Below are 54,352 nucleotides of genomic sequence, written 5' to 3'. Positions count from 1 at the left end.
CCGCGGTGACGAGGTTGCTGGCGAAGCCGACGAAGAACGCCGAGAGCAGGCCGCCGAGGCGACCGCTCGCGCCCGCGGCGGTCGCGACGCCCCGTCCGAGTTCGAACGCCGCGGTGACGAGGAGGCCGAAGAAGCCGGCGAGCGCGAGGTTGTAGGCGAACGACGGGTCGGTGGCGGTGAGTCGCGCGAGGAGAATCGACACGAGGTGGCCGCCGTAGTAGTAGCGGACCGGTTCGCCGGCGAACCACATGTCCTCCGGCGGGAGGACCGACGCGCGGGCGAGCGACTGGAGGAGGCCGAAGTCGAGGAACTTCTCGCCGCCGCCGGCGTGGACCGCCGGGTCGAGCGCCCGGAGCGCCACGGCGAACAGGAAGGCGACGAGGAACACCGCGGCCGCGTCTGCGACGGCGCGTCGGTCGATTTCGAGGTCGGGCGCGAGTCGGAAGTCGCCGCGGCGGAGCGCGCCGAGGTCGAGTCCCGCGACCGCCGAGGCGACGAGGAGCGTCCCGACGCCGGCGATGAGGGCGGCGGGCCCGAACGAGAGGTGGCCGACGTAGTACGCCGGGAGGGTCAAGACGACGAGCGAGACGGGGAGGGCGAGTCCGGCACCGCGACCGGGCAGGCGGCGGAACAGCCGGGTCGAGAGGGGAAGACCGACCGCCCAGAGGGCCGCGAACAGCAGCAACCACCGGACGACGAGGGCGTACTCCATCTGTCCGATGACTGCGCCGCGGATGCAATACGTTTTGTGATGGTCGGCGCGCCCCAGAGCGGTTCGCTTTTTACCCCATTGAGTGAATGGTCGTGCATGTCGCAGTCTGTCGGGGTGGTGGTCCCCGCGTATCGACCCGACCCCGAGCGTCTGGTCCCCTACGTCCACGCCCTCGTCGAGGTGCTGGACCCCGATGCGGTCCGCGTCGAACTCGACTCGCCGCGGCCCGAGACGCTCGACGCCCTCGACGCCCTCCCCGCCGTCGCCCGCGTGAACGCCGTCGACGCCCGCCGCGGCAAGGGCGCGGCCATCACCGCCGGGTTCGAGTCGCTCCGCACGGACGTCCTCGCGTTCGCCGACGCCGACGGGAGCACGCCGGCCGCGTCGATGGCCGACGTCGTCGCCGCCGCCCGCGACGGTGCCGACCTCGCCGTGGGGTCGCGCCGTCACCCGAACGCGACCGTCGCCTCCCACCAGACGGTCGCCCGGCGCTACCTCGGCGACGGGTTCGCGTGGCTGGCCCGCCACCTGACCGAGGTCCCGCTGTACGACTACCAGTGCGGCGCGAAGGCCATCACCGCCGCGGCGTGGAGCGACGTTCGGACCCACCTGTACGAGCCGGGATTCGCGTGGGACATCGAACTCATCGCCGTCGCGGGCGCGTTCGGTCACCGCGTGGCCGAGGTGCCGGTCGTCTGGGAGGACCAGCCGGACTCGACGGTCTCGCCGGTCGACACGACGCTCAAGATGGCCCGCGGCCTGCTCCGGTCGCGCCACCGCGCCCGGACGATTCGCGAGGACCGCCTCCACGAACTCATCGACGCTCGGAACGACGAGCGGACCCTCGTCGAGCAGTTCTCGGCGGAGGTCACGGATGACTGACCGGCTGTCGGAACTCGCTTCCGGCGTCCGGTTCGGCAAGTTCGCCTCCGTGGGTGCGGTCGGCGCGGTGTTCGACCTCTCTCTGAGCAGCCTCCTCATCGTCTTCTTCGGCGTCGCCAACGAACTCGCGAAGCTCGCCGGTGCGGAACTCGCAATCGTCGTCATGTTCGTCATCAACGACCGCTGGACGTTCGCGGGGGCCGGCTCGGACCTGCTCACCGCGAAGGTCCGGCGCTTCGTGAAGTCGAACCTCGTCAGAAGCGGCGGCCTCCTCGTGCAGGTGCTCGTCGTCCGGGCGCTCGGCGAGGTGCCGCTGTCGATTCCGGTCGCCGGTATCGACCTCTGGGAACTCATCCCGCTGCCCCTCGCTATCGGCGCGTCGATGCTCCTGAACTACGTCGCCGAAAGCCTGTTCACGTGGCGCATCGCGGCCCGTTCGAGTCAGCGCGACTCACGGTGAAAATTGACACACGGCTCCCGAAACAGAAGTCTTAACAATAGCAGACTCGTTTGTTGATTCAGCGGGATGGGATAGCCAGGAGATTCCGCCGGGCTCATAACCCGGAGATCGGTAGTTCAAATCTACCTCCCGCTATTCTCCTGAAAACTACACCCCAAGCAGCGCGTTTTATCGCGCTGTGGCTGCCCGTTTTTCGTGGTAATCGCAACAGGTAGTTTGAACCAGAGAATCGAGCGAAGCGAGATTCGCGTCGTTCAAATCTACCTCCCGCTATGGTTTTGCTGACCTCAACTCCTGAGCGCCGAGTCTCGGCTCGGCGCGACCCACGAGGTCGGCCACATAGCGCAGTAGAGTTGAACCGGGGAGCGCCGCGAACCGGTGCGAATGAGGTCTACGTCTACGTTCTCGAACTCGCGACAGCGTGAGACCCGAACCTTCAGAAATTTCAAATCTGAAACACATATTGATAATCACTCCGCGAGTAGGGCCCGAGTATGCCCTCTACAGATTCGGGAACAGAGCTTTGGTCTGCGGTCCAGCGAGCGATACTCGGTGGACTCCTCGCCATCGTCGCGATACTCGGATTCGGCTGGACACGGCAACTGGCAACCGGTAATCTCCTCGTAGGTAGCTTCGGACTCCTCCTGTTCGTGGGTGCTGGCTACTGGATTCTCTCCCTCTTTCGGATGGGTCTCGACGAGTGAGGGCGAGACTTCGCGCCGTCGTCCCAATCGACCGCTTCCGAAGGAGATTTTCGACCCCGAGCCAACGAGAGCACAATGAGCGACCTCGAACGAATCTGCGCGGTCGGCGACGTGCCCGACGACACGACCTTTCTCTTTCGGGTCCGCGCGGCCGACGAAGACGACGCCGAGGAGCGCGAAGCCATCCTCGTCCGCACCGACGACGGCATCCGAGGGTGGCTGAACTACTGTATGCACCTGACGCACATCAAACTCGACAAGGGGTCGGGTGCGCCGATGCGCAACGGCGAGGTCATCTGTCAGAACCACGGCGCGTACTTCGAGGCAGACACGGGCTACTGCAACTACGGGCCGTGCGAGGGCGCGGTGCTCGACGACCTCGAACTCACGGTCGACGGCGACCACGTCTTCCTCTCTGACGACGAGTTCGACTACGTCGGGCAGGGCGAAATCGAGACCGACCCGGCCGACCGGAGTTCGAGTTCGAACGTCGAGTTCTGACGGCGAGCGCGGCGGCGCGGCTCAGTTCTCGTCGGCGTCGACACTGTCGCCGTCGCCGTCGCCGCTGCCACCGTCACCGCCGTAGTGGCGTCGCTCCACGTAGTCGTCGTAGAGCCGCGAGAGGAGGTTCGTCACCGGGCCGTCGCCGACCTCGATGCCGTCGACCGTCTCGACGGGTCGGAGTTCCCACGTCGAGTTCGTGAGGAACGCCTCGTTCGCGTCGCGCACGTCGTCGGGCGTGAAGCGCCGCTCCCGAATGGGGATGCCCTCCTGTCGAGCGAAGTCGAGGACGACCCGGCGGGTGATACCCGGGAGGACCGGGCCGTCGAGGCTCGGCGTACAGAGCGCGTCGTCGTCGACGAAAAAGAGGTTGCTCGTCGCGCCCTCGGTGACGTAGCCGTCGGCGTCGAGCATGAGCGCCTCGTCCGCGCCGGTGACCCGGAGTTCGACGCGCGCGAGGATGCCGTTGAGGTAGTTGTGCGTCTTCGCCCGCGCGGGGAGCGACCGGTCCGGGACGCGCCGGGTCTTGACCGTCTGGACCGACGCGGGGCCGTCCCACACGGGGTCGGAGCCGCGGCCGCCGCGGGCGAGCGGTTCCACGATGACGACGACGCGGGGGTCGACCGCCTCGGCCGGCGTGAGGCGGCCGCCCTGACTGCCGCGGGTGACCGAGAGCCTGACGTACGCCTCGTCGAGGTCGTTCGCCGCCAGCGTCTCGTCGATTCGCGCGCGCAGGTCGGCGTCGGACAGGCCGTGGTCCATCCCGAGCGCGTCGCACGTCTCGGCGAGTCGGTCGGCGTGGGCGTCCCAGTGGAACACCTCGCCGCCGTAGGCGCGGAGCGTCTCGAAGGCGGCGTCGCCGTAGAGGAAGCCGCGGTCCGTGACCGGAATCGACGCCGACTCGGCGGGGACGAGGTCGCCGTCGACGTGGTAGCGAAGCGACCGCCCACCGGCGTCGCCGTCGGCGTCTCTGTCTCCGACCCCATCGTCGCTCATTGCTCGGCCCCCCATGCCTCTGCTGCCGGGCCGTCGCCGGCGGCGAGCGCGACGAAGTTCCGAACGATGTCCTTCCCCGAGTCGGTGAGGATGCTCTCGGGGTGGAACTGGACGCCGACGTGGGGCTTCTCGCGGTGGCGGACGCCCATCACGACCGCCGGTTCGTCGCCCTCCCCAGTGTCGGAACCGCCGGCGTCTGCGTCCTCTGCGACCGTGTAGGCTGTCACCGCCAACTCGGGGGGCACGTCGCCGCGTTCGACCGCGAGCGAGTGATAGCGGCCGACTTCGATTCGGTCGGGAAGCCCCGAAAAGACGCCCGCACCGTCGTGTTCGACGAGCGAGGGCTTCCCGTGGACGACGTGGGGCGCGTGGCCGACGGGGCTTCCGAGCGCGGCACAGAGCGACTGGTGGCCGAGGCAGACGCCGAGCGTCGGGTAGTCGAGGTCGCGGAAGACCGGGACCGAGACGCCGGCCTCAGCGGGGGTGCCGGGTCCGGGCGAGACGACGATACCGTCGGGGTCGATGTCGCGGATATCGTCGGCCGAGACCGCGTCGTTGCGGTAGACGAGCACGTCGTCCGAAGCGTCTGAACCGCTTCCATTCGCGTTTTCGTCACGCGCCTCGGCGACCGCTTCGCCGACGTACTGCACGAGGTTGTAAGCGAAGGAGTCGTAGTTGTCGACGACGAGGATTCGCGTCATCGCTCGGCCCCCACGGCCATGCTGGCGCGCTCGCCGAGCGCCTCGTCGATGGCGGTGACGAGCGCCCGCGCCTTCGCCAGCGTCTCGTCGTACTCGTCTTCGGGGTCCGAATCGTGGACGATGCCCGCGCCCACGCGGAGATGGTACTCGTCTCCGAAGCGGACGAGCGTCCGGATGACGATGTTCAGCACGGCGCGGTCGTCGAAGCCGACGGCGAACATGCTCCCGGTGTAGGGGCCGCGCCGGGTGGCTTCGAGTTCGTCGATAATCTCCATCGTTCGGGGCTTCGGCGCGCCCGTGATGGTCCCGCCGGGGAACACCGCGGCGACGGCGTCGGCGAGGCTGGTCCCCTCGCGTCGGGTCCCCTCGACCAGCGAGACGAGGTGCATCACCTCCGAGTAGCGGTCCACCCGGCGGTACTCCGTCACCTCGACCGAGCCGTACTCCGAGACTTTTCCGAGGTCGTTGCGTTCGAGGTCGACGAGCATCGCGTGTTCGGCGCGCTCCTTCTCGTCGGTCGTCAGGTCGGCCTCCAGCGCGTCGTCTTCCTCGGGCGTCGCCCCCCGCGGGCGGGTGCCGGCGATGGGTTCGGTGACGAGGCGGTCGCCCTCGACGCGCAAGAGGAGTTCGGGGCTGGCGCTCACGAGGTCGACGCCGGGGAGTTCGAGCAGGCCCGAGTACGGCGCGGGATTGACCTCTCGGAGCGCCGCGTAGGCGTCTACCGGATGCACCGCGGCGGGCGCGACGAGTCGCTGCGAGAGGTTCGCCTGAAACGTGTCGCCGTCGCGGATGTACCGCTTCGCGGCGCGGACGCGGTCTGCGAACGCCTCGCGGCCGGGGGCGCTTGCGAACGTCGCCTCGTCGGCCTCGACGGGCGCGGCGACCGGGTCGGGGTCGCCCTCGACGGCCTCGACGGCGAGGTCGGTCGCCCGTCCCCGCGCCTCGTCGTAGACGGCGTCGAGGTCTGCACCGTCTTCGACGACGGGACAGCAGGTGACGCGGAGCGTCGTCTCGCCGTCGTCGGGCCGGGGCTCCTCCCACGACGCCACGAGGTCGTACAGGCCGAGTTGGAGATGCGGCAGTTCCCGGTCGTCGGTCGTCTGTTCGGGGAGCGATTCGAGTTCGCGGGCCGCGTCGTACGAGAGCCAGCCGAACAGGCCGCAGGGGTACGGCACGTCGCAGTCGCCGCGGACGAGCGTCTCCGCGTCGGCGAGCGATTCGAGCGCGGCGAGGCTCGGCGCGGTGTCGTCGCCGGAGTCGTCCCAGTCGCCGGCGGTCGGGCCGTCGGTGGGGTCGTCGACGGTCAGGCGCTCTGCGGGGTCGACGCCGAAGGCACCCCATCCGGGTTGCCCGCCGGTCGTCTCGTAGAAGAAGCCGCCGGCGTCCCGGCGAGCGCGTCGATAGGCGTCGAAGGGGTCCGAGACGGCGACGCGGGCCTCGACGGGGACGCGCGAGCCGGCGGACGCGACCGCGGCGGTCGCGCGAAAGTCGTCGCGGTCGGTGACGACGGTCGGTGCGGTCATTACCCACACCAGTCCGTCCGCCGGGTAAACGGTTTCGCGACGCGTCTGCGAGGTGTCGGAAGCGACCGCCGTTGTGAGAACAGCCGTCTCGGTCGCTCCCGGACGCGCGTCGGTTACTCCTCGCCGGCGCGGTCGATCCAGCGCTGGACGCGCTTCGGCGACACGTCGATTTTGTCGCCGACCTCGTCGGCGTCGGCCGCGGCGAGGTCCGCGGTGGTTTCGATACCGATCTCCGAGAGGCGCTCGGCGTACGCCGGGCCGATACCGCGAATCATGTCGACGGTCGGCGCGTCGGCGTCGGCGGTCGGCTCGTCGCCTTCGTCTTCGGCATCCGCTTCCGATTCACCTTCGGTGTCGGCGTCCACGCCTTCGTCTTCGGCGTCCGACTCGACCTCGGTCCCGTCTTCGGACTCCGCTTCGTCGGATTCCTCCGTTTCGGCCTCGTCGGATTCTTCCGTTTCGGCCTCACCGAGCTCGCCGGATTCGTCCTCGGCCTCGCCCTCGTCTTCGGCCACAGCGTCCGCGGCTTCCGTCTCGGGTTCCGGCTCGGGTTCTGGCTCCGCTTCGGTCTCCGCTTGGTCGTCCGGTTCGGCTTCCTCGATGGCGTCGGCCGCCGCTTCGGCGTCGTCACGGGCGTCCTCGTCGTCCGCTTGGGACTCGGCGTCGGCCTCGGGTTCGACCGCATCGTCGGCTTCCTCGTCGGTCTGCTCCGTCTCGTCGACCGGTTCCTTCACCGCGGCCTCGGTCTCGACGTTCGGTTCCTCGCGTTCGGTTCTGGTGTCGCGTTCGACCGTAACCGTCGCCGTGTCGTCACGTCCCTCCTTCGAGGAGGACGACGAGTTGCCACCAACGAGGGATTTCAAGAACGACGAAATAGTGTCAAGCAAGCCCATGTTACCTTCTCCTATGCAATCCCGTTATTTAAAAACCAGCGGCCTCAGTCGCTTTCGAGGTGGTTCCGGAGCTCGGCGTTCATCGCCTCGACGGGCGCGTCGCGGCCGGTCCACAGCTCGAACGCTTCGACGCCCTGCAGGAGGAGCATCCACGCGCCGTCGATGGTGGTCGCGCCGGCCGCGGCAGCCTCGCGGAGGAGTCGGGTCTCAAGTGGGGTGTAGACCGCGTCGAGCACGGCGAGGTCGCCGTGGAGGTACTCCGCGGGGACGGGCGTCTCCTCGGGTGACTCCATCCCGACGCTCGTCGCGTTGACGAGCACGTCCGCCCCCCGAATCCGGTCGAGCGTGTCGAGTCCGCCGCCGGTCGCGCCGGGGACGGCCGCGGCGAGTTCGACCGCGCTCTCGGCGGTGCGGTTGGCGACGTGGACCGACGCGCCCGCGTCGGCGAGGGCGAACGCGGCGGCGCGACCCGCCCCGCCGGCACCGACGACCACGGCGGCCGCTCCGTCGAGGTCGACGCCGTGGCGGTCGAACGACCGCGTGACGCCCGCCGCGTCGGTGTTGTACCCCGTCGGCGTCGCCGCGCCGAAGTCGATGGTGTTGACCGCGCCGATGCGCTCGGCCAACGGGTCGGGGTCGACCAGTTCGAGCACGTCCTGTTTGAACGGGATGGTGACGTTCAGCCCCGAGACGCCGAGGGCGTCCGCGCCGCCGACGGCCGCCGCGATGTCGTCGCGGGCGGGTTCGAACGTGACGTACCGCGCGTCGAGGCCGGTCCCCTCGTAGGCCGCCTCGTGCATCGGCGGCGACAGCGAGTGGCCGACGGGGTTGCCGACGAGACCGTACACTTGCATGGGCGGGTGGTGACCTGCCGGCGATATAACTCGCCCGCCCGCGTCGGATTCCGCCGGGACCCGACGGCCGCCGTCGCGGCGGGTTCGCCCCGTCTCGCGCTCTCGCGTCGGTCGTCGCGGGCTTGCGGTGTACCGGCGCGCTTTTGGTGTCCCGTCGGTCTACTCCCGCGTATGTCGGCACTCGCAACCCTGCTTTCCTTCGATACCGCGCTCCTCGTGGCGGGTATCGTCGCGCTCTACCTCGGGGCCGAAGCCCTCGTCGAGGGGGCCTCTCGACTCGCTATCGGCCTCGGTCTCCGGGCAGCTATCGTCGGTGTGACCATCGTCGCCTTCGCGACGACGACTCCCGAACTCTTCGTCGCGGTGCTGAGCGGGTTGGGCTACAGCTCCGACCTCGGACTCGGCGCTATCGTCGGCTCGAACATCGCCAACATCGGTCTCGTCCTCGGCATCTCGGCGCTCATCCAGCCGATGGGCGTCTCGACGACGACGCTCCGCCGACACGTTCCGTTTATGATAGCCGCGGCGGTCGCGCTCGTCGCGCTCGGGATGGACGGGAACCTCAGCGCCGTCGACGGCGGCGTCCTCCTGCTCATCCTCGTCGCGTTCACGGGCTACCTGCTGTACCGCGCGCGGTCGGCGAAGGCCGACGCCCTCGGCACGGACGAAATCGACATCGAGGACGAAGACGAGGTGTCGGCGCAACTCAGAGACGTCGTCTACCTCGGTCTCGGCCTCCTCCTCCTGTTCGTCGGCTCGAACTGGCTCATTCAGGGCGGGCAGGGGCTGCTCGAATCCTTCGGGTTCGGGCCGCGGTTCATCGGGCTGACGGTCCTCGCGTTCGGCACGTCGCTGCCCGAACTCGCGGCGTCGGTCATCAGCGCGGTCCGCGGCGAGTCGGAGTTCAGCATCGGCAACGTCGTCGGCTCGAACATCTACAACGTCGTCGCCGTCCTCGGCATCCTCGCCATCATGGTCCCCGTGAACGTCCCCGCGAGCACCATCTCGCTGGACTTCCCGGCGCTCCTCGTGTTCACCTTCGGGGTCATCGGGCTGATGCTCCGCAACCGAAACGTGTCCCGCCTCGACGGCGGTCTCCTCGTCGGCGGCTACCTCGTCTTCTTCTGGCTCATCCTTCCCTGACCGGTCGCTGACGGGAGCGTTCGGCCGCGCGCCCGGTCCGCGGTCTCCCCGGGGTTCGAAACACAAGAGCTACCGGCTTCGGCTTCGCTCTTGTAGCCACGATGGTACGACGACGACTCAGTCACCCGCTGACCGCGGTGTTCGGAGCCGCGCTCCTGACGGTCCCGTGGCTGGGCCTGCACACGGTGCTCGGCGTTGACCTCGGGACGGGCGTCACCGTCGCCCTCAGCGGCGTCGCGGTCCTCGGTGCCTCGTTCCTCCTCGCGTGGGGTGCCGAGACCGCCGAGGCCGACGTGCCGCGGGCGTTCGCGCTCGCCATCCTCGCGGTGCTCGCGGTCGCCCCGGAGTACGCGGTGGACGCGCTCTACGCGTGGGAAGCCGGCATCAACCCCGGCTCGCCCGAGTCGGCGGAGGCCGCGAGCCTCGCGGTCGCCAACATGACCGGGGCGAACCGCATCCTCATCGGTATCGGCTGGTCCGCAATCGCGCTTTTCACCGTCTACCGCGCCCGCGACACCGGCGACGAGGCGGTCGAGTCCCGCCCCGGCTTCCTCGCGGACGTGGTCCGTCTCGACCACGGCATCGCGACCGAGATTCTGTTCCTCTTCGCCGCGACCGTGTTCGCCTTCTTCGTCCCGCTCGGGGCGGGCATCGGCGCGGTCGACATGTTCGTCCTCGTCGGCCTCTACGTGACGTACATCTTCGTGGCGATGAACTCGCCGCACGAGGACGAAGAACAGATCGGCGTCCCCGCGTACCTCCAGTCGTACCGGAAACCGAAGCGCATCGCCACGACGCTCGCGCTGTTCGTCTTCTCCGGCGTCGTCATCCTCGTCGCCGTCGAACCGTTCGCCCACGGCCTCGAAGCCCTCGGGAAGTCGGTCGGAATCCCCTCGTTCCTGATGATTCAGTGGGTCGCGCCGCTGGCGAGCGAGAGCCCCGAACTCATCGTCGTGGCCTACCTCGTCAACAAGGCGCGGTCGACCGCCGGCTTCAACGCGCTCATCTCCTCGAAGCTCAACCAGTGGACGCTCCTCATCGGGACGCTCGTCCTCGTCTACAGCCTCTCTGTCGGCTCTTACGCCCCGCTCCCGCTCGACACGCACCAGATGGGTGAACTCTGGCTGACGGCCGCCCAGAGCTACTTCGCCATCGCCATCCTCGTCACGTTCTCCATCAGCCTCCGCGAGGCGGTCGCCCTGCTCGGCCTGTTTTTGGCGCAGTTCGTCTACTCCGTCACCGGACTGGCGCTCACGCTCCCGATTCCGGGACTCGGCCCGGTCACCTTCGACGGCCCGACCTCGCTCATCGGTTTCTCCGTCGTCTATCTGGTCGTCGGAACGGCGCTTTTCGTCCGGCGACGCAAGCAACTCGCGGCGGTCGCCAAGCTCTCGATTCGACGCGTCCGCGGCGACTACGGCGCGACCGAGGTTCCGGCCGCGGTCGAGGACTGAACCGCCCCTCGCCGCTTCCGACGCCCTTTTCGCCGGGCTCGGCGACCCTCGAATCGTGATCGGAATCGTCGTCAGCCGCGCCGACAGCGCATCGGTACACATCGGCGAGCGCCTGCTCGAACTCGCCGACTGGGACGAACGGACCGACGGGGACCGACCCGACGCCGACGGCGGCGGCACCGTCTTCGCCCGCGACGGCTTCGAACTCCGCGAGTTCGACGCCCTGCACATCGACCTCGACGACCCCGCCGAGGCGTTCGACGCCGACCTCGACTTTCTCGTCGTCGTCTCCCGGCACGCCGGCGAGACCGGCGCGCTCCTGACCGCGCACTTCACCGGGAACTTCGGCCCCGCCGACTACGGCGGCGAGCCGGGTCGATTCGCCCGCGCGTGTCCCAATGCCCAGCGCGCCGTCGTCGAGGCGCTCCGCGAGCGCGCGCCGGACGGTTACGAGGTCGGCATCGAGGCGACCCACCACGGCCCGACCGAGCCGACGGTCCCCTCGATGTTCGTCGAGCTCGGGAGCGACGACGAGCAGTGGGACGACCCCGAGGGGGCCCGCGCGGTCGCGGCGGCCGTCCTCGACATCGAGGGCGTCGCGGCCGACGCGGACCGCCAGCTCGTCGGCTTCGGCGGCGGCCACTACGCCCCGCGGTTCGAGCGCGTCCTCCGCGAGACCGACTGGCGCGTCGGCCACATCGCCGCCGACTGGCAGCTCAAGGCGATGGGCGCGCCCGAGAACAACCGCGACGTGCTCCGCCGGGCGTTCGAGGCTTCGGCGGCCGACCTCGCGCTGGTCGATGGCGACCGCGACGACCTCGCGGCCGCCCTCGAAGCCGAGGGGTTCCGTGTCGTCTCCGAGACGTGGGTCCGCGAGACCGCGGGCGTCCCCCTCGACCGCGTCGCCGCCCTCGAAGCCGACATCACGACCGTCGAGGAGGGCCTCCGCTTCGGCGCGCGAATCGACGCCGACGACTACGAGGTCGTCTCGCTCCCCGACGGCCTGCTCGGCGAGGCGCAGGGCATCGACCTCGACGCGGCGCTCTCTGCCGTCCGCGGGACCACCGTCGCGTTCCACACGACCGAGGGTGGAACGCGCGCGGTGGGCCGCGCCGCCGTCGCGGGCGACGGCTACGACGAACTCGTGTCGCGGCTCTGCGACGTCCTGCGCGAGAAATACGACACCGTTGTCCGCGACAACGGGGCGGTCACGGCGACGACGCGCGCCTTCGACCCCGACGCCGCACGCGAGTTCGGCGTCCCCGAAGGCCCGGCGTTCGGCAAGCTCTCGGCCGGGCAGTCGGTCGAAGTCGACGGCGAGACCGTCGCGCCCGAGGACGTGTCGAAAGAGCGACTCATCGAGTTCGCCGTGTAGGTCGCCGCCGAGGCGGAGACGACCGATTTCGCCACGAGAGACGGTCTGTGTCTCGTGTTCGCATGACACGATTCGGCAGAAATTCGCGACTCGTCGGACGGACGTCTGACGCAAGGGGGAAAGATAATTAGTCGTCCTCCGTAAACCGTCTCCATAAATATGGACTCTATCGTGGGCGACGCAATCGACGAGGCCGAGGCCGAGGACATGGGGGATGAGTCGGCTCAGGTCGACGGCTCGGCCAACATCAACCGGTCCGGGACGATGACCGACGACGAACTGAAAGCGGTTCTCAAAGACCTCCAGACCAACATCACGGTCGTCGGGTGCGGCGGTGCCGGCGGCAACACCGTCAACCGGATGCACGAGGAGGGAATCAAGGGGGCGAAGCTCGTCGCCGCCAACACCGACGTACAACACCTCGTGGAAATCGGGGCCGACACGAAGATTCTCATGGGCGAGCAGAAGACCCAGGGCCGCGGCGCGGGCTCGCTCCCGCAGGTCGGCGAGGAGGCCGCCCTCGAATCCCAAGAGGAGATTTACGACGCCATCGAGGGCTCCGACATGGTGTTCGTCACCGCCGGTCTCGGCGGCGGCACCGGCACCGGCTCGGCCCCCGTGGTCGCCAAGGCCGCCCGCGAGTCGGGCGCGCTCACCATCGCCATCGTCACGACGCCCTTCACGGCCGAAGGCGAGGTGCGACGAACGAACGCCGAGGCCGGTCTCGAACGGCTCCGAGACGTTTCTGACACGGTCATCGTCGTCCCGAACGACCGCCTGCTCGACGCCGTGGGCAAGCTCCCGGTCCGACAGGCGTTCAAGGTCTCCGACGAGGTGCTGATGCGCTCGGTCAAGGGCATCACCGAACTCATCACCAAGCCCGGACTGGTCAACCTCGACTTCGCCGACGTGAAGACCGTCATGGAGCGCGGCGGCGTCGCCATGATCGGTCTCGGCGAGTCCGACTCCGAGTCCAAGGCCCAAGAGTCCGTCAAGTCCGCCCTCCGCTCGCCGCTTCTCGACGTGGACATCTCCGGCGCGAACTCCGCGCTCGTCAACGTCACCGGCGGCTCCGACATGAGCATCGAGGAAGCCGAGGGCGTCGTCGAGGAGATTTACGACCGCATCGACCCCGACGCGCGCATCATCTGGGGGACCTCCGTCGACGACGAACTCGAAGGCATGATGCGGACGATGATCGTCGTCACCGGCGTCGAGTCGCCCCAGATTTACGGCCGCAACGGCGAGATGCAGGCGCAGGCCGAAGAGCGCCTCGAAGACATCGACTACGTCGAGTAGTCGGCGTCGGAACCGCCGTCGGCCGCGCGAAACTCGCTTTCGAACCCGCGCCCGCACGGTTCGACGCCCGCCGCGCCCCGTTTCCCGTTCGCCGCCGTCAAGCGGTTGCGCTGGCCCGGATTCGACGGATTCGATGCGTTCGAGAGCGCCCGCCCGTCCCGTCGGTGCATCAATAGATAGAAAAAGCCCGACGCCTTAGGCCCCAGCAACATGGACGTTAAGTACGACCTGAACAGCTACGTTCGCGTGTTGAAACTCGCGAGCACCCCGTCGTGGCAGGAGTTCTCCCAGATCTCCAAAATCGCCGGCGCGGGTATCTTCCTCGTCGGACTGCTCGGTTTCATCATCTTCGCGATTATGAGCTTCCTCCCCGGAGGAGTCTGAGATGCCCATCTTCGCCGTCAAGACCACCGCTCGCCAGGAGCAGACGGTCGCGGACATGATTGCGACGAAGGAGTTCGCCGAGATTCACGCCGTCCTCGCGCCCGACTCGCTGACGAGCTACGTGATGGTCGAGGCCGACGACGACGGCATCGTCACGCGCGTCCTCGAAGAGATTCCCCACGCTCGCGGCCTCGTCGAGAGCGGCGGCGCGGTCGGCACCTCCAGCATGGCCGAAGTCGAGCACTTCCTGTCGCCGACGCCGGACGTGGAGGGCATCGCGGAGGGCGACATCGTCGAACTCATCGCCGGCCCGTTCAAAGGCGAGAAGGCGCGCGTCCAGCGCATTGACGAGACGAAAGACCAGGTCACCGTCGAACTGTACGAGGCGACGGTCCCGATTCCGGTCACCGTCCGCGGCGACCAGATTCGCGTCCTCGACTCCGAAGAGCGGTAAGCGTCCGCCCCGACGAGGGTTCTTTCTCTCTCAGTTTCGACTCGGCGCGCGCGACGAGCGGTGCGCCCCCCGGTGACTCCCATGTCCCCCGACAGTCCCCGACGAGCGCCGTCTCGGGCGACCGGCGACCGGCGTCGCGTCCCACCGCGACCGGTCCGCCCGTCTCTCGTGACCCTACAGCGCGCCCTGCTCGCGGAGCGTCTCGACGACGCTGTTGAGGTCAGCGTCAGCCTCGACGGCGTCTTTCACGTCTTCGCGGATGCGGACCGCCGAGGAATCGGCGTCGTACGCGCGGACGAACTCGGCGCGGGTGTGCTCGTCGAAGGCGTGACGAATCGCGAAGTAGCCCTCCGGGACGACGGTCCCGCACACCTTGCACTCGTGGCGCTCGTGGTCCACCGTCTGGTGGATGACCGCGCTTTCCACGTCTTCGAACCGACCGTCACACCCTTCGATTCCGCACTTCCACCGGGACATGTTCCCTCCGACGGCCGTGAGCCACAAAACCGTTTCTTCGACCGCCCGGCGTTCGACAAATAGCAACCACTAACTGGTCGCTGACCCGACCGTATCGTGTGAGCGCGACCACGACGACGCGGGTCGATATGCACGTGAAGATTCTCGACGAGCGGGTCGTCTCTCGCGCGAAAGCCCGCGGCATCGACGTGCTCGTCTACGCGCCGCACTTCGTCCGCCTGCCCGACGTTCGCGCCCGCGCGGCGCGCTTTTCCGACGACGACCTGCTCGTCGTCCCCGCCCGCGAGGTGTTCACGGGGTCGTGGCGCGACCGGAAACACGTCCTCGCGGTCGGCCTCTCCGACCCCGTCCCCGACTTCATCACCCTCGACGGGGCCTTCGCGGAGTTCGACCGGCAGGGCGCGGCGACGCTCGTCCCCCACCCCGAGTTCCTGACGGTGAGCCTCACCGCCGAGGACGTGGCCGCCCGCCGCGACGACATCGACGCCGTCGAGACGTACAACACGAAGGCCCTCCCGCGGGACAACCGCCGCGCCCGCGACATCGCCCGCGAGACGGGGCTGCCGGGGTTCGCGTCGTCCTACGCCCATCTCCACGGGAGCGTCGGCGAGGCGTGGACCGAGTTCGACCGCGACATCGACTTCGAGGCCGACCTCGTCGCCGCGCTCCGCGAGGGAGCAGACCGCCGGGTCGTCCGCCGCGCCGGGGTCTCCCACGCGCTCCGCGGCGCGGTCGAGTTCGCCCACCTCGGCTACGAGAACTCGTGGGGGAAAATCGACCGACTCCTGCTTTCGGGGATGGAGCCGACGCACCCGAGCCACATCGCCTACGACGGCCGGTTCGACGGCGTGAGCGTCTACTGATTTTTCGGTCCCGTCTGAAGCGCCCTCAGAGCACCGCGCTGAACGACGCCGCGGCGTCAGCCAGCGACACATCGAGCGAAAAGAGGTAGTAGTGGACGCCGGCGAGGACGCCGAGTTCGGCCACCGTGACGACGACGGTCACCGCGTCGGCGTGTTTCGAACTCGTCGCCACGCCGGTCGGCAGGTCGTACTCCTGCGGCGAAAGCGGGTAGAACAGCGCGATGCCGCGCTTCGAGCCGACCATGTCGAGGACGTAGTGGGTGGCGACGCCGATCCAGACGAACTGGAGGTTGCCGAAGACGAGCGGGAACACGAGGAATATCGCCAACACCGGGAGGTTGTGGAGCGTCTTTCGGTGCTTTCCGAAGGCGGTGTCGACGTCGGGAAACAGCGCGCCGAGCACGACCGGAAGCGACAGCTGACCGATCTTCTGGGCGAGGAGGAACGCCGAGTCGGCCGTCGGTTCGAACGACCGGGGGTCCACGGTGAGGATGACGCCGAGCCCGAGCGCCAACAGGATGGCGTTGAGCACGTGTCCCTTCTTGTTCATGGATGCAGACTGGTCCGCCGGGATACAAAGCTTTCCCACGGAACCGACCGACGGCGGCCCGCCGGACGACTCAGTCGGTCGTCACGGACTCGATTTCCCCGCGGAGGAGCGCCAGCGCCCCGCGCGCGATCTGTTCTTTCACCTGCGTCCGCGACCCGTCGTACTCGAAGCGCTCGACGCGAGCGTAGGAGTCGCCGGACCCCCACGGCGCGGCGAAGGCGACGCCGACGAAGACGGTGCCGACCGGCTTGCCGGGCAGGCCGCCCTCCGGTCCGGCGATGCCCGTCGTCGCCAGCCCCCACGTCGCGTCGGCCACGTCGCGGACGCCGGCGGCCATCTCGCGGGCGACCGGCTCGGAGACGGCTCCGTGTTCGTCCAGCGACTCCCGCGACACCGCCAGTTCGTGGCGCTTTGCGTCGTAGGAGTAGGTGACCAGCGAGCGATCGAAGTAGTCGCTGGAGCCGGGGACGTCGGTCAGCAGCGACCCGATGAGGCCGCCGGTACAGGACTCCGCGACGGCGACGGTGTGGCCCGCCTCGCGGAGGGTGTCGCCGACGCGGACCTCCTCGGGCGGGTCGGATGCGAACTCGCGCATACGACCGACCACGGGCGGTCGGGACAAAAGCGGTCTGGAGCGGGAAACAGCGATGGCGGTCGGGTCGGGTCGGGCTGGGTCGCGGTCGGCACCGACGCGACCGGGCAAAAGTCCACCGGCGGTTCCGAGACCGAGAAGTACACAAAGCCCCGCGGTGTCGGGTCCGACATGGACATCGACGTTGAGCCGACGGAGCGACCCGACGCCGACGAAGACGACGACGCCGGCGACGACGGGCCGGCCGAAATCGAGGTGGAAGTCACCGACCCCGACGAGGTAACCTCGACCGACACCGAGGGCCTCCCCGATGGCATCGACGCGCCCGACTACGTCCTCTACGGCGGCAAGGGCGGTGTCGGGAAGACCACGATGGCCGCGGCGACGGCGCTCGCCAGCGCGGCCGACGGCACCGCGACGCTCGTCGTCTCTACGGACCCCGCGCACTCTCTTTCCGACACGCTCGGCGTGCCGGTCCCCGACAAGCCGACTCGGATTCGCGAGGAGATTCCCCTCTACGCGGCCGAAATCGACCCCGACGCGGTCATGGACGGGCCGTTCGCCGGCGGCGACGGCTCGGGCGAGGAGTTCGACGACGAGACCGACTTCGAGACCGGCGAGTACGACGACGACAACCCCTTCGCCGGCGGCGACGCGGACTCGCCGTTCGGCGGTATGGGCGGGGGAATGGGCGGCTTCGAGGACCTCCTCGGCGGCGACGGGCCGATGGGAATGGGCGGCCCGATGCCCGGCGCGGACGAGGCCGCGGCGATGCAACAGCTCCTCGAATACATGGACGACCCGCGGTTCGACCGCGTCGTCGTCGACACCGCGCCCACGGGCCACACGCTCCGCCTGCTCGAACTCCCCGAGCTGATGGACTCCATGCTCGGTCGCATCGCCCGCATGCGCCAGCGCTTCTCCGGCATGATGGACAACCTCAAGGGGATGTTCGGCGGCGGCCCCGACGACCCGCAGGCCGGGATGGCGGACCTCGACGACCTCCGCGAGCGCATCGAGCGCCTGCGAGCGGTGCTCCGCGACCCGACGCGGACCGACTTCCGGGTCGTCATGATTCCCGAGGAGATGAGCGTCGTGGAGTCCAAGCGGCTCGTCTCGCGGCTCGACGAGTTCGAAATCCCCGTCCAGACGCTCGTCGTCAACCGCGTCATGGAGTCCGTCGAGGACGTGGCAAACGTGGACCCCGAGTGGATAGAGTCGCCCGACTTGGAGAACTGCGGCTTCTGTCAGCGGCGCTGGCAGGTCCAACAGGACGCGCTCCGCTCGGCGACGAATCTCTTCCGCGGCCGCGACGTAAAGCGGGTGCCACTGCTCGCAGAACAGGTACAGGGCGAAGATGCCCTTCGGGTCGTCGCGACCTGTCTCGACTAGCGTCGAGCGGGCCGGCGACGCGGATAGACGGCGCGTCTCAGGGGAGTTTGCGGGCGAAGCCGTAGAGCGCGTCGCGCCACGCGTCGGGCAGGAACCGGGCGAGGACGCCGACGCGGGCGACGGTGCCGGGCTGGTAGCGCGCCCGCGGCTTGGTCGAACTCGCGGCGTCGACGATGTCTTCTGCGACCCGTTCGGGCGGAATCGCGCCGGGACCGCTCCCGCCGAGCGCCTGCGAGTCGTCGAACAGCTTGTAGAGTTTCTCGTACGCGCCCGAGCGGTCGAGGCCGTCGGCGTCCTCGCCGTTTCCGTTGACCTCGGTCTCGACGCGGTTCGAGAACTGCGTCTCGACCGGCCCCGGTTCGATGAGGACGGCGTCGATACCGTACTCCTCGACCTCGGTGCGGAGCGCGTCGGTCATCGCTTCGAGGGCGAACTTCGAGCCGGCGTAGACGCCGGTGCCGGGGAAGGCGACGCGGCCGACGACGCTGGAGACGTTGACGATGGTGCCGTCGCCCTGCGAGCGCATGTGGGGTAACACGGCGCGGATGAGCCGGTGTGGGCCGTAGACGTTCACGTCGAACTGGTCGTGGACCTTCTCGGTCGGCACGTCCTCGACGGGGGCCATCTGGCCGTAGCCGGCGTTGTTGACGAGGCAGTCGATGCGGCCCTGCTCGTCGGCGATGCGGTCGACGACGCGGTCGACGTCCCCCTGGTCGGTCACGTCGAGCGTCGCGATGTTCGCGCCGCGTTCCCCCAGCGTCTCGATGTCGGCCGGGTTCCGGGCGGTGGCGTAGACCTCCCACTCCTCGTCGAGGAAGTCGAGCGCCGTCGCGCGCCCGATTCCCGAGGAGCAACCGGTGATGAGGACCGTCTTTTGATGCACGTCGGTAGGTCGGACCGTGCGCTGTTAAGTGTAGGCGGTTCGCCACGAGGCCGGACGGGGAACGCCGGTCGAATTCGCCCTCACTCGTACTGGGCCTTCGCCTCGTCGGCGTAGGCGTCGGCCAGCCGGGTCGGTTCGGGGAGCTTGTACGACCCCGACAGCCGGGAGACGAGGTCGACGGCCGTCGCCGCCGCGAGTCGGTGGCCGGGACTGACGTACAGCGGGTTGATAATCGGCCGCGAGTCGTACTGCCGCGACTGGAAGGCGTAGCCGATAGTCGTCTCCGGGCCAGCGGGGTGGCCGCCGACGGGGTCGACCGAGTCGTCGGCGCGAATCGGGGTTCGCCACCCCTCCGGTCGGCCGTCCACGTCCTCGTCCGGCGTCCCGCAGAGCAGCGACTTGGCGACGCCGATGCTCGGCGCGTCGCAGACGACGCCGAGGTGGGTGGCGAGGCCGGCCTGCCGGAAGTGGATGCGGCCCGAACCGTCGAAGACGAGCAGGTCGGGGTCGCAGTCGAGTTCGGCGAGCGCGTCGAGGATGGGGCCGCCCTCGCGGAACGAGAGCAGGCCGGGGATGTAGGGAAGGTCGAGCTCCGAGACGGCGTGGACGCGCTCGACCACCTCGCCGCCGCGGAGGACGACGACGGCGCTCAGCGCGCGGTCGTCCAGAAACGACTGGTCGATGCCGGCGACGAGCGGCGGTTGCGAGTCGGTGTCGGCGTCGCCGTCGACCCCCGTCGCCGCCGTGAGCGTCTGATTCCCCGTTTCCGGGCTGTCGAGCGAGACGCGCGCCGGGTCGAACGGGAGGTCGTCTTCGAAGACGGCGGCCTCGGCGACGCGGCGCTGGAGTGACTCCATCTCGTCGCGCGAGAGCCCGGGACGGGGCGCGAGGTCGGAGCGGACCGGGCGCATCTCAGAACCGGCCGGGGCCGCCGGGACCACCGGGGCCGCGCCCGCCGAGCGAGAGCTGCGAGGGGACCTTCCGTTGGCCCTTCACGCGCTGGCCGTAGGCGAGGCCGATGACGAGGCCGATGAGGTGCGCGAAGTGGGCGATGCCGCCACCGGCCCCCGGACTGAGGAAGAAGAACACCGAGATACCGGCGAACCCGAGCGTGAACAGCCAAAGCGGGACGGGAATGATGAAGTACAGATAGATGCGGAGCCCCGGGTTGAGGACCGTCAGGACGCCGAGGACGGCCATGATGGCCCCGCTCGCGCCGACGACTCCGGACGGGATACCCGGCGACAACACCAGCGACGAGCCGATCTGTGCGAGCCCGGCGAGCATCCCGCTGACGAGGAACAGCGCCGCGAACTTCCGCGACCCGACGTAGCGCTCCACCAGCGGGCCGAAGAAGAACAGCACGATGGAGTTGCCGACGATGTGGTAGAAGCCGCCGTGGGCGAATATCGAGGTGACCCACGTCCAGACGTACTCGGGGTGGGACGTGGTGAGGTAGAAGGCGCTAATCGAGAGCGAGCGGAAGCCGAGGAACTGCTCCAAGACGAGCTGCGAGAAGAACGTGAGCCACATCAGCGCGAGGAACAGGTAGGAGACGTTCCCGCGGAAGTAGCCTAACACGCCGCCGGCGCCCGTGAGCGAGCTGAGCAGTCCCCCGCCGCGGCCGCCCTGATTGTTCACCGAATCGTCGAAGGAGCTATCGAAGACGCCGGCGGGGTCGTCCCAGTCGGAGAGCCCCGCGCAGTCGTGGTTCTCGGGGAGGCGGTGTTCGGAACAGAACGTCCCGCCACACCGCGAACAGCGGTACGGCAGACTCTCGTCTTTGCCGCACACGTCGCAGATAGGCATTACCAACGCCTTACAGCGGCGAGATAAAAAGGGGTTCCCTCATGAACGTGGTGTGTTGGCGCACCTCTTGATTAGGGGTCGAATCCGCACCGTCGCCGGTTCAGCTCCCCGAATTGTCCGTTTCAGGAGACGGAAGTGGTGCGGCGGCGGCGCGGCCAACGCCGTCGCTCTCGACGGTCGTCGCGCGAGAAATACGGGATTACGCGTCTTCGGAGGACGATTCCTCGGCGTCTTCGTCCGCCTCGTCGGCGGGCGTGAAGTTCGTGGGGACGACGGTCGGGTGCTGAAGCCCGAGGCGGGGTTGCTTGGCTGCCATACGTGTCTCAAGCTACCGGACAGAGGGACTAAAGATTACCCATGCGCATAATTTATCGGCGGGCGCGTCAGCGATAACTGTCGGGTATCTGTGGCGACGACGGCGGTCGGTCTCCCGTTCGGACGATTCTTCGGGGGAGTGCCGCCGCGGACGGGCGCGGCGGCTCGCGGTCGAAGGCGGCGCGGAAAAAACGCGCGGTAACGTCGCTTACGCGAAGTTCTCTTCGTAGAGGTCCATCGCGTGTTCGATGGCGTCCTTGGCGGCCTGCTTGTCCTCCCAGCCCAGCGTCTCGACTTCCTTGCCGGCTTCGAGGTTCTTGTAGGTCGCGAAGAACTCGTCGATCTCGTCGAGCGTCTGCTGGGGGATGTCTTCGAGGTCCTCGATGTGGTCGTAGCGGGGGTCCTCGATGGGGACGGCGATGACCTTGTCGTCCTGCTCGCCGTCGTCATCCATCTTCATGAGCGCGACCGGGCGGGCCTCGATGACGCAGCCGGGGAACGTCTGGTCCTCGACGAGGACGAGCACGTCGAAGGGGTCCTCGTCGTCGTAGTACGTCTGCGGCATGAAGCCGTAGTCCGACGGGTAGTGGACGTTGGAGTGGAGCACGCGGTCGAGGACGACGCCGGGGATGTCCTTGTCGTACTCGTACTTGTTGCGCTCGCCTTTGAGGCACTCGACGACTGCGTAGATTTCGTCCGGCGCGTCGGGGCCGGTCTCCATGTCTTCCCAGAGGTTCACCATACCGAACCCATCCTCGATGCGGGCAAAAGTCCTTTCGGGATTGGTCTCGTATCGCTGCTATCCGGGTCTCGTCGGCCACTTTGAACCCCTCTATATGTAGAGGTATTCCCCACGGAATCCCACGACGTTACCGCTATGCGTGTGAGATATTCTCCAGATATGCCCGCGCGGCTACTGCCCGCTGTCTCCCGTTCGTCGCCGCGGCCCGCCTCTGTGCAATACTCGGCACACGTGTCCGCTCCGCCCCAATTTCATCGTATAGTGTCCTCGCATTCGACGGCGAAACCGACTGCTCGTTGACAAAGTTTAAATAGGACGGTGACATTTCCATATGCATGTCAGAGGCACAAACAATTGGCAACAAATCCGGTGCGGCTCGGGACCTCACCGCGTTCCAACAGAACATCCTCGTCATTCTCGCCGAGGAACCGATGTACGGCTTGGCCATCAAGCGCCACCTCGAATCGTACTACGACACCGAAGTTAACCACGGGCGTCTGTACCCCAACCTCGACGACCTCGTCGAGATGGGGCTGGTCGAAAAGAGCGAACTCGACAAGCGGACGAACCAGTACGAACTGACCGACGACGGCCTCCAGGCGGTCCTCGACCGCTTCGACTGGATGCTCTCGAAGTTCGTCACCGACGACGAGCGCGCCGAGATGGTCTCGGAGCTCGTCGAAGGCAAGCTGTAATCGGCAGTACACACCGCACGAACCGCGGGGTTCGCTCAGTTGTATTCGGGCACTTCGGCGTCTGCGGCGTCGAAGAGCAATTCGAGCGACTCCGGTAACAACGACCGCTGTTCCGCGGTCGGCCACGCGTTGCGTGGATAATATTCTTCGACGAACTCGCGCACCTCCGGAGCGCCGGCCGTCTCGATTCGCCGGACGTAGTGGTTCCCGAGGAAGTCCGCGAACGCGCGGGCGTTCGCCGCGTGGTCCGCGCCGTGTTCCTCGGCGACGGCCGCGACGCACGCCGCGTTGTGTTCCTCGACCGCGCTCCACTCGTGGTCCTCGCCGGTCCCCGACAGCGGGCGTTCGATTCCGCGGTCGACGTCGTCTATCTCCGTCGGGTCGACCACCCCGTCGTCGTCGACCCACTCGTCGGGGTGGAGCACCAACACGTCGTCGTCCTCGCGGTGTCGCGCGCGGAACTCGTACTCGCCCACGATGTCGTCGCGGGCGGACCGATACGCCTCGGCCTCGTCGGGGTCGACGGCGTCGCGGGCCAGCCGCGTCAGCCGCTCGGCTTCCGAAAGCACGTCTTCGGGGAGTTCTGACTCAGGCATCGTCGAGGGCCTCGTTGGCTAGGGAGTCGGCGCGGTCGTTTATCTCTCGCGGTACGTGCTCCAGCGACCACCGGTCGAACGCCGACAGCAGCTCTCGGGCCTTCACGCGGCGCTCCTTGAGTCCGGGGTCGTTGGTGTTCCACTCGCCGCGGACCTGCTTGACGATTAACTGCGAGTCGCCGCGGACGTCCACCTCGTCGTAGCCGTACTCCGCTGCGACCGACAGCGCCTCCACGAGCGCCTCGTACTCCGCGCGGTTGTTGGTCGTCTCGCCGATTCGCTTCGAGCCCTCGGCGACGATGCCGTCGCTCGTCACGATGGCCCATCCGATGGCGGCTGGACCGGGGTTCCCGCGACTCGCGCCGTCGAAGTAGACGTGCGCGCGGCCGCCTTTCGGCCGGATGAGCGCGAGCAGGTCCGTCGGTCTCGACCCCTGCACGACGACTTTCCCGTCGTAGGCGACCGCGCTGGCGTCGCCGCGTTCGGCGCGCCACCGCTCGTGGTCGGTGTTTCCGGGCGAGACGGACACGCCCGCGGCTTCGAGTCGTCGTCGGGCTTCGTCGGGGTCGCACTCGACGGTCGGCATACCGTCACCTCGCCGGGGACTCGGTAAAGGCGCTCCGTTCGTCACCGAGGGCCGGCGATACTGCGACGAACGCCGGCAAAGGTTGAAGTGCAAGCAAATAGACAATATATAAATGCGATGAAACGGCCTACCCGCCAGCGGGAGCGTGACCACGACCGGACTCGATGGGGAGACGAGTCACAGGACGACGAGACATCCGAAGAGGAGTTGGACCTCGACGACCTCGACCCCGAGGAAGTCGTTCGGACCGGCGACGGCGAGTTGATTCACGAGGAGACCGGCATCATCATCGAAGAAGAGCGCATCGACCCCGGCCCGGAGTGGCGGGCGTTCAACCACTCAGAGCGGCAGTCGAAGTCGCGCGTGGGCGCGCCGACCACGCAGACGATGCACGACAAGGGGCTGACGACGACCATCGACTGGAAGGACAAAGACGCCTACGGCCGCTCTATCTCCTCGAAGAAGCGGTCGCAGATGCACCGCCTCCGCAAGTGGCAAGAGCGCATCCGAACCAAGGACGCCGGCGAGCGCAACCTCCAGTTCGCCCTCAGCGAAATCGACCGGATGGCGTCGGCGCTCGGCGTCCCCCGGTCGGTTCGGGAAGTCGCGTCGGTCATCTACCGCCGCGCGCTCAGCGAGGACCTGATTCGCGGCCGCTCCATCGAGGGCGTCGCCACCTCGGCGCTGTACGCCGCCTGTCGGAAGGAGGGCATCCCGCGCTCGCTCGAAGAGATTTCCGAGGTATCGCGCGTCGAGCGCAAGGAAATCGGGCGGACGTACCGCTACATCTCGCAGGAACTCGGCCTGGAGATGCGGCCGGTAGACCCCAAGAAGTACGTGCCGCGATTCTCGTCCGAACTCGACCTCTCGAAGGAGGTCCAGTCGAAGGCGAACGAGATCATCGAGACGACCGCGGAACAGGGGCTTCTCTCCGGGAAGTCGCCGACCGGCTTCGCCGCCGCCGCCATCTACGCCGCGTCGCTTCTCTGCAACGAGAAGAAGACCCAGCGCGAGGTCGCCGAGGTCGCGCAGGTGACGGAAGTCACCATCCGGAACCGCTACCAAGAACAGATCGAAGCGATGGGCATCCACACCTGAGCCCCGCCCGCGCGAGCCGGACCCCTTTCTGACCCGGACGCGTCGCCGAAGGTTCATACCCGCGGGCGACCCACATCCGGTGAATGCGGCTCGACGAGTACATGGACATCGAGCGGGACGAGCGCGCCGAGCGGCGGCGACTCGCCGAGGAGAAGTCCTACGGCATCCTCGACCACCTCGAAACGTTCCAAGACCGGTTCGAGGAGACGGTGCAGGGAGACTCGCTGTACGGCGGCGTCTCCCCGTCTATCTTCGTCGGCCGGTCGAACTACCCGAACGTCTCGACGGGCATCCTCTCGCCGGTCGGCCACGACGAGGACGCCGCCGCCTTCGAGACGAGCGCGGCGTGGTACGACGAGGGCGTGAGCATCGACGACGTGTTCCAGCGGCGCACCTCGCTTCTGAACTCGAATCGCGGGACGAAGGTGACGAACGTCGCCGACTCGTGGGACGGCTTCCTCGGGACGCAACGCGAGGTCGCCATCGCCGACCGCCCCGTGACGGTCGAAATCGGCCTCGACGGGAAGCCATCTCTCGACCTCGACGCCAGCGCCGACGACGTGGCGACGCCCGTCGGCCCGCGGGCCCGCGCCCGCTCGGCCGACCTCGCGGAGAACCCGCACGTCCCCAAACTGGTGCAAAAGACGCTCGAAGACGACGACTGGAACGCCGAGGGCGCGATGACGTACCTCTACCGCCGCGGCTTCGACGTGTACGACATCAACACCATCCTCTCTGCGGGCGCGCTCGGCCAGACCGAACAACGCCGACTCGTCCCGACGCGGTGGTCTATCACCGCCGTCGACGACACGCTCGGCCAGTACCTCCGCGGGCAGGTCAAACACGCCGACAGCATCGACGGCGTCGAAATCTACCGCAACGAGTTCATCGGCAACGCCTTCTGGGTCATCCTCGCGCCGGGGCGCTGGGAGTTCGAACTCATCGAGCTGAAAGCGCCGGGGAGCGTCTGGAACCCCGACCCCGAGGCGGGGATGTACCTCGCGGCCGACCGCGAGGGCTACGAGGGGCGGACCGGCTACGTGAACGAGACGGCCGGCGCGTACCACGCCTCCCGGCTCGGCGTCCTCGAACACCTCAAAGAGCGCGGCCGACAGGCGAAGGCGCTCGTCATCAGACACGTCTCCGACGACTACTGGGGCCCGGTCGGCGTCTGGCAGATACGCGAGTCCATCCGCCACGCCTTCGAGGGCGAGACGGCCGACGCCGAGACGTTCGGCGACGCCGTCCGCGACGTGACGGAGTACCTCCCGGTGTCGCTCGCGGACCTCCGCCGGAAGTCCACGATGGCCGCCGGTCTCCAGACCGACATCTTCGACTTCGCCTGAGCAACTATTTTGACAGTCGGACGATACGTTCTCGTATGCTCCCGTTACAGGTCCCCGGCGGTCCCGAACTGCTCATCATCATCCTCATCTACGGCATTTTCGCGCTCCTCCCCGTGGTCGCGGCGCTCGTCGCGCTCTATCTCCTGTACAAGATTCGCGGCGACGTGAAGCGCATCGCGGACGCGCTCGACGCGCGAGACGGATTGTAAGTCGAGACGGCTGGATACGCTCGGTGACCTCGATTATGCCTCGGCCGCGTCGAGGTTGGCGAGCGCCTGTTCGACGAGTTCGCCCGTGTCGGCGATGATATCGGCCATCTCGTCGTCGTCGGGCGCGATGCCGATGAGGCGGGCGACGCGCATGATGCTCAGGTGGTAGACCACCTGCTTGCCCGGCTCTTCCTCCCAGATGACCACGTTGCACGGGAACAGCCCGCCCATCTTGTTGTCGGTGGCGTCGAGCGCGCGGTCCGCCATGTTCGGGTTACACGCCCCGAGGACGTAGTAGGGGTCGCGGCCGGCGTCGACCTTCTCGTTGAGCATCTCGGAGGGCGAGAATTCGGTGGCGACACCGAACCCGGCGTCGGTGAACGCCTCGCGGACGCGCTCGATTGCCGCCTCGTGTTCCATCTCAAGGACGACGCGTTCCTCGCCGATGTCTTCCGGTTTGATGGCGCTGGGGTCGATTGGGAGTGCCATGCACCTCTCTTGATGCTCCGACGGGGAAAAGGTATGGTAGTGTGCCGACTTCACACGAGCGAGTCGTCGAGCACCGATTCGACGAACGATGATTTCGCGGCCGTGTATCGACTTCGTTCGTCCGGGTACGCCTCGGCGAGTTTGCGCTTGCGTCGCTCGTACTCGGCCGCGAGGCCGTCGTCCGCGCGGAGCGCGTCGCGGAAGGCGACCTGCTCGCGGTGGCAGTCGCTTCCGAGTTCTGTTAGAGAGAGGTAGTGGGTCCGGCGTTCGGGCGGGCCGCGGACGAAAAACCGGCGGTCGGGAACGTCGTCGGGACGTTCCTCGTAGCCCGCGGCTTCGAGCGACCGCACGACGCCGCCGGCCTCGTCGCGGTCGGAGACGAGGACGAGCAGGTCGACGATGGGTTTCGCGGCCAGTCCCGGAACCGCGGTGCTCCCGACGTGTTCGAACCGGACGCCGTCGGCGTCGCTACCACCACTACCGGCGTCGTCGCTGTCGAGTCGCGGTCGAAGACGCTCGACCTCGCGCTCGTACGCCTCGCGCCAGCGCGGGTCGTGCGCGAGGAGTTCGACGGTGCCGCGGGCGAGGCCGAGCGACGGTGACGGTTCTTCCTCTCTCTCCGCGTCGTCACCGTCGCTCATAGCGGAATCGGGAGCCACTGGAGCGCCGACGCGACCCGGTCGGGCGGGAACAGCGGCGGGTGGAGCACGAGCCAGTCCAAGAGGATGAGGCCGCCGCCGTGGGCGACGATGGAGGGGAGAATCGAGTCGCTCTCGTAGTCGACGAGGCCGAACAGCACGTCCGTCGGAGCGGACAGAAGAATCTCTATCGGCGGCTTGCCGACGTGGTGGAACGCGTAGAGAATCGGACTGATGAGCGCGCTCTTCCGGCCGATTTCGCGGACGCCGACGCAGAGCAGGCCGCGGTAGTACGTCTCGGCGGCGACGACGACGAGCAGTTGCTGGGCGGCGTGCGGGAGAAAGTCCGCGAGCGCGGTCGAGGTGTGCCACATCGGGTAGTACGCCCGAATCGACGGCAGGCTCGACCCGACGAGGTAGAAGGGGAGGACGAACAGCGCGAGCAAAAGCGTGTTTCGGAGCGCCGCGCGGTCGACGTTCCAGCCGAGGTTACGGCCGTGGGCGAGCGCGAGCGCTCCGGGTACGAGGATGAACAGGAGGGCGTCGTGGACCGCGCGGTAGGTGAGGTCGCCGGCGGGAAGCGGCCAGAGGCTCCACGCGGCTCCGACGACGCCCCCGACGATGAGGGCGCGGTAGAGCCACGGGAGACCGGCGAGCCGGCGGCGTAACACCGCTAGTCCGTCTGGACCGGGCCGCGACCGACGATGTCGAGCACGTCGTCGACGAAGGCCTGTCGCGTCTCGAAGTAGGTCTCGTCGGCCTCGGCGAGCACGTCTTCGAGGCTCTGGGGGCCGTCGGGCGTGCGGATGACCGCGTCGCCCTCTTTGTTCAGGATACTGCTCTTTTCTTGCGGCCACGTCAGTCGGGAGGCGACGCGCGCGAGGGGCGCACCTTCGACGGACGCGCCCGTACCGAGTTCGACGGCGGGTGCCTCGTCTGCTTCCTCGTCAGCCATGCGCGGGGATTAGCCACCGCGCATGATAATCCCTTCGAGATTCACATGTGCCGCCGCCGCGCCGCCGGCGGCGTATCGGGTCGCCGTGCGCGTGTCGCCGCCCTGCGACGTGTCGAGAAGTAGATACTCGTCTGACGCATCGTTTTAGGGGCTGCTTTCGTAGTCGGTGCCATGACTAGTCTTTCGGAGGCGTACCACGGTGGCCGGGGCGGGCCGAGTCTCCGACGGCTGTCCCTGGGCTTCGGGGGGTTCCTCCTCGGCGTGCTGCTCGTCGTCGCGGGCATCGTCGTCGCGACCACCGACGTGTACACGTCCGGCGGGGCGACCCTCGGCGAAGCGCGCGAACTCGGGGGCATCCTCGGAGGCATCGGCGTCCCCGCCGTCTTCCTCGGCGTCCTCGCGGTCCTCCCCGCGAGCCGTCGAACCCGCGCCGCGTCGCTCATCGGCGCGAGTATCGCCGTCCTCGGCGTCGCGCTCTTCTCGCACGCGTACCCCTGCCAGTGGACCGGCGCGACCTGCGGGGCCGGCCTCCCCGACCTCACGCTCGAAACCGTCGCCGTCTACTTCTTCGGCACGGTCACGACGTTCTGGTGTCTGTTCGTCGGCGTCGCCAACTTCAAGACGCGGAACGACCCGGGCGGCACGGCCACGGTGCAGGTGACGAAGAAAGGCGAGACCCGCGTCGTCGAAGTCGAGAACTCCCGCGGCGGACTCGGCGGCATCGGCTTCCTCGGCGGCACGCCCGACGGCGACGTCCAGACGCAGACGAATCAGTCGACCGCGACCGCCGGGTCGGGGGCGACCGCGACCGCCGGCGCGACCGACGGCGGCGCGTCGACGCAGGACATCACCCCGCTCGACGCCGAATCCTCGGCGTCGCCCGACGGGCCGGAGACCGCCGACACCGCGGCGACGAACCGCTCCGGCGTCGACACCGTCCAGTCCAGCGAGTCCGCGCGCTCGCCGGCCGGCGCGGCCGACCACCCCGACGCGGACCGCCCGGCGAACGCCACCGTCGGCGACCGCTACTGCGGCAACTGCACGTACTTCGAGTACGTCCGAACCTCGGACGGGCTCAAACCCTACTGCGCGGCCCACGACGAGATGATGCAGGACATGGAAGCCTGCGACGAGTGGTTCCCGCGCCGCCGCGAGTAGTCTTCTGACGACCGCTTACCCTTCTTCCCCGTTCCATCTCGCTTCCACGTCGCGCCAGTGGCTCCCGCGCCAGAACACCTGTCCGCAGTCTCGACACCGCCACAGCGCCGTCTCCGCCGGGTCGGGCGCGTAGTCGGGAACTCGCTCGTCGCGACCGACGGCCTCCGCGCGGCCGTTACAGACGCCGCACCGCGACGGCCGCTCGTCCAGCGAGACCGCGAAGCCGACCGATTCGAGCTCGCGGAGCTGCGCGATTGGCTCCCGCTCGGCGAGGAGGACGCTCCGCGGGGCTCGCTCGGCCAGTCGCACGTCGCGGGTGAGGAGGACGCGACCCTCGGCGTCCGCCCGCGCGAGCAGTCCGTCGTCGCCGGGGTCGGCTCGGGGGTCGCGGCCGCCGTCGGACTCACCCGCCTTGTCGCCGCCGTCGAGCGCGTACTCGGCGTCGTAGCCGCACATCCGCAGGTAGGTGGCGAGCTTGCCGAGCATCACGTCCAGGAGGAGCGCGGTGTCGCCGGGAGCGCCGCGGTCGACGCCCGAGGCGACCGTGCCGGGATGGTCCGGCCCGACGTCGTCGGTCACTTGAGGAAGTCGGTCAGTTCCTCGACCGACCGCGCGTTCAGCACGTCCGCGGTCTCGACCCAGCCGCGGCGGGCAGTGTGGACCCCGTAGCGGGCGTGGTCGAGTTCGCCCGGTCGGTGGGCGTCGGTGTCGATGGCGACCGTCGCGCCCGCCTCGACGGCGATTTTGAGCGCCTCGCCGTTCAGGTCGAGGCGGTACGGGCTGGCGTTGAGTTCGAGCGCGACCCCGTTTTCGACGGCGGCCTCGGCGAGCCGCTCGTAGTCGAGCGGCAGACCGGGACGCTGGTTGATGAGCCGACCGGTCGGGTGGCCGAGGACGTTCACCGCGGGGTGCTCCATCGCGGTGACGAGCCGTTCGGTCGCCGTCTCGCGGTCCTGGTCGAGCGCGCTGTGGGGCGAGGCGACGACCACGTCGAGTTCGGCCAGCACGTCGTCGGCGACGGAGATGCCGCCCTCGGCGTCGATGTTGGCCTCGACGCCGGTGAACACCGCGATGTCGGACTCCTCGCCGACGGCCCGAACCTCGTCAATCTGGTCGAGCAGGTCGTCGTCCGCGACGCCGACGCCGCCGACCATGCCGGGCCCGGTTGCGTGGTCGGTGACGGCGTGGTAGTCGTAGCCGCGCTCTTCGGCGGCCGCGACCATCTCGGCGACCGTGTTGTCGCCGTCGGACCAGTCGGTGTGGGTGTGGAGGTCGCCGCGGAGTTCGCCCTCCGCGAGGAGGTCGGGCAGGTCGCCGTCGGCGGCGCGCTCGATCTCGCCGGTGTCCTCGCGCATCTCCGGCGGCACGAGCGGGAGGTCGAGCGCGGCGTACATCGACGCCTCGGTGTCGCCGGCGACGCGCGTTCCGGCCCGCGGGCCGTCGTCGGGGTCCTCGACGTCCGAGACGTCGAACATCCCGTACTCGTTCATCTTGAGGCCGCGGTCGATGGCGATGTTTCGGAGGTGGACGTTGTGGTCCTTGCTCCCGGTGAAGTACTGGAGCGCCGCGCCGTACTCCGCGGGGTCGACGACGCGGAGGTCGACCCGCATCCCGTTCACCCGGACGCTCGCCTTCTGCTCGCCCGCCTCGATGGTGTCGCCGACGAGCTCCCACGCGAGAAAGCGGTCGATGACCGCCGCGGCGTCGGCGCTCTCGGCGAGCACGTCGATGTCGCCGACCGTCTCGCGCCACCGCCGCATCGACCCCGCGGGTTCGACCCGCCCGACGGCGTCGTGGTCGCCGAGGTACGAAAGCAGGTCGTCGGCGACGGGCCGGGCCTTCCCGAGCAGTTCGCGGCCGGTCGCCTCGCGGGCGAACTCGATGCCGTCGAGGATGTTCGCCTCCGTCTTCGCGCCGAACCCCTTGACCTCCTGTATCTTCCCGTCGCGGGCGGCCGCTTCGAGGTCGTCGAGGTCGGCGACGCCCAGCGCCTCGTACAGTTTGCCGACCGTCTTCGGGCCGACGCCCTCGACGCTCGTCAGGCCGGCCATATCGACCGGCAGCTCCTCGCGGAGTTCCGCCAACTCCTCGATGCGGCCGGTCTCGACGTACTCGACGATTTTCGAGGCGATAGCGTCGCCGACGCGGTCGATTTCCTGGACCGCGTCTTCGCCCTCCTCAGCGAGTTCCTCGACGGGCGTCGGATGCTCGCGGACGTTCTCGGCGGCGCGGCGGTAGCTCGACGGCTTGTAGGCCACGTCTTTCGCCTCCAGCAGGTCGGCGAACTCCTCCAGCAGGGTCGCTATCTCGTCGTTTCGGCTCATCGGCCGCCCCGCTTGCCCTTGCCGCCGTCGCGGCCCAGCGCCTTCTTCAGGAAGTTCATCCAGCGCTTCTGGTCCGCGGCGGTCTGGCGGTGTTCCTCCCGTTCGAGGTCGACCGGTCGAAGCTGTTCGAGGGCGTTCAGCGCCCGGTCGATGCCGACGATGTCCTCGACCAGTCGCCGGCCCTCGTCGTAGCTCACCTCGTTGTCCTCGATTCGCTGGAGCCGTTCGAGGCGCTCGCGGCGGAGGTTCCGCTTCGCCTGGTCGACGCGCTCTTTCTCGCCCGACGGGACGGTGTCGCGGCGCTTTATCTCGAAGACGAACTCCCTGAGGTCTATCTCCTCGCCTTGGACCTCGATGCGGTCGGGAATCTGTGCGCCGACGGTCGCACCCTCCCGATTGACGCGCTCCAAGAGCTGTTTACGCTCGAACTCCTTCACGCCCTGTCGTTGTCCCGCGCGGCACTTCGCTCCTTCGCCCGGCCCGACACACCCCGCCTCGGACCGGCTGTCTCGCCGAGTGACAGTTTGGAACCGCCCCGTCGGAGTGCGCGCCCGGCGTCGGTGGCGTCGTTCTCCCCGACGGGCCTGATTCGCGTCTGACAGGTCTTCGGCGGTGTCAGCGCCCCGAAATCGCCCGGAGAGATTCGCCGCTTTCTCCGACAGCGGCCGCGTATCCGTCGTCTCTCGTCGCAAACTCCGGGTGAGAGACGAACCTTCTTATGGTTCGTCTCGGATACCGTGAGGTATGGGTTTGTTCGACCGTCTCCGCGGCAAAGATCACCCCCGCGTCGCCTTCATCGGCATCGACGGGGTCCCGTTCACTCTCCTCTCTGAGCATCCCGACGAGTTCCCCAACTTCGCGGCGCTGGCCGACGAGGGCTCTGCGGGCGACATAGACAGCATCGTCCCGCCGGAGTCCTCGGCGTGTTGGCCGGCGCTCACGACCGGCGTCAACCCCGGCGAGACAGGCGTCTACGGCTTCCAGGACCGCGAGGTCGGCTCCTACGACACGTACGTCCCGATGGGCCGCGACGTGCAGGCCACCCGCGTCTGGGACCGCGTCACCGACGCCGGCCGCGAGGCCACCGTGATGAACGTCCCCGTGACGTTCCCGCCTCAGCGCAACGTCCAGCGCATGGTCTCGGGCTTCCTCTCGCCCGGCGTCGACAAGGCCGCCTACCCCGACGACTTCCGCGACGCGCTCTCCGAGATGAACTACAAAATCGACGTGAACGCCAAGCTCGGTCACGACGACGACAAGACCGCGTTCATGGAAGACGCTCGGAAGACCCTCGACCGGCGGTACGAGGCGTTCGAGCGCTACATCGACCAAGACGATTGGGACCTCTTTTTCGGCGTCTTCATGACGACCGACCGGGTCAACCACTTCCTGTTCAAGGACTACGAGCGCGACGGGAAGAACAAGGACGCCTTCATGGAGTTCTACCGCACCGTCGACGACTACCTCGGTCGCATCCGCGACGCCCTCCCCGAGGACGTGACGCTCATCGTCGCGTCCGACCACGGCTTCACCTCCCTCGACTACGAGGTCCACTGCAACACCTGGCTCGAAGAGAACGGCTGGCTCTCCTACGAGGACGACGACCACGACTCGCTTTCGGACATCGACGAGGAGTCGAAGGCGTACTCGCTCATCCCCGGCCGGTTCTTCGTCAACCTCGAAGGCCGCGAGCCCCGCGGGTCGGTCCCGCAATCCGAGTACGAGGCAGTCCGCGACGAACTCAAGGCCGAACTCGAAGCGCTCGAAGGCCCCGACGGCAACAAGGTCGCAGACCGCGTCGTCGTCAAGGAAGACGCCTTCCGCGGCGACCACGACGACATCGCCCCCGACCTCGTCGTCATCCCGAACCACGGCTTCGACCTGAAGTCCGGTTTCAAGGGCCACGACGACGTGTTCGGCGTCGGCCCCCGCAACGGCATGCACTCGTTCGACAACGCGACGCTGTACGTCGACGACCCCGGCGCGGTCATCGAGGACGCCGACCTCTACGACATCGCGCCGACCATCCTCGACCTCATGGACGTCGAGTACAGCCGCACCGAACTCGACGGCGCGAGCCTCATCCAGCAGTAAGCGGTCGGCGGTCTCTCACTCTTATTGCCGTACTGCGCTCCGAACGTCCCGTTCGAGCCGGTCCGCGTGAGTCAGCCGCAGTTCTCGCGCGTCCGCGGGCGTGACCGTCTCGCGGCCGTCTATCTCGTGTGACACCGGGCTGTAGGCGTCCAAGTCGAATCCCATCCGGTCGAGGTACGACCGCACTTCCGTGGAGTCCAGTCCGTCCTCGATGGCGGCGTTGACGTAGCGGAGCACCGCGTCGAACTCGGGCAGGACGACCCCCTCGTCCGTCACGCGCCCGCCGTCGCCGTCGATTCTGAGAGTCGCGTCGTCGAGGCGGTTCACCACGTCCGCGACGCTGTTCGCCAGTCTGAGCACGTCGCTCGGGAGCGAGCAGTCGGGCGAGCGCCATTCGACCGTGCCGAACTCGGCTCTGAGTTGCACCGGCGTCCAGACCGCGCTCTCGGGGCTGAAGTTCGCCTCGATGGTCGCCCGGTCGACGCCCTCCTCCTCGGCGCGCACGAGGAACTCCTCGAACCGGCGTTCGAGGCGGCGCGACCACTCCCGCGTGTCGTCGGCGTAGCGCCACAGTCGCCCCTGATGCGGCACGTCGTCGTAGGTCATCCGGCGGTACAGCTTCGACCGCGCGCCCGCCGCCAACCGCTTCCCGTCGTAGTACGGCGAGGAGTTCACGAGCGCCAGCGCTGGGTCCAGCGCCACGAGCGCGTTGTACTGGTCGATCTCCCGACCGGGGCGCTGTTCGACGTGGACGTGCGTCCCCACGCAGTGTCGCGCGTACTGGAAGTCCGACCCGACGACGCGGTTCTGAATGCGCGTCCGGTCGCTGTCCAGTTCCGTCACCGACTCGTCGCTGAGCGGCGTGGCGAGCGGGACGAGCCGCTTTCCGACCTCCTCGGCCCGCGAGAGGACGTCCCCGAGCCGTTCGTACAACTCCTCGCGCAGCTCGGCCGCCGAGTCGCACGGCGTCGTCTTCACCTCCAACACCGGCTCGACGAACTCCCGTTCGGCCCCCGGCGAGGCGTCGACGAGCCCGCCCGGGTCGGTGAACGACCCGTCCTCCTCGACGACCCAGTACTCGACTTCGATACTTCGCCGGAGCGGGCCCGAGGTCGACTCAGACATGTCGACCCCGGCGTCGTGCCGAGCCGACTCTCACGCGCATCGCTTCGCTCCCCTCGAAAGAAATGTTTGTTAACACATGACATGGGTGGGCGGGGATACGGAAAAAACATTCGCAGACTGGACGATGCTCGCGGAATCGCTGGACGAACGTCCTCGATACCTCTCACTCGGTGGTCGTTCGGACCGCAGCGACCGCGTCGGCGCTCACAGCAGGTCGTCGAGGTCGTCGTTGTGCCACATCTCTTTGGGGTCCGCTCGCGTCTCGGTCTTCGCCCGGTCGATGGCCTCTCGGGCGCGCTCCATGAACGACTCGACCCGCTCGGAGCGCTCGACGCCGCCGAGGAGGACGAGCGACGCGATTCGGCCGCTCTCAAGCGGGAAGTCGCCGCCGCGGACCTCCAGACTGCCGGTCTCCTCTTCGACCCAGCGACGCGCCCGCTCGACGCCCTTCCGCGGGATGGTGTCGGGCTCCCCGGCGATGACGACGAGCGCGGAGTCCGCGTCGCTCGCGTCCGGCAGGCTCGTGCCCGTCAGGACGGCGCTGCGGGTCGTGCTCATGACCGCGTTGATGTTGTCCTCGGCGTTCGGGGAGGCCTCGGCGCTCGCGTATCCGAGCGCGGCGATACCTCCGGAACGGAGGGTGTTGATGACCTCGGAGCTGTCGACGACGCTCTCGCCGACGCCCTCGGTCGCCTCGCCGGCCGCGAGGAGCAGGCCCACGCGGCGAGCGATGGCCTCGTTGATGGCGTCGTAGCCCTCGCTCATCGACTCGCCGGACGACCGGAAGGCGTCGTTGTCGACGAGGAGGACGGCGTCGGCCTCGCGGGCGACGGTCTTGAGCGACCGGCCGGCGTTCACCTGATACATCGCCCCCTCGTCCCGTCCGGGCAGGATTCCGAGGACGTACACCGGCACGTCGTAGACGCGGGCGAGCGCCTTCGCGAGGACGGGCGCGCCGCCCGAGCCGGAGCCGCCGCCGAGGCCGGCGACGACGAAAATCGACTCCGCTTCGGCCGTCACGCGGCCGTCGAGGGCAGACATGACCTCGGTCTGGTCCGACTCCATGACCTCGGCTCCGAGTTCGTTGTCGCCGCCGACGCCGTGCCCGCTGACGCGGTCTTGGCCGATGAGCACGGTCTCGACCGGAAGCGACTGGAGGTCGGCTCTCGCGGTGTTCACCGCGACCGCGTCGAGCACCGCGCCGAACCCCATCCGCCGGTCGAACGACTGGAGGGCCGACGTGAGCTTCCCGCCCGCCTGTCCCACACCAATCAGGACGGTTTTCATACATGATTCACTCGGGCTGTCACCTTGAACATTCCTCACATGTGGAATGTTGGCTCACCCGACCGTTCGAATCGGCCCTCGCCCCGGAGCTTTATCACGGATGGCGGGACCACGCCGGTCCATGACGACCGACCCGACTCGCCGCGACGCCGCTGCCGACGCCGAGCTCGCTTCGCCCGCCTCCAGCGCCCCGCCCGCGGCGGACCGCACGGCCGACCTCGCCGCGCGACTCGACGCGGTCGAACGAACCATCACCGACGGCGACGCCGACTTCTCGTCGCTCGAAGACCTCGCGGCCGTCGAGCGTCGGGTCGCCGACCTCGAATCGGCGGTCGAGTCGCTCACCGAGCGCCTCGACGAGATGGACGCCGCGACGCAGGCGATGCGCGGCTACCTCGGCGGCGTCCGCGCGGTCAACGAGGACGTCGAGCGCCGGGCGAACGCCGCGCTCGCCAAGGCCGAGTCGCTCGAATCGGAACTCGTCGACGAGACGGCGTCGCCCGCGGCGGACCGCACGGCCGACGCGCTCGCCACGGACGCGGCGACGTCGCCCGCCGGGCAAGCCGATGGCGCGTACGACGATTCTCCTCGGCGTGACGAGACGGCCGGGACCGCCGTTCGCGCCGGTCGCGATTCTCACGTCGCTCCCGACTCCCGCGCCGGCGACTCCCGGAACGATACCTCCGGTTCGCGCGACGACCCCACCGACCGCGGACTGGCCGCTCGCCTCCGCGACGCGCTGTGATTCGCGTCGTCCTCGCGTGTCTCCTCGCGGTCGCCATCGCGGGCGTCGTCTTCCCGGCGGCCGACGCGGCCCGAACGGACGCGACGACGGTGAAAATCGGCTCGATGGCCGACGACATCGCGCACGCCGCGACGGCGCTTGCGGCGGCGGAAGACCCGACGCCGGCCGGCGTCGCGGGCGCGCGACGGCACGTCGACCTCGACGTCCCGTCCGGGTCGTGGCGGGCGGCGGCCGTCTCCGAACTCGCGGTTCGCGGCGGCGACGGCGTCGAACTGTCGGCGAGCGTCGCCACCGGCCCGACCGTCGTCCGCCGCGTCGGCGGTCCCCGGATTCGAGTCGCCGGCGACCGCCTCGTCCTCGGCCCGGGCGAACACCGCCTCAGGCTGACGCTCGAAGCCGATACGGGCGGTTCTGTCGTCGTTCTCGCCCCGACGACGACCAACTCGTCGGCGGCGTAGGTTCAAATACCCGGACGGGACCACGCCCCCGTATGCCCCTCGACTCCATCTCCGAAACCGTGGTCGCGGCGCTCCCCGGCGCGCTCGGCGACCGGCTCGCCGACGCGACCGACAGCCGGAGCGCGTCCCGCGACACCGACGCCGATTGCGGCTGTGAACCCGACTTCTCGACCCCCACCGACCGCCCCGACGACGACACCGTGACGCTCGCGGTCGACGCCGGCGGCTGCCCGCACCGCGGGTCGCTTTCGACCTCGGCCGCCTGTCGCGCGACGGTCGTCGAGGCGCTCGAAATCCGCGACGCCGACCGGCTCGTCGTCCGCGCCGACGGACTCGAACGCCGGTACGACGCCGACGCGACCGGCCTGCTCGTCGCCGCCGGCCGGTTCGCGGAGCGCGTCCGGTTCCGCGACGACCGCCTCGCCGACCGCGCCCGCGAGGACCCGCTCGGGGCCGCCCACGAGGCGACGGGTCGCGCGGGGCCGGTCCGCCGCGCGGCCGTCGAAACCGGGCTCGCGGAGGGCGCGTCGAGAAGCGCCGACTACGGCGACGCGCTCCGAGCGGTCGTCGGGCCGACGCTCGCGCGGTCCCGCGTCGACCCCCGCCCCCCGGCCGACGGGCGACTCGTCGGGGCGACCGACCTCGACACCGGCGCTGTCGCCCGGCGCTACGACTGCCCCCGCGGTCCCGTCTACCATCTCACGCCGCCCGAATCGACGCTCGACCAGCGCGCCGCACGGACGCTCGAAGCCGCCCACGACCGACTCGCCCGCGGCACCGTCGACGCCGGCCCCCGCGCGCCGGGCCGCGCCGTCCGAGTCGTCGCGGACGCGGACGACCCGGTCGAGACGCTCGCGGCGATTCTGGCGAAGCACACCGCGGGCAACGGCGTCCTCGACGACCTGTTTTCGGACCCCGCGGTCTCGGACGTGTACGTCTCGACGCCCGCCGAGGAGAACCCGATTCGCGTCGTCGCGGACGGCGTCTCGATGCCGACGAACGTCCGCCTCGCGCCCGGCGGCGCGGAGTCGCTCGCCTCCCGCCTGCGCCGCGTGAGCGGCGCGTCGTTCTCCCGCGCTGACCCGACGCTCGACACCGTCGTCGAGGCCGGCGGCGTGAACGTCCGGGTCGCGGGCGTGACCGCGCCCGCCAGCGACGGGCTCGGCTTCGCGTTCCGCCGCCACGACGAGACGCCGCTGACGCTCCCCGCGCTCGTCGCCAACGGGACGCTGTCGGCCGACGCCGCGGCGCTCTGCTCGCTCGCGGTCGAACGCGGCGCGTCGGTCCTCGTCGCCGGCTCTCGCGGAGCCGGCAAGACGACGTTCCTCGGCTCGCTTTTGTGGGAACTCCCCCGCGACGTTCGCACGGTGCTCATCGAGGACACGCCGGAGCTCCCGGCGTCGAGCCTGCTGGACGCCGACCGCGACGTGCAGACGCTCCGAACCGACACGACCGGCGGCCCGGAGCCGACGCCGCAGGAGGCGCTCCACGCGGCGCTCCGATTGGGTGACGGCGCGCTCGCGCTCGGCGAAGTCCGGGGCGAGGAGGCCGCCGTCCTCTACGAGGCGATGCGCGTCGGCGCGAACGCCAACGCGGTCCTCGGAACCATCCACGGCGACGGAGCCGCCGACGTGCGCGAGCGCGTCGTCTCCGACCTCGACGTCCCGGCGTCGTCGTTCGCCGCCACCGACCTCGTCGTCACTTGCGAGCACGCGGACGCACACCGCGTCGCCCGAGTCGAGGAGGTCCGCCCCGTCGGCGACGACGCGGCGTTCGAGACGCTGTTCGAACACGACGGGCGCGCGCTCGAACCGACGGGGTCGGTCGCGCGCGGCGACAGCCTCGGGGTCGAGTCGCTCGCACGCCCCGGCGAGTCGTACGCGGACGTGCTCGACGCGCTCGACGCCCGCGCCGCCCACCTCGCCTCGCTCGCCGAGACGGAACGGACGGCTCCAGACGACCTCGCCGCGGCCCGCGCGGAGCGTGGTTCGGGATGCTGAGTCCGGACACGGCCGCGAGCGCGGGCGCGGACTCCGATGCGTCCCGGTTGGCCCACGCGGCCGCGACGACGCTCGCGCGGCTCTCGCCCGACTCCATCGACGCCGAGCCGAGCGACGACCTCAAACGGTCGCTGGCGTTTCTCGACTCGGACCTCCCCTCCGAGACGGTCGTCGCCGCGGGCTACGGCGCGGCGCTCCCCGCCGGACTGCTCGGCGGACTCGTCGCCCTCGTCGCTCGGCTCCCGACCGTCACGGTCGTCTTCGTCGCGCTCGCGGCCGCGCTCGGCGCGACCCACGCGGTCCACACGCTCCCCGTCTGGCTGGCGACGCTCCGCCGGACGCGGGCGCTCGGGAACGCGCCGGAACTCGTCGGCCGCATCGCGCTTCGGATGCGTATCGAGCCCTCGGTCGAGCGGGCCAGCGCGTTCGCCGCGCGCGGCGGCGACGACCCGCTTTCGGCCTCGCTCGCCGCCCACGCCGACCGCGCCCGCGGGACGCCGACCGCGGGGCTTTCGGAGTTCGCCGACGCGTGGCGCGCGTGGTTCCCGGCGCTCGACCGCTCGACCGCGCTCTTGCAGACCGCCGCGGACGTTCCCGCCGGCGAGCGCGACCGGGCGCTCGACCGCGCCCACGAGGTCGTCCGCGAGGGGACCCGCGACCGACTCGCCGACTTCGTCGGCTCCGTCCGCGGACCGGTGACGGCGGTCTACGCCTTCGGCGTCCTGCTCCCGCTCGCGCTCGTCGGCGCGCTCCCCGCCGCCGGCGTCGCCGGCGTCGGCGTCACCGCCGCGCACGTCGCGTTCGTCTACGATGCGGTGCTTCCCGTCTGCCTCCTCGCCGCGGTCGGGTGGGTGCTCGTCCGCCGGCCGGTCGCGTTCGCGCCGCTCTCGGTCGACGCCTCCCACCCCGCGGTCGACGACCACCGTCTCCCCGGCGTCGCCGGCGGCGCGGTCGTCGGCGTCGTCGGCTTCGTCGCCGCCGACGCGTTCATCGCGCCGTGGCTCGCGCCGCTCGCCGCCGTCGGCCTCGGCACCGGCATCGCGCTGTTCGTCGCGGCCCGCCCGGTCGTGGCGCTCAGAGCGCGCGTCCGCGCGGTCGAAGACGGCCTCCCAGACGCGCTCTATCTCGTCGGCCGCGCCGTCGGCGAGGGCGAGGCCGTCGAATCCGCGCTCGCCCGCGCGGCGACCTCGGTCCCCGGCGCGACCGGCGACCTGCTGGACGAGGCCGTCGGCGTCCAGCGCCGCCTCCGCGTGGGCGTCGTCGAATCCTTCCGCGGCGAGTACGGCGTCCTCGAATCGACGCCGAGCCCCCGCGTCGCGGGCGTGGCGACGCTCCTCGGCCTCGCCGCCAGCGAGGGCCGCCCCGCCGGCCGCGCCATCGTCTCGATGGCCGACCAGCTCTCGGCGCTGTCCCGACTCGACGCCGAGGCCCGCCGCGAACTCGCGTCCGTCACGGAGACGCTGTCGAACACGGCCGCCGTCTTCGGGCCGCTCGTCGCCGGCGCGACCGTCGCGCTCGCAGACGGGATGGCCCCCGCGAAGACGCTCGACCAGACGGCCGTCGCCGCGCCGCTTTCGACCGGTGACCTCGGACTGGCCGTCGGCGCGTACGTCCTCCTCTCGGCGGTCATCCTGACGACGCTCTCGGTCGGCGTCGAACACGGCCTCGACCGTCACCTCGTGGCCTCCCGCGTCGGCCGCGCGCTCGTGTCGGCGACGGCGACGTTCGCCGTCGCGTTCGCCGCCGCGGGAATGCTCGTCTGAGTCGCCGCGAGTCCGTGCTGAGGTTTATATACCCGGACGGGACCACCCCGGTCTATGCTCGACGCACCGCTCGATACGCTCTACACGTGGGCCGCGCTCTCGGTGGCCGCGACCGTCCTCGTCGGGACGGTCGCCGGGCTTCCGACCACGCCCGCGCCCGACGCCTCGGGAGTCGCCGACGCCGTCGACACCGTGGCCGTCGCCGAGTACGACGCGACAGCCGAACACGACCTCGACGCCGACGCCGTCCGCCTCGGCCCGCGCCGCATCGGACTCCGAAACGACGGCGGCGCGGCGCACGCCACGTTCGGGTTCGGCCCGATCACGCCGGCGTCGCCCGACTCCCGACTCGGGTCGGTCGCCGCCGGCACACCGCCGAGCGCCGTCTTCGACTCGCCCGCCGCGTTCGCCGCCGCGGCCGAGACCGCACGCGACCGGGACGCCTCGTGGCGACCCGCCGGCGAACTGCTCGTCGTCCGCCACGTCAACTGGGAGGGAACGGATGTCACCGTCGTCTCGGCGTAGGGCGCAGACCTCGCCCGTCGCCGCACTCACCGCGCTGTTCGTCGTCTGCGCGGCGATTTCGTGCTACGCGACGGTGCTCGACGACTCGTTGCCGACCGCCGACCGCGACCTCGCGCCCGCCGCGCTGTCGAACGTCGAGTCCGCCCTCGCGGACGACTCCGGCGTCGTCGTCGTCTCGCGGCTCTCGGACGCCCGCGACGCCTGTCCTGACGGCTTTTCCTGCCGCGTCGTCGTCGCAATCGACGACGACCGCCGCGCCGTCGGTCCCGACGCGCCCGCCGACGCCGACGCCGACTCGACTCGGGTCACCGTCCGCGCCGAACCCGGACGCGTCCGCTTCGGAACGCTCCGCGTCGAGGTGTGGCGATGACCGACCTCGTCTTCGACGTGACGGTGTGTCTGCTTCTCGTGAGCGCGAGCATCGGCCTCGTCGTCACCGCGGACGCCGGCGCTGACACCGGCCTCGGCGGCGATGCCGCGGTCGACGCCGACGGGGTCGCCTCGTCGCTGGCGACGAGCACCGCGACGGTCGACTACTCGCTCGCCCCCGGCGTCGACGCGGCCGACGCGTCGTTGCTCGATGCCGACGGCGTCGACCCCCGCGAACTCGAACGGACCGCCCACGGCAGTCTCGCCGGACTCCTCGCCCGCGCGACGCTCGGCGCGGTCACCGTCGAGGGCGCTCGCGTGACCCGCGCCCGCGACGACTTCCGGAAGCGGACCGCCGCCCGCGTCGCCTCCGAACTCCCGACCCGCGGCGTCTCCGTCGCCGTCTCGTGGACGCCGTTCCCCGGTTCGTCCGTCCGTGCGAACGACACCCTCGGTCCCGCGCCGCCGTCCTCGGCGACGGTTCACTCCGCGACGCTCGACGTGCCGAGCGGGTTCCCCGCCGCCCGGGAAGACGCGCTCGCCGCAAGCGATGACGGCTTCGACGCCGTCGCTCGGCTCGTCGCAAACCGGACCGTCGCCGGGCTGTTCCCGCCGGCGCTCGCCCGGCTCGCGCTCCGCGGCGACGAGCCGGTGTCGACGCTGATGACCCATCGGTACGAGCGGACCGGCGCGCTGGCGGGGGCCTCCGTCGCGCCCGAGGTCGCCCGCGAGGAGACCCGCGCCGCCAACGCCGACCTCGCGGCGGCGCTGAACCCGCGGTTCGCCGAGACGATGCGCGACCGGTACGACACCCCGCGCGCCGCCGCCGAGGCGGTCTCAGTGGGGCGCGTCACCGTCGTCGTCAGGACGTGGTCGCCGTGAGGCTCGCCGACGACGACCGGGGCCGGGTTCCCTTCGCCCTGCTCGGCGTGTTACTGCTCGTCGGGAGCGCGACGTTCTCCGGCGCGCTCGCCGGCCACGACCCCGTGGCCGACCGCCGCGTCGACGACGCGATGGACCGCGCGACCGCGCAATCCGACGCCGCTATCCGCGCGGCCGTCGGCGACGCGGCGCGCGCGGCCGCGGCAAACCCCGTCACCTCGCCCGCGAACACGACCGTCGGACGCCTGCTCTCCGACGAGCGACCCTTCCGCGACTATCTCCGGCTTCGCATCGCGCTGGCCGCGACCGAGCGACTCCGCGCCGTCTCGGTCGCCCGCGGCGACGTGAACGCGACTGCGACCCTGCCGCGGCCGACGAACGAGTCGACCCTCCGCGACGCGATGGACCGCGTCTCCATTTCGAGCCGCGAGAACGGGACCGTCCTCGTCGCGACCGTCGAGAACGTCTCGGTCGAAGTCGCCCGCGGCGGCCGCACCGTCGCCGCCGAGTCCGTCACCGCGACGGTCGGCGTCCGGACGCCCGTCCTCGCGCTCCACGACCGGACCGAGGCCTTCGAACGCCGTCTCGACGCGAACGCGCTGGACGGCGGGACGCTCGACGCGACGGTGACGACCGCGATGTGGGCCTCGGCGTGGACCCGCGGCTGGAGCCAGTACGCCGGCGCGCCCGTGGACAACGTCGTCTCGAACGACCACGCCGCGCTGGCGACGAACGCCGGCGTCCTCCTCGCCGAACAGCAGGCGTTCGGGGCGACGGACGCCGACGGTCGCGGCGCGACCGGCCGCGCCGCCGTCCAAGTCGGTGCCCAGAGCCTGCTTTCGCAGACCGGCGTTCCGGCCGCGCCCGAACTGGCGAACGCGCTTCCAGCACCGAACCCGGCCGCGGAGTCGGCCGCGAGCGAGATACCGACGAACCGGACCATCAACGCCTCCGTCGGCTCCGCCGCCGACCACGCGCTGGTCGGATTCCTTGACGGCCGCGGCGACGCGCCGGCCTACGACGACGTGGTCGCGGACGCCCACCGCGCCGCGGTCGAAATCGAGACCGAGACGGACGTTCTCTCCCGGACCGAAGACCCGCCGGAGAACTCCGGACGCGGGTGGACGCTCGTCAGCATCTCGACCGACACGTCGTCGTCGGCCGAGACGGTCCCGACGAGAACGCCGGCGGTCGAAGCCGACACCGTCGTCGTCGACGCCGGCTCCCGCATCGTGACGACGGTCGAGACGACCACTCGGACGTTCCGTCGGGGCAACGAGACGCTCCAGACCGAAGCGCGGACGGAGACGAGGACGCGCGTCGACCTCGCGGCCGTCGTCGACCCGGCCGCCGTCTCCGCCCCCGTGCGCCCCATCGACCCCGCGAGTACCCCCGGCGGCGCGCTCGACGGCGAGAACTTCGCCGCGGCCGCCGACGCGGCCGCCGACATGGTCGTGTCGCGCGGCGGCTTCGACGACATCGCCTGCGACGTTGCGACCGGCGACCCGCCCGAGCCGCGGCAGGCGACCGCACCGGCGGCGGACGGCCTCGACCGCTGGGTCCGCGCGGACCTCGTCGCGCTCGCCGACCGCGTCAGAGACCGACGCGTGACGGCGTCCGCACGGCGGGTCGCCGCGGGCGAGGTGAACCTCGCCGCGGAACTCGCGGCCGACCTCCGCGCCGACCGCCGCGACCTCGTGGGCGCACCGACCGCCTACGACGGTGTCGCCGACCGGACGCGCGTCGCGGTTCGCGCGACCTACCTCGACCGCGTGCTGGCGACGCTCGACCGCCGGGCGAACCAGACCGCGGCGGCGAGCGACGCGGCCGACAACGCGAGCCGGGACGCGGACCTCGGGTCGCTCTCGGAGGCGGTCCGCGCCGAGGAGGTCGCCCGCGCGGCGCTCGGCGACTCGCGAGCCGACGGCGCGAACGGGACTGGCAACGAAAGCGGCGTCCGCTTCGTCCCCGACGCGGACCCGATGTACCTCTCGCTCGGCGGCCTCGACGGCGCTTCGGTCCCGACGGTCGCCCGCGGCGGCACCTATCACCCGCTCGTCGCCCGCAACACCAACCTGTTTACGCTCCCCTACGGCGACGCCGCCGACACCGTTCTCGAACCGGTGTTCGGCTCGAACCGCCGCGTCCCGCTTCGCGTCGCGGCCCGCACGCTCCTCGCGGCCGACTCGACGCTCGAAAACACGAACGGGACGAACGAGACGCTCGCCGACAGACGCGACCGGCTCGAAACCGCGGTCGACCGGTCGGTCGTTCCCGCGGAGACGGCCGCCCGCCACACGCTTCGCGACCACACCAATCACTCCGTGACGGAGCGCCAACGGATTCTGGAGCGCTCGCTCGGCGCGTGGGATGACCCCGCTCACCGGGCGCTGGCGATTACGAACGGCTCCGCGGCGCGCGCAATCGCCGTCGAGGCGGCCGCCCCGGGAACCGTCGAGGCCGACCTCCTCGAACGCCGCCTCGACGTGGCGTTCAGAACCGTCCGCCGAGACCGCTCGACGACGGTCCCACAGCGGCTCACGAACCGGACGGTCGAGACGACGCGAACCGCCCGTCAGCAGGCCGTCGCCGACGTGGCGACCGACGCGGCGATGAACGCCACCGAGGACGCGGTCGCCGACCGCCTGAACGACACGCTCGACTCGCGGTTCGACACGCCGTTCAAGCGCGTCCCCGCCGGGATGCCGGTCGCGCCCGTCCCCGGCTCCTGGTACGCGACGGTCAACGTCTGGGACGTGGCGGTCGCCGGCGAGTTCGCGCAGTTCCGCGTCCACGCCCGCGGCGACACGGAGTCGCTCACGTACGCCCGCGACGGGTCGCCCGTCGCCCTCGACTGGGACGGCGACGGCGTCGCCGAGACGGTCGGCCGCGGCGACCGCGTTTCGTTCGAGGTGCGGACGCCAATCGTCGTCGCAGTCCCGCCGTCGGGCGTCGGCGTCGGCGACATCGACGGCAACGCGGACGAGCGCTCCGAGGGGTGGCAGGGAGGACCGGGCTGCACCGTCGCGGCCGACTGCCCTCCCGAGGAGTAGCCGCCAATACGACCCGAGTGGCAACCGTTTTGCCGCCGGAACGCCGAACCCGCGTGTATGTTGCACGACGCCGCCGCGAAGCCCGGAACCCTCTCGGCCGACGAGTTGCGGGCCGCCTACGAGGACGAGATTCGCCGCGCAGTCGACGCCGCAGGACCGGAGACGGCCGCCGAGGCCGCCGGCGTCTCGGAGGCCGCGCTGTCGAACGGCGTGTTGGACCTCACGCTCGAACAGGCCGCCGCGGTCCTCGAACTCGCCGACGGCAACCCCGACGCCGACGCCATCGTCTGGGAGTTCCGCGACCACCTCCTCATGGGTATGACGAGCGGCATCCTCGACGTGGACACGCTCGCGTCCGAGGTCGACCTCGACCTCTCCGGACAGGAGATTCAACAGGCCATCGAGGGCCGCACCGCCGCCACGCTGAACGAACTGGCCGCCATCCACCACGTCATCGCCGTCCGAAACGAGCGATGAGAGTCGCCGTCCTCGGTTGCGGCTACGTCGGCCTCGAACTCGCCCGCACGCTCGTCGCCGACGGCCACGACGTGTGGGGCGTCCGCCGCTCGGACGACGGTCTCGACGCCGTCGAAGCGACCGGCGCGGAAGCGGTTCGCGCCGACGTGACCGACGCCGACTCCCTCGGGGGGGTCCCCGACGTGGACCACGTCGTCTTCGCCGCGAGTTCCGGCGGCCGCGGGGCCGACGCCGCCCGCACCGTCTTCGTCGAGGGACTCCGAACGGCAATCGACCAGTTCGCCGGCCGCGATTCGCCGCCCGAGCGACTCGTCTACACGTCGAGCACGGGGGTCTACGGCGACCACGGCGGCGACTTCGTCGACGAGTCGACGCCGCTGGACCCGACGACCGACAAGACGCGCGTCCTCGCCGAGGCCGAGCGCGTCGCTCGCGAGCACGCCGCAGAGCGCGGAATCGAGGGGACCGTCACCCGGTTCGCCGGGCTCTACGGTCCGGACCGCTACCGACTCGACCGCTACCTGAACGGCCCGGTCACGGCGGGCTATCTCAACATGGTCCACCGGGACGACGCCGCGGGCGTCGTCGCGTACCTCCTCGAAACCGGCCGCGCCCGCGACGACACCGTCCTCGTCGTCGACGACGAACCCGTCTCGAAACACGCGTTCGCCGACTGGCTGGCCGACGAGTGCGGCGTCCCGCGCCCCGAAAAGCGCACGAAGGAAGAGCGCCTCGCCGACGGCGACCTCTCGGAGGCCGCCCGTCGCCGCATTCTGACGAGCAAGCGCTGTTCGAACGACTACCTCCGCGAACTCGGCTATTCGTTCGCGTATCCGACGTATCGGCAGGGTTACCGGGCGGCAATCGACGCGTACCGAGCGGACGGCGACTGAGCGTATTCCGCGGTCGACAGGTTCGAACCGCCGAAATTCTGTCACTCAGGATAGCTCGATTAGGGGGAATATTCATACGGTAGGCCTCGGTCGTGTTGTGTATGCTGGGTCCGGTGGGGCAGTTCGACACGGGTGCTATCTTCGAGTCTCTCGACTCGTTCGTGCGCACCCACCCCGAAATCGCGGCGGCGGTCGTCGTCGCGCTCGGTGCGCTCGCGCTCGTCGTCTACGCCGCGATTCGGTTCAAGCGGCCGATGGGGACGCGCTTCGCCGAGGCGCTGGAGGGCGTCGACGAAATCGCCGTCCTCATGCACCCGAACCCGGACCCCGACGCCATGGCCGCGGCGATCGGCGTGGCCTGTCTCGCGGAACAGGTCGGAACCACACCGACCATCCAGTTCGCCGGCCAGATTCGACACCAGGAAAATCGCGCGTTCCGAACCGTTCTCGACCTCGACTTAGACCCCATCGACCACGTGAGCGACCTCGCCGCCGAAGCGGTCGTCCTCGTCGACCACAACGAACCCCGCGGGTTCGCGGGGGCGGAGGGCGTCCTCCCATACGCCGTTGTCGACCACCACCCCGGCGACGGGACCGGCGAGGCCTTTACCGACGTGCGGACCGACTACGGCGCGTGTTCGAGCATCGTCGCCGAGTACTTCCGCGACGTGGGCGCGAAACCCGTCCCGCCGGACATGCACGCGAGCGAGGTGAACGCCTCCTACACCGTCCCCTCGCAGGTCGCCACGGGCCTCGTCTACGGGATTCTCACGGACACCAAACACCTCACTGCGGGCTGTTCGGCCGCGGACTTCGCCGCCGCCGGCTTCCTCTTTCCCGGCGTCAACGAGGACCACCTCGACCGCATCGCCAACCCCGAGGTCTCCCGCGAGGTGCTGGAGGCGAAGGCCCGCGCCATCGCCGGCCGCGACGTGCGCGGCCCCTTCGCCGTCGCCGACATCGGCACCATCTCGAACGTCGACGCCATCCCGCAGGCGGCCGACGAACTCATCCAACTCGAAGGCGTCACCGCGGCGGTCGTCTGCGGCGAACGCGAGAGCAACGTCTACCTCTCGGGGCGCTCCCGCGACGACCGGGTCCACATGGGCCGGACGCTGGAGTCCGCCCTCGACCACTACCGCGGGGCGAGCGCCGGCGGCCACGCCCGGATGGGCGGCGGGCAGATAATCCGGCCCGACGCCGTCACCGACGGCGGCAACGGCGAGTCCGTCCCCCGCGACGAACTCGTCGAACACATCTTCGAGGCGTTGTCGGGCGATATCTGACCCTCGGACCGGGCCGCCATCGCCGGACGCGGACCGGTGGCCCTTAACGGCCGGCCGCCGTAGGCTCGCCCATGGCTACAGGACGGGCGACGTGGGCCTACCGCGACCGGTTCGGCGACAGTTTCGGCCGCACCTTCTTCCGCCGGTTCGGCCCCGGCGTCGTCTCCAGTATCGGCATCGGAACCTACCTCGGCGAGCCGACCGACGCGGTCGACGACCGCTACCGCGAGTCGCTCGTCTCGGCGCTCGAACACGGCGTCAACCTCGTCGACACGGCGTCGAACTACCGCCACGGGCGCTCCGAGCGGGTCGTCGGCGACGCGGTCCGCGGGGCCGACGTTGACCGCGACGCCGTCGTCGTCGCCTCGAAGGCCGGCTTCGTCCCCTTCGACCGCGAGCGCCCCGACGACCCCGGCGCGCACGTCCGCGAGACGGTCCTCGACGCGGGCCTCGCCGACCCGGACGAACTCGCCCACGGCAGCCACACCATCGCGCCCGCCTTCGTCGACGAGATGATCGACCGGTCGCTCGACCTGACGGGGCTGGACCACATCGACTGCTACTACCTCCACAACCCCGAGACGCAGTTGGCCGTCGCCGACCGCGAGACGGTGTACGACCGCGTCGAGGCCGCCTTCGAGGTCTTCGAACGCCGGGTCGCCGCCGACGACATCGGTCGCTACGGCGTCGCCACGTGGGAGGCCCTCCGCGTCGCGCCCGGCCACGACGCGTACCTGTCGCTGCCCGAACTCGTCCGCCGGGCCGAGCGCGCGGCCGACACCGTCGGCAACGACGAGCACTCGCTCGACGCGATTCAGCTCCCGTTCAACGTCGTGATGGCCGACGCGTTCACCGTCGAGGCCCACGACACCGACGCGGGCGAGGCGATGAGCGCGCTCTGGTACGCCCACGAACACGGCCTGCACGCCTTCACGAGCGCCAGCCTCGCGCAGGGCGACCTCGCGGCGGAGATTCCGGCGTCGGTGAACTCGGTGCTCGCCGGCGACACGGCGGCCCAGCGGGCGCTCAACTTCTCGCGGAGCGCGCCCGGCGTGACCGCCGCGCTCGTCGGTGCGTCGTCGGTAGAACACGTCGCGGAGAACGTCGCGGCCGGAACGTTCGATCCCCTCGGGGCGCGGACGTTCGATTCGGTCTTCGAGTGAGCGGCCGGCGACTCCCGTCGGACGGCCGCTATCGGTCGGTTCGGGGCTATCTGAGCTCTTTCCACTGGCGTCCGCAGTCGCCGCAGATGCGGACCGAGAACACTTCGTCCGGGTCGTTTTTCTTCTTCAGCGACTCGCCGCACTCGGCGCAGGTCAGCCGCTCGTAGGTGTCTTTCTCCAACTCCCCGTCTCGGAGCCCCTTCCGCGTTGTCTTCATACGTTCTCGTTTGTGCAACGAACATAAAAACCCGACGACAATCCCCGTTTTCACCCCGCACGACGTCTGGTGGTCTCGTGCAGTCGAAACTGTTGTCACCCCGCGGCGCGCGCTTCCGACCGTGTCACGTGGCCGCCTCTTCGGAACGCTCTGCGGGATGGTGCTGCTCGTCAACCTCGCGCGAGTCGTCTTCGCACCGCTTCTCGGGGAGTTCATTCTCTTCTTCGGGGTCGACCGGGCCACCGTCGGCATCGTCGCCACCCTCGTCTGGCTCGGGAGCGCCGTCCTCCGCGTCCCGACCGGCTGGCTCCTCACCCGCGTTCCGAGACACCGGGTGGTGCTCGGGACCGGCGTCGTCCTCGTCGTCGCCTCGGGCGTCACCGCCAGCGCGACCACCGTCGAGACGCTGATGGTCGGCGCGGTCTCGATGGGCCTCGCCTCGGGCGCGTACTTCGTCGCCGCCAACCCGCTCGTGAGCGAGCTGTTCCCCGACCGCGTCGGCCGCGCGATGGGCATCCACGGCACCGCCAGCCAGCTCGCGGCCGTCGGTGTCGCCCCCTTCGTCACGCTCGTCCTCGCGGTCGGTCCCGACCTCGTGCCGCGGCTCCCGTTCGTCTCCGCGGCGTGGCAACTCGTCTTCGTCTGCGTCGGCCTCGCGGCCGCCGTCGTGACGCTCGCGCTGTTCGTCACCGCCCGCTCAACGGACCTCCCCGACGCGGGCGCGGCCGACCGCGACCTCCTCGGCGCGGCCCGCACGGAGTGGCGGGTCATCCTCACCGGCATCGTCATCCTCGGCTTCACCGGCTTCGTCTGGCAGGGCCTGTTCAACTTCTACGAGCTGTACATGGTGTCGAAGGGCCTGCCGGCGACGACGGCGCGCAACATGCTGACGGTCGTCTTCGGCGCGGGCGTGCCCGCGTTCTTCCTCTCGGGTCGGCTCGCGGACAACCTCCCGCGCATCCCGTACATCCTCGGCGTGCTCGTCTCGTTCGTCGTCTCGGTGTTCGTCCTCACGATGACGACCAGCCTCGTCGGTCTCGTCGTCGTCACCGCGGTCGTCGGCTACGTCATCCACAGCCTCTTTCCGGCGCTCGACGCCTACCTGCTCGACACGCTCCCCGACGAGAGCCGCGGGAGCGCCTACTCGGTGTACTCGTTCGGCATGATGATATTCCAGGCCAGCGGGTCGGGCGCGGTCGGCACCCTGACCGACTTCGGCTACGCGTTCGACGAGGTGTTCTTCTGGTTCTCCGTCGGGCTGGCGGTCGTCGTCACGGGACTCATCGCGCTCCAACGCGCCGGGCGCATCCCGAACTGAACGGGTCGGTCGGGGGCGCTCGGAGCGAAGCCGGCAGCCGGTTCGGCTCTCGCCGCACTTTTGCTCGCCCGGGTCCACGACCGACACGATGGAGTACGTACAAGAGCGGGTCACGACGCTCCACGACCTCGCCGGTTCGGTCCCCGACGCCCCGACCGACCGCGCCGCCGTGGTCGTGCCGATGACGGAGCGGGAGTACGCCGGCCTCGCCGCCGAGCGGGTGCTGTCGACGCTGGAGTCGCTCTCGCCGGCGCGGGTCGTCGTCCCCCTCCGCGCGCCCGCCGACCGGGTCGCCCCGTTCGCCGACTGGCTCGACGAGTACGACCTGCCGCTCGACGTGCTGTGGTGCGACGGCCCCCGCGTCGCCGACCTCCTCGACTCCCACGGTCTCGACGGCGAGCGCGGCAAGGGCCGCGACGTGTGGCTCGCGCTCGGCTGCGCCGCCCGCGAGGAGTACGTCGTCGTCCACGACGCGGACACGAAGACCTACGACGAGCGGTACGTCCCGCGGCTCCTGTTCCCGCTGGCGCACGGCCACGACTTCTCGAAGGGCTACTACGCCCGCGTCGAGGAGGGGCGGCTCTACGGCCGGCTGTTCAGGCTGTTTTACGCCCCGCTCGTCCGCGCGCTCGAAGCCGAGACTGAAGCCCCCGTCGTCCGGTACCTCGACTCCTTTCGGTACGCGCTGGCCGGGGAGTTCGCGACCACCTCGGACCTCGCGGTGCGGATGCGGTCGCCGCGGAAGTGGGGCCTCGAAGTCGGCACCCTCGGCGACGCCTTCGCCCACGCCGGCTTCGACCGGAGCGCGCAGGTCGACCTCGGCGAGTACGAACACGACCACCGCTCGGTGAGCGGGCCGACCGGCCTCTCGGACATGAGCGAGTCGGTCGGGCGGACGCTCCTCCGGGCGGTCGTCGAACACGGCGGAGACGTCGAGTTCGACACGCTCGCAGAGCGCTACCGCGAGGCCGGGAACCGTCTGGTCGAGCAGTACGCGGCCGACGCGGCGTTCAACGGCTTCGACTACGACCGCGGAGACGAGCGCGAGCAGGTCGCTACCTACGCCGATGCCATCTCGAAGCCCGGCGAGGACACGCGGCTCCCGGCGTGGAAAGACACGTCGCTGTCGCCCGATGCGGTGCTTGCCGCCGCGAGCGCCGACCTCGACGACGTGCGGGAGGAGGCAGGACGATGAGCGAGGCGACCTACGACGACCTCGCGGGCGTCGTCGACCTCTTCGGCGCGCTCACCCGCGAGGAACTGGAGACGGCGCTGGGCGAACTCGCGTTCAAACAGGGCCGCGAGACCGACGGTGAGGCCCTCTCGGGCGCGATTTCCGACGCGGTCGACGCCTACTACCTCGTCCCCTACGAGGACGACGAGACGGACGCGGAACTCCTGACCGTCGGCCCGATGGCGTTTCCGACGCTCCCCGACCGGGCGGAGGACCTGCCGCACATCCTCGACTACCCGACCCGCGAGGTGCCGCGGGACGAACTCGCCACGCAGGTCGAATCCCGCCTCCGCGCGGCGGCCGCGAGCGCGGTTCAGGCCGGCGACGAAGACGAAATCGCCCGCCTACTCGACGTGACGTACGACCTCGAAGCGTGGGCCGACACCGACGTGGGGTCGATTCGAGACCGCCTCGACGCCGCGCTGGACGCGGAGGGGCAGGCCTAAGTCGCGGCATCTCTTTACGAATCGTGACGATGGACCTCGCGGGCGTCAGCCGACACGAGCCGGTGACCGTCGACGCGGGCCGACGGGCGGCCGTCATCGCCCCCGTCGTGTTCCGCGACGAGCGGCCGCACATCCTGTTTACGAAGCGCGCCGACCACCTCGGCGAGCACCCGGGGCAGATGAGCTTCCCCGGCGGCGGGCGCGAACCGAGCGACGCGGACCTGCGGGCGACCGCGCTCCGCGAGTCCAACGAGGAAATCGGGCTCCGACCGGAGGAGGTCGCCTTTCACGGCCGACTCGACGACATCCGAACCGTGACCGACTACGCCGTCTCGCCGTTCGTCGCCACGGTGCCCGACCGCGAGTACGAACCCGACCGGCGCGAGGTGGCCGAAATCGCGGTGCTCGCGGTCGACGACCTGACCGCCCGCGCGAACTACGAGTCGGAGCGCCGCGACCACCCGCAGTACGGCGAGATTCGGCTCCACTTCTTCCACGTCGACGGCTACACCGTCTGGGGCGCGACCGGGCGGATGCTCGTCCAACTGCTCGAACTCACGACTGACTGGCGCGTCCCCGAGGAGGTCGACCGCGTGGTCGACCCCGACGCCGACTACCCGGTGTAGCGCGGGACGTTCTATCGACGGGCGGGCCGGCGCGGCCGCTCGCGGTGTCTGCGTCAGTTCGGAAAAACAAACCGGCGTCAGCGTGTCGTCGCCCCCGCGACAACTCCCTTCCCTTTCTGCCCCCGGGTACCCCCTCAGCCGAGGAGGTACTTGAGCGCGGGGCGCTGTCGGACGAACTCCATCTTCTCGATGATGGCGTCGAGGCCGAGGATGCGGCCCGCCGCGAGCGCGCCGACGATGGCGAACATCATGAGGCCGAACAGGTCGCCGTTGACCACGCCGTGGCCCCAATCGGCGTTCCCGAGGTAGAAGAACACCATCAGGACGCCGCCGAAGAAG

Annotated in this window: 61 protein-coding genes and 1 tRNA gene (2 of these 62 only partly in view); 35 read left to right on the top strand and 27 right to left on the bottom strand. The window is 69.9% G+C overall.

From position 1 onward, the window contains the following. Positions 1-712, bottom strand: partial view of a DUF2298 domain-containing protein gene (locus NDI65_RS05220; RefSeq protein WP_310893447.1) — the 5' end (the start) only. 1,652 nt of this gene lie to the left of the window's left edge; 712 of the gene's 2,364 nt are visible here — the first part of the coding sequence; it begins with the start codon at positions 710-712; its stop codon lies off the left edge, out of view. A 96-nt stretch (positions 713-808) separates the two neighbouring features. Here NDI65_RS05220 and NDI65_RS05215 point away from each other — a divergent pair, with 96 nt between their 5' ends. The 5 genes from NDI65_RS05215 (at position 809) to NDI65_RS05195 (ending at position 3,259) form a co-directional block, all read left to right on the top strand. Beyond that, positions 809-1,594, top strand: coding sequence for a glycosyltransferase (locus tag NDI65_RS05215; RefSeq protein ID WP_310893446.1), 786 nt, complete (start codon positions 809-811; stop codon positions 1,592-1,594). After that, positions 1,587-2,054 (top strand): GtrA family protein, encoded by a 468-nt coding sequence (locus tag NDI65_RS05210; protein ID WP_089779076.1) that lies wholly within the window; start codon positions 1,587-1,589, stop codon positions 2,052-2,054. The genes NDI65_RS05215 and NDI65_RS05210 overlap by 8 nt, the downstream gene beginning before the upstream one ends. A gap of 60 nt (positions 2,055-2,114) precedes the next feature. After that, a tRNA-Met gene (locus NDI65_RS05205) sits at positions 2,115-2,189 on the top strand. Positions 2,190-2,548: 359 nt separating this feature from the next. Further along, on the top strand, positions 2,549-2,758 hold the full coding sequence (locus NDI65_RS05200) for a hypothetical protein (protein WP_089779074.1): 210 nt from the start codon (positions 2,549-2,551) through the stop codon (positions 2,756-2,758). A gap of 75 nt (positions 2,759-2,833) precedes the next feature. After that, positions 2,834-3,259 carry a Rieske 2Fe-2S domain-containing protein gene (locus NDI65_RS05195; RefSeq protein ID WP_089779072.1) on the top strand — a complete coding sequence of 142 codons (426 nt, stop codon included), beginning with the start codon at positions 2,834-2,836 and terminating at the stop codon, positions 3,257-3,259. A 21-nt stretch (positions 3,260-3,280) separates the two neighbouring features. Here NDI65_RS05195 and NDI65_RS05190 read toward each other — a convergent pair whose 3' ends face one another. From NDI65_RS05190 to NDI65_RS05170, 5 genes are all read right to left on the bottom strand, one after another. After that, positions 3,281-4,255, bottom strand: coding sequence for an aminotransferase class IV (locus NDI65_RS05190; RefSeq protein ID WP_089779070.1), 975 nt, complete (start codon positions 4,253-4,255; stop codon positions 3,281-3,283). Further along, positions 4,252-4,956, bottom strand: a complete 705-nt coding sequence (locus NDI65_RS05185) for an aminodeoxychorismate/anthranilate synthase component II (RefSeq protein WP_089779068.1) — start codon at positions 4,954-4,956, stop codon at positions 4,252-4,254. Before NDI65_RS05185 ends, NDI65_RS05190 begins: the two co-directional genes overlap by 4 nt. Beyond that, the gene (gene pabB / locus NDI65_RS05180) at positions 4,953-6,479 is read right to left on the bottom strand and encodes an aminodeoxychorismate synthase, component I (RefSeq protein ID WP_089779066.1); all 1,527 of its coding nucleotides are present in this window, start codon (positions 6,477-6,479) and stop codon (positions 4,953-4,955) included. Before pabB ends, NDI65_RS05185 begins: the two co-directional genes overlap by 4 nt. Before the next feature lie 113 nt (positions 6,480-6,592). Continuing rightward, a complete protein-coding gene (locus NDI65_RS05175; RefSeq protein ID WP_089779065.1) occupies positions 6,593-7,372 on the bottom strand; it encodes a helix-hairpin-helix domain-containing protein in 780 nt (259 codons plus the stop codon). Between the two features lie 44 nt (positions 7,373-7,416). Beyond that, a complete protein-coding gene (locus tag NDI65_RS05170; RefSeq protein ID WP_310893445.1) occupies positions 7,417-8,226 on the bottom strand; it encodes a shikimate dehydrogenase in 810 nt (269 codons plus the stop codon). Positions 8,227-8,397: 171 nt separating this feature from the next. On the opposite strand from NDI65_RS05170, the gene NDI65_RS05165 reads away from it, so the two are divergent. From NDI65_RS05165 to ftsZ, 4 genes are all read left to right on the top strand, one after another. Further along, positions 8,398-9,369, top strand: a complete 972-nt coding sequence (locus NDI65_RS05165; protein ID WP_089779063.1) for a calcium/sodium antiporter — start codon at positions 8,398-8,400, stop codon at positions 9,367-9,369. Between the two features lie 137 nt (positions 9,370-9,506). Then, on the top strand, positions 9,507-10,823 hold the full coding sequence (locus tag NDI65_RS05160; protein WP_089779927.1) for a sodium:calcium antiporter: 1,317 nt from the start codon (positions 9,507-9,509) through the stop codon (positions 10,821-10,823). Positions 10,824-10,878: 55 nt separating this feature from the next. After that, entirely contained in the window at positions 10,879-12,198 is a 1,320-nt protein-coding gene (locus NDI65_RS05155; RefSeq protein ID WP_089779061.1) for a D-aminoacyl-tRNA deacylase, read from the top strand. 159 nt (positions 12,199-12,357) lie between these two features. Continuing rightward, entirely contained in the window at positions 12,358-13,497 is a 1,140-nt protein-coding gene (gene ftsZ / locus NDI65_RS05150) for a cell division protein FtsZ (RefSeq protein WP_089779057.1), read from the top strand. Here the strand turns inward: ftsZ and NDI65_RS05145 are convergent. Then, entirely contained in the window at positions 13,485-13,667 is a 183-nt protein-coding gene (locus tag NDI65_RS05145) for a hypothetical protein (RefSeq protein ID WP_089779055.1), read from the bottom strand. The genes ftsZ and NDI65_RS05145 overlap by 13 nt on opposite strands. Before the next feature lie 40 nt (positions 13,668-13,707). Here NDI65_RS05145 and NDI65_RS05140 point away from each other — a divergent pair, with 40 nt between their 5' ends. Both NDI65_RS05140 and NDI65_RS05135 read left to right on the top strand, forming a co-directional pair. Continuing rightward, positions 13,708-13,881 (top strand): protein translocase SEC61 complex subunit gamma, encoded by a 174-nt coding sequence (locus tag NDI65_RS05140; protein WP_089779053.1) that lies wholly within the window; start codon positions 13,708-13,710, stop codon positions 13,879-13,881. Position 13,882: 1 nt separating this feature from the next. Then, on the top strand, positions 13,883-14,335 hold the full coding sequence (locus NDI65_RS05135) for a transcription elongation factor Spt5 (RefSeq protein WP_004970097.1): 453 nt from the start codon (positions 13,883-13,885) through the stop codon (positions 14,333-14,335). 174 nt (positions 14,336-14,509) lie between these two features. Here the strand turns inward: NDI65_RS05135 and NDI65_RS05130 are convergent, their stop codons facing one another. Next, positions 14,510-14,812, bottom strand: coding sequence for a hypothetical protein (locus NDI65_RS05130; RefSeq protein WP_007274363.1), 303 nt, complete (start codon positions 14,810-14,812; stop codon positions 14,510-14,512). Between the two features lie 128 nt (positions 14,813-14,940). On the opposite strand from NDI65_RS05130, the gene NDI65_RS05125 reads away from it, so the two are divergent. Continuing rightward, a complete protein-coding gene (locus tag NDI65_RS05125) occupies positions 14,941-15,675 on the top strand; it encodes a PHP-associated domain-containing protein (protein WP_089779925.1) in 735 nt (244 codons plus the stop codon). Between the two features lie 25 nt (positions 15,676-15,700). On the opposite strand, the gene NDI65_RS05120 is transcribed toward NDI65_RS05125, so the two are convergent. Further along, the gene (locus NDI65_RS05120) at positions 15,701-16,225 is read right to left on the bottom strand and encodes a metal-dependent hydrolase (protein ID WP_089779051.1); all 525 of its coding nucleotides are present in this window, start codon (positions 16,223-16,225) and stop codon (positions 15,701-15,703) included. 70 nt (positions 16,226-16,295) lie between these two features. Further along, positions 16,296-16,820 carry a CinA family protein gene (locus NDI65_RS05115; RefSeq protein WP_089779049.1) on the bottom strand — a complete coding sequence of 175 codons (525 nt, stop codon included), beginning with the start codon at positions 16,818-16,820 and terminating at the stop codon, positions 16,296-16,298. A gap of 168 nt (positions 16,821-16,988) precedes the next feature. Here NDI65_RS05115 and NDI65_RS05110 point away from each other — a divergent pair, with 168 nt between their 5' ends. Beyond that, positions 16,989-18,209, top strand: a complete 1,221-nt coding sequence (locus NDI65_RS05110; protein WP_089779047.1) for a TRC40/GET3/ArsA family transport-energizing ATPase — start codon at positions 16,989-16,991, stop codon at positions 18,207-18,209. Positions 18,210-18,246: 37 nt separating this feature from the next. Here NDI65_RS05110 and NDI65_RS05105 read toward each other — a convergent pair whose 3' ends face one another. The 4 genes from NDI65_RS05105 to NDI65_RS05090 all read right to left on the bottom strand — a co-directional run bounded on the left by NDI65_RS05105 (position 18,247) and on the right by NDI65_RS05090 (position 21,958). After that, entirely contained in the window at positions 18,247-19,092 is an 846-nt protein-coding gene (locus tag NDI65_RS05105; protein WP_089779045.1) for an SDR family oxidoreductase, read from the bottom strand. An 80-nt stretch (positions 19,093-19,172) separates the two neighbouring features. Then, the gene (locus NDI65_RS05100) at positions 19,173-20,003 is read right to left on the bottom strand and encodes an endonuclease V (protein ID WP_089779043.1); all 831 of its coding nucleotides are present in this window, start codon (positions 20,001-20,003) and stop codon (positions 19,173-19,175) included. 1 nt (position 20,004) lies between these two features. Then, on the bottom strand, positions 20,005-20,901 hold the full coding sequence (locus NDI65_RS05095; RefSeq protein ID WP_089779041.1) for a rhomboid family intramembrane serine protease: 897 nt from the start codon (positions 20,899-20,901) through the stop codon (positions 20,005-20,007). 523 nt (positions 20,902-21,424) lie between these two features. Beyond that, positions 21,425-21,958 carry an inorganic diphosphatase gene (locus NDI65_RS05090; RefSeq protein WP_042663700.1) on the bottom strand — a complete coding sequence of 178 codons (534 nt, stop codon included), beginning with the start codon at positions 21,956-21,958 and terminating at the stop codon, positions 21,425-21,427. 335 nt (positions 21,959-22,293) lie between these two features. Between NDI65_RS05090 and NDI65_RS05085 the strand changes: the two genes are divergently transcribed. Next, complete coding sequence (locus tag NDI65_RS05085; RefSeq protein ID WP_004970086.1) at positions 22,294-22,653, top strand: PadR family transcriptional regulator; 360 nt, start codon at positions 22,294-22,296, stop codon at positions 22,651-22,653. 35 nt (positions 22,654-22,688) lie between these two features. On the opposite strand, the gene NDI65_RS05080 is transcribed toward NDI65_RS05085, so the two are convergent. Both NDI65_RS05080 and rnhA read right to left on the bottom strand, forming a co-directional pair. After that, the gene (locus NDI65_RS05080; protein WP_089779039.1) at positions 22,689-23,249 is read right to left on the bottom strand and encodes a rnhA operon protein; all 561 of its coding nucleotides are present in this window, start codon (positions 23,247-23,249) and stop codon (positions 22,689-22,691) included. Further along, entirely contained in the window at positions 23,242-23,835 is a 594-nt protein-coding gene (gene rnhA, locus NDI65_RS05075; RefSeq protein ID WP_089779036.1) for a ribonuclease HI, read from the bottom strand. The genes NDI65_RS05080 and rnhA overlap by 8 nt, the downstream gene beginning before the upstream one ends. A 117-nt stretch (positions 23,836-23,952) precedes the next feature. Here rnhA and NDI65_RS05070 point away from each other — a divergent pair, with 117 nt between their 5' ends. From NDI65_RS05070 to NDI65_RS05060, 3 genes are all read left to right on the top strand, one after another. Further along, positions 23,953-24,933 carry a transcription initiation factor IIB gene (locus NDI65_RS05070; RefSeq protein WP_089779034.1) on the top strand — a complete coding sequence of 327 codons (981 nt, stop codon included), beginning with the start codon at positions 23,953-23,955 and terminating at the stop codon, positions 24,931-24,933. A gap of 83 nt (positions 24,934-25,016) precedes the next feature. After that, positions 25,017-26,279, top strand: coding sequence for a DNA repair protein NreA (gene nreA, locus NDI65_RS05065; RefSeq protein WP_089779031.1), 1,263 nt, complete (start codon positions 25,017-25,019; stop codon positions 26,277-26,279). A gap of 35 nt (positions 26,280-26,314) precedes the next feature. After that, positions 26,315-26,488, top strand: coding sequence for a hypothetical protein (locus NDI65_RS05060; protein ID WP_004970081.1), 174 nt, complete (start codon positions 26,315-26,317; stop codon positions 26,486-26,488). Positions 26,489-26,521: 33 nt separating this feature from the next. On the opposite strand, the gene NDI65_RS05055 is transcribed toward NDI65_RS05060, so the two are convergent. From NDI65_RS05055 to NDI65_RS05040, 4 genes are read right to left on the bottom strand one after another with little or no spacing between them, the layout of a single operon-like run. Next, on the bottom strand, positions 26,522-26,977 hold the full coding sequence (locus NDI65_RS05055; RefSeq protein ID WP_089779029.1) for a DUF302 domain-containing protein: 456 nt from the start codon (positions 26,975-26,977) through the stop codon (positions 26,522-26,524). Between the two features lie 50 nt (positions 26,978-27,027). Continuing rightward, the gene (locus NDI65_RS05050; protein WP_310893444.1) at positions 27,028-27,618 is read right to left on the bottom strand and encodes a GrpB family protein; all 591 of its coding nucleotides are present in this window, start codon (positions 27,616-27,618) and stop codon (positions 27,028-27,030) included. Continuing rightward, positions 27,615-28,286, bottom strand: coding sequence for a CPBP family intramembrane glutamic endopeptidase (locus tag NDI65_RS05045; protein ID WP_089779026.1), 672 nt, complete (start codon positions 28,284-28,286; stop codon positions 27,615-27,617). Before NDI65_RS05045 ends, NDI65_RS05050 begins: the two co-directional genes overlap by 4 nt. Before the next feature lie 2 nt (positions 28,287-28,288). Beyond that, positions 28,289-28,570: a DUF5789 family protein gene (locus tag NDI65_RS05040; RefSeq protein WP_007274349.1), complete on the bottom strand. Its 282-nt coding sequence runs from the start codon at positions 28,568-28,570 to the stop codon at positions 28,289-28,291. A 171-nt stretch (positions 28,571-28,741) separates the two neighbouring features. Between NDI65_RS05040 and NDI65_RS05035 the strand changes: the two genes are divergently transcribed. Beyond that, positions 28,742-29,728, top strand: a complete 987-nt coding sequence (locus NDI65_RS05035) for a ribonuclease BN (protein WP_089779024.1) — start codon at positions 28,742-28,744, stop codon at positions 29,726-29,728. A 15-nt stretch (positions 29,729-29,743) separates the two neighbouring features. On the opposite strand, the gene NDI65_RS05030 is transcribed toward NDI65_RS05035, so the two are convergent. Genes NDI65_RS05030 through NDI65_RS05020 form a run of 3 tightly spaced genes read right to left on the bottom strand, consistent with a single transcriptional unit; the run spans position 29,744 to position 32,489 of the window. Continuing rightward, entirely contained in the window at positions 29,744-30,307 is a 564-nt protein-coding gene (locus tag NDI65_RS05030; protein ID WP_089779022.1) for a Mut7-C RNAse domain-containing protein, read from the bottom strand. Continuing rightward, positions 30,304-32,052, bottom strand: a complete 1,749-nt coding sequence (polX, locus tag NDI65_RS05025; RefSeq protein ID WP_089779020.1) for a DNA polymerase/3'-5' exonuclease PolX — start codon at positions 32,050-32,052, stop codon at positions 30,304-30,306. The genes NDI65_RS05030 and polX overlap by 4 nt, the downstream gene beginning before the upstream one ends. Beyond that, positions 32,049-32,489 carry a DUF5788 family protein gene (locus tag NDI65_RS05020; RefSeq protein WP_089779018.1) on the bottom strand — a complete coding sequence of 147 codons (441 nt, stop codon included), beginning with the start codon at positions 32,487-32,489 and terminating at the stop codon, positions 32,049-32,051. The genes polX and NDI65_RS05020 overlap by 4 nt, the downstream gene beginning before the upstream one ends. A gap of 307 nt (positions 32,490-32,796) precedes the next feature. On the opposite strand from NDI65_RS05020, the gene NDI65_RS05015 reads away from it, so the two are divergent. After that, the gene (locus NDI65_RS05015; RefSeq protein ID WP_089779016.1) at positions 32,797-34,146 is read left to right on the top strand and encodes an alkaline phosphatase family protein; all 1,350 of its coding nucleotides are present in this window, start codon (positions 32,797-32,799) and stop codon (positions 34,144-34,146) included. A 21-nt stretch (positions 34,147-34,167) separates the two neighbouring features. Here the strand turns inward: NDI65_RS05015 and NDI65_RS05010 are convergent, their stop codons facing one another. Both NDI65_RS05010 and NDI65_RS05005 read right to left on the bottom strand, forming a co-directional pair. Next, on the bottom strand, positions 34,168-35,271 hold the full coding sequence (locus tag NDI65_RS05010) for a glutamate-cysteine ligase family protein (protein WP_089779014.1): 1,104 nt from the start codon (positions 35,269-35,271) through the stop codon (positions 34,168-34,170). 204 nt (positions 35,272-35,475) lie between these two features. Further along, entirely contained in the window at positions 35,476-36,558 is a 1,083-nt protein-coding gene (locus NDI65_RS05005) for a tubulin/FtsZ family protein (RefSeq protein ID WP_089779013.1), read from the bottom strand. 121 nt (positions 36,559-36,679) lie between these two features. Between NDI65_RS05005 and NDI65_RS05000 the strand changes: the two genes are divergently transcribed. The 12 genes from NDI65_RS05000 to NDI65_RS04945 all read left to right on the top strand — a co-directional run bounded on the left by NDI65_RS05000 (position 36,680) and on the right by NDI65_RS04945 (position 50,172). Then, entirely contained in the window at positions 36,680-37,303 is a 624-nt protein-coding gene (locus NDI65_RS05000; RefSeq protein WP_310893443.1) for a hypothetical protein, read from the top strand. Continuing rightward, entirely contained in the window at positions 37,300-37,761 is a 462-nt protein-coding gene (locus NDI65_RS04995) for a hypothetical protein (RefSeq protein ID WP_310893442.1), read from the top strand. Before NDI65_RS05000 ends, NDI65_RS04995 begins: the two co-directional genes overlap by 4 nt. 32 nt (positions 37,762-37,793) lie before the next feature. Beyond that, positions 37,794-39,761 (top strand): ATPase, T2SS/T4P/T4SS family, encoded by a 1,968-nt coding sequence (locus NDI65_RS04990; RefSeq protein ID WP_310893441.1) that lies wholly within the window; start codon positions 37,794-37,796, stop codon positions 39,759-39,761. Further along, the gene (locus NDI65_RS04985; protein ID WP_310893440.1) at positions 39,755-41,524 is read left to right on the top strand and encodes a pilus assembly protein; all 1,770 of its coding nucleotides are present in this window, start codon (positions 39,755-39,757) and stop codon (positions 41,522-41,524) included. Before NDI65_RS04990 ends, NDI65_RS04985 begins: the two co-directional genes overlap by 7 nt. 54 nt (positions 41,525-41,578) lie before the next feature. Further along, a complete protein-coding gene (locus NDI65_RS04980) occupies positions 41,579-42,049 on the top strand; it encodes a hypothetical protein (RefSeq protein ID WP_310893439.1) in 471 nt (156 codons plus the stop codon). Next, positions 42,027-42,419 carry a hypothetical protein gene (locus tag NDI65_RS04975; RefSeq protein WP_089779923.1) on the top strand — a complete coding sequence of 131 codons (393 nt, stop codon included), beginning with the start codon at positions 42,027-42,029 and terminating at the stop codon, positions 42,417-42,419. Before NDI65_RS04980 ends, NDI65_RS04975 begins: the two co-directional genes overlap by 23 nt. Then, positions 42,416-43,300, top strand: coding sequence for a hypothetical protein (locus tag NDI65_RS04970; protein WP_089779007.1), 885 nt, complete (start codon positions 42,416-42,418; stop codon positions 43,298-43,300). The genes NDI65_RS04975 and NDI65_RS04970 overlap by 4 nt, the downstream gene beginning before the upstream one ends. Next, on the top strand, positions 43,288-46,353 hold the full coding sequence (locus tag NDI65_RS04965) for a hypothetical protein (RefSeq protein ID WP_310893438.1): 3,066 nt from the start codon (positions 43,288-43,290) through the stop codon (positions 46,351-46,353). The genes NDI65_RS04970 and NDI65_RS04965 overlap by 13 nt, the downstream gene beginning before the upstream one ends. A gap of 57 nt (positions 46,354-46,410) precedes the next feature. Continuing rightward, complete coding sequence (locus NDI65_RS04960; protein ID WP_089779005.1) at positions 46,411-46,830, top strand: DUF5791 family protein; 420 nt, start codon at positions 46,411-46,413, stop codon at positions 46,828-46,830. Next, the gene (locus NDI65_RS04955) at positions 46,827-47,723 is read left to right on the top strand and encodes an SDR family oxidoreductase (RefSeq protein ID WP_089779003.1); all 897 of its coding nucleotides are present in this window, start codon (positions 46,827-46,829) and stop codon (positions 47,721-47,723) included. The genes NDI65_RS04960 and NDI65_RS04955 overlap by 4 nt, the downstream gene beginning before the upstream one ends. Before the next feature lie 101 nt (positions 47,724-47,824). Next, the gene (locus tag NDI65_RS04950) at positions 47,825-49,009 is read left to right on the top strand and encodes a bifunctional oligoribonuclease/PAP phosphatase NrnA (RefSeq protein WP_089779001.1); all 1,185 of its coding nucleotides are present in this window, start codon (positions 47,825-47,827) and stop codon (positions 49,007-49,009) included. A 71-nt stretch (positions 49,010-49,080) separates the two neighbouring features. Then, positions 49,081-50,172: an aldo/keto reductase gene (locus NDI65_RS04945; RefSeq protein WP_310893437.1), complete on the top strand. Its 1,092-nt coding sequence runs from the start codon at positions 49,081-49,083 to the stop codon at positions 50,170-50,172. Between the two features lie 46 nt (positions 50,173-50,218). Here NDI65_RS04945 and NDI65_RS04940 read toward each other — a convergent pair whose 3' ends face one another. Then, on the bottom strand, positions 50,219-50,389 hold the full coding sequence (locus NDI65_RS04940) for an HVO_0758 family zinc finger protein (RefSeq protein ID WP_167344131.1): 171 nt from the start codon (positions 50,387-50,389) through the stop codon (positions 50,219-50,221). 157 nt (positions 50,390-50,546) lie between these two features. Here NDI65_RS04940 and NDI65_RS04935 point away from each other — a divergent pair, with 157 nt between their 5' ends. The 4 genes from NDI65_RS04935 to NDI65_RS04920 all read left to right on the top strand — a co-directional run bounded on the left by NDI65_RS04935 (position 50,547) and on the right by NDI65_RS04920 (position 54,013). Then, positions 50,547-51,707: an MFS transporter gene (locus NDI65_RS04935; RefSeq protein WP_089778997.1), complete on the top strand. Its 1,161-nt coding sequence runs from the start codon at positions 50,547-50,549 to the stop codon at positions 51,705-51,707. 88 nt (positions 51,708-51,795) lie between these two features. Beyond that, on the top strand, positions 51,796-52,902 hold the full coding sequence (locus NDI65_RS04930; RefSeq protein ID WP_089778995.1) for a glycosyl transferase family 2: 1,107 nt from the start codon (positions 51,796-51,798) through the stop codon (positions 52,900-52,902). Beyond that, positions 52,899-53,387 (top strand): hypothetical protein, encoded by a 489-nt coding sequence (locus NDI65_RS04925; protein ID WP_089778993.1) that lies wholly within the window; start codon positions 52,899-52,901, stop codon positions 53,385-53,387. Before NDI65_RS04930 ends, NDI65_RS04925 begins: the two co-directional genes overlap by 4 nt. 29 nt (positions 53,388-53,416) lie before the next feature. Next, entirely contained in the window at positions 53,417-54,013 is a 597-nt protein-coding gene (locus NDI65_RS04920) for a CoA pyrophosphatase (RefSeq protein WP_310893436.1), read from the top strand. Positions 54,014-54,147: 134 nt separating this feature from the next. On the opposite strand, the gene NDI65_RS04915 is transcribed toward NDI65_RS04920, so the two are convergent. Then, a protein-coding gene (locus NDI65_RS04915; protein WP_089778989.1) for a DoxX family protein crosses the window boundary here: on the bottom strand, positions 54,148-54,352 show its final stretch. 284 nt of this gene lie beyond the right edge of the window; the window shows 205 of its 489 coding nt (coding positions 285-489); the start codon falls outside the window, past its right edge — the gene reads right to left on this strand; its stop codon occupies positions 54,148-54,150.

The organism is Haloferax sp. S2CR25, from assembly GCF_031624535.1.
GTDB lineage: Archaea > Halobacteriota > Halobacteria > Halobacteriales > Haloferacaceae > Haloferax > Haloferax massiliensis.
The sequence above is the reverse complement of the archived record's forward strand: the minus strand, read 5'-3'. Positions and strand labels throughout refer to the sequence as shown.

Coding starts and splice junctions, on each gene's coding strand:
- NDI65_RS05215 (WP_310893446.1), top strand. CDS start 809: ATGTCGCAGTCTGTCGGGGTGGTGGTCCCCGCGTATCGACCCGACCCC.
- NDI65_RS05210 (WP_089779076.1), top strand. CDS start 1,587: ATGACTGACCGGCTGTCGGAACTCGCTTCCGGCGTCCGGTTCGGCAAG.
- NDI65_RS05200 (WP_089779074.1), top strand. CDS start 2,549: ATGCCCTCTACAGATTCGGGAACAGAGCTTTGGTCTGCGGTCCAGCGA.
- NDI65_RS05195 (WP_089779072.1), top strand. CDS start 2,834: ATGAGCGACCTCGAACGAATCTGCGCGGTCGGCGACGTGCCCGACGAC.
- NDI65_RS05190 (WP_089779070.1), bottom strand. CDS start 4,255: ATGAGCGACGATGGGGTCGGAGACAGAGACGCCGACGGCGACGCCGGT.
- NDI65_RS05185 (WP_089779068.1), bottom strand. CDS start 4,956: ATGACGCGAATCCTCGTCGTCGACAACTACGACTCCTTCGCTTACAAC.
- pabB (WP_089779066.1), bottom strand. CDS start 6,479: ATGACCGCACCGACCGTCGTCACCGACCGCGACGACTTTCGCGCGACC.
- NDI65_RS05175 (WP_089779065.1), bottom strand. CDS start 7,372: ATGGGCTTGCTTGACACTATTTCGTCGTTCTTGAAATCCCTCGTTGGT.
- NDI65_RS05170 (WP_310893445.1), bottom strand. CDS start 8,226: ATGCAAGTGTACGGTCTCGTCGGCAACCCCGTCGGCCACTCGCTGTCG.
- NDI65_RS05165 (WP_089779063.1), top strand. CDS start 8,398: ATGTCGGCACTCGCAACCCTGCTTTCCTTCGATACCGCGCTCCTCGTG.
- ftsZ (WP_089779057.1), top strand. CDS start 12,358: ATGGACTCTATCGTGGGCGACGCAATCGACGAGGCCGAGGCCGAGGAC.
- NDI65_RS05145 (WP_089779055.1), bottom strand. CDS start 13,667: ATGCACCGACGGGACGGGCGGGCGCTCTCGAACGCATCGAATCCGTCG.
- NDI65_RS05140 (WP_089779053.1), top strand. CDS start 13,708: ATGGACGTTAAGTACGACCTGAACAGCTACGTTCGCGTGTTGAAACTC.
- NDI65_RS05135 (WP_004970097.1), top strand. CDS start 13,883: ATGCCCATCTTCGCCGTCAAGACCACCGCTCGCCAGGAGCAGACGGTC.
- NDI65_RS05130 (WP_007274363.1), bottom strand. CDS start 14,812: ATGTCCCGGTGGAAGTGCGGAATCGAAGGGTGTGACGGTCGGTTCGAA.
- NDI65_RS05125 (WP_089779925.1), top strand. CDS start 14,941: ATGCACGTGAAGATTCTCGACGAGCGGGTCGTCTCTCGCGCGAAAGCC.
- NDI65_RS05120 (WP_089779051.1), bottom strand. CDS start 16,225: ATGAACAAGAAGGGACACGTGCTCAACGCCATCCTGTTGGCGCTCGGG.
- NDI65_RS05115 (WP_089779049.1), bottom strand. CDS start 16,820: ATGCGCGAGTTCGCATCCGACCCGCCCGAGGAGGTCCGCGTCGGCGAC.
- NDI65_RS05110 (WP_089779047.1), top strand. CDS start 16,989: ATGGACATCGACGTTGAGCCGACGGAGCGACCCGACGCCGACGAAGAC.
- NDI65_RS05100 (WP_089779043.1), bottom strand. CDS start 20,003: ATGCGCCCGGTCCGCTCCGACCTCGCGCCCCGTCCCGGGCTCTCGCGC.
- NDI65_RS05095 (WP_089779041.1), bottom strand. CDS start 20,901: ATGCCTATCTGCGACGTGTGCGGCAAAGACGAGAGTCTGCCGTACCGC.
- NDI65_RS05090 (WP_042663700.1), bottom strand. CDS start 21,958: ATGGTGAACCTCTGGGAAGACATGGAGACCGGCCCCGACGCGCCGGAC.
- NDI65_RS05085 (WP_004970086.1), top strand. CDS start 22,294: ATGTCAGAGGCACAAACAATTGGCAACAAATCCGGTGCGGCTCGGGAC.
- NDI65_RS05080 (WP_089779039.1), bottom strand. CDS start 23,249: ATGCCTGAGTCAGAACTCCCCGAAGACGTGCTTTCGGAAGCCGAGCGG.
- rnhA (WP_089779036.1), bottom strand. CDS start 23,835: ATGCCGACCGTCGAGTGCGACCCCGACGAAGCCCGACGACGACTCGAA.
- NDI65_RS05070 (WP_089779034.1), top strand. CDS start 23,953: ATGAAACGGCCTACCCGCCAGCGGGAGCGTGACCACGACCGGACTCGA.
- nreA (WP_089779031.1), top strand. CDS start 25,017: ATGCGGCTCGACGAGTACATGGACATCGAGCGGGACGAGCGCGCCGAG.
- NDI65_RS05060 (WP_004970081.1), top strand. CDS start 26,315: ATGCTCCCGTTACAGGTCCCCGGCGGTCCCGAACTGCTCATCATCATC.
- NDI65_RS05055 (WP_089779029.1), bottom strand. CDS start 26,977: ATGGCACTCCCAATCGACCCCAGCGCCATCAAACCGGAAGACATCGGC.
- NDI65_RS05050 (WP_310893444.1), bottom strand. CDS start 27,618: ATGAGCGACGGTGACGACGCGGAGAGAGAGGAAGAACCGTCACCGTCG.
- NDI65_RS05040 (WP_007274349.1), bottom strand. CDS start 28,570: ATGGCTGACGAGGAAGCAGACGAGGCACCCGCCGTCGAACTCGGTACG.
- NDI65_RS05035 (WP_089779024.1), top strand. CDS start 28,742: ATGACTAGTCTTTCGGAGGCGTACCACGGTGGCCGGGGCGGGCCGAGT.
- polX (WP_089779020.1), bottom strand. CDS start 32,052: ATGAGCCGAAACGACGAGATAGCGACCCTGCTGGAGGAGTTCGCCGAC.
- NDI65_RS05015 (WP_089779016.1), top strand. CDS start 32,797: ATGGGTTTGTTCGACCGTCTCCGCGGCAAAGATCACCCCCGCGTCGCC.
- NDI65_RS05010 (WP_089779014.1), bottom strand. CDS start 35,271: ATGTCTGAGTCGACCTCGGGCCCGCTCCGGCGAAGTATCGAAGTCGAG.
- NDI65_RS05005 (WP_089779013.1), bottom strand. CDS start 36,558: ATGAAAACCGTCCTGATTGGTGTGGGACAGGCGGGCGGGAAGCTCACG.
- NDI65_RS05000 (WP_310893443.1), top strand. CDS start 36,680: ATGACGACCGACCCGACTCGCCGCGACGCCGCTGCCGACGCCGAGCTC.
- NDI65_RS04990 (WP_310893441.1), top strand. CDS start 37,794: ATGCCCCTCGACTCCATCTCCGAAACCGTGGTCGCGGCGCTCCCCGGC.
- NDI65_RS04985 (WP_310893440.1), top strand. CDS start 39,755: ATGCTGAGTCCGGACACGGCCGCGAGCGCGGGCGCGGACTCCGATGCG.
- NDI65_RS04980 (WP_310893439.1), top strand. CDS start 41,579: ATGCTCGACGCACCGCTCGATACGCTCTACACGTGGGCCGCGCTCTCG.
- NDI65_RS04975 (WP_089779923.1), top strand. CDS start 42,027: ATGTCACCGTCGTCTCGGCGTAGGGCGCAGACCTCGCCCGTCGCCGCA.
- NDI65_RS04970 (WP_089779007.1), top strand. CDS start 42,416: ATGACCGACCTCGTCTTCGACGTGACGGTGTGTCTGCTTCTCGTGAGC.
- NDI65_RS04960 (WP_089779005.1), top strand. CDS start 46,411: ATGTTGCACGACGCCGCCGCGAAGCCCGGAACCCTCTCGGCCGACGAG.
- NDI65_RS04955 (WP_089779003.1), top strand. CDS start 46,827: ATGAGAGTCGCCGTCCTCGGTTGCGGCTACGTCGGCCTCGAACTCGCC.
- NDI65_RS04950 (WP_089779001.1), top strand. CDS start 47,825: ATGCTGGGTCCGGTGGGGCAGTTCGACACGGGTGCTATCTTCGAGTCT.
- NDI65_RS04945 (WP_310893437.1), top strand. CDS start 49,081: ATGGCTACAGGACGGGCGACGTGGGCCTACCGCGACCGGTTCGGCGAC.
- NDI65_RS04940 (WP_167344131.1), bottom strand. CDS start 50,389: ATGAAGACAACGCGGAAGGGGCTCCGAGACGGGGAGTTGGAGAAAGAC.
- NDI65_RS04935 (WP_089778997.1), top strand. CDS start 50,547: ATGGTGCTGCTCGTCAACCTCGCGCGAGTCGTCTTCGCACCGCTTCTC.
- NDI65_RS04930 (WP_089778995.1), top strand. CDS start 51,796: ATGGAGTACGTACAAGAGCGGGTCACGACGCTCCACGACCTCGCCGGT.
- NDI65_RS04925 (WP_089778993.1), top strand. CDS start 52,899: ATGAGCGAGGCGACCTACGACGACCTCGCGGGCGTCGTCGACCTCTTC.
- NDI65_RS04920 (WP_310893436.1), top strand. CDS start 53,417: ATGGACCTCGCGGGCGTCAGCCGACACGAGCCGGTGACCGTCGACGCG.